Source organism: Sedimentitalea xiamensis (genome assembly GCF_030164465.1).
Taxonomy (GTDB): domain Bacteria; phylum Pseudomonadota; class Alphaproteobacteria; order Rhodobacterales; family Rhodobacteraceae; genus Sedimentitalea; species Sedimentitalea xiamensis.
In genome coordinates, this window is the sequence record NZ_JASNJE010000026.1 from 1 (window position 1) to 56889 (window position 56889).

The following is a 56889-nucleotide window of genomic DNA, read 5'->3' on the forward strand; positions in this document are numbered from 1 at the left end:
AGCCGCCGTAATAGCGCCGTCCGGGATAGCCCTCGGCATACTTGTTGGTCATCACCGAGCCCTGCGCCGCCATCACCGCCGCCGAGACGATGTTCTCGGACGCGATCAGCTCGATCTCGTCGCGCTGCCGCCCCAGCTCCGCCGAAATCGCCCCGAATATCTCGGGATCGCGGCTCGACAGCGCGTCGGTGAAAAATCCGGGATCAACAGGGTCGCGATAGGGGGCGTTCATGGGGCAGGCTCCGATTGTGGCGGGGTGGGGCATTTATGCCGGACTCCCTACCGAAAACCGGCAGAGGCGGAAAGCCTTTTAAGCGACCGATGAGACGATTGGAGCGGCATGGCTGGTCAAGGGCGGAAAGGTGTGGTTGGGTCGGACCGGACCGCGCAGCACCGGAAACCTGACAGGATGTCTTTGAGAATTGCGTTCATGGCCAGCGAGGCCCCGGTTGCGCAGACCGCGCGCGCGGCCTTGATCGGGCGTTACGGCAACGTGGCGCCGCGCGATGCGGATGTGATCGTCGCCCTGGGCGGGGACGGGTTCATGCTGCGGACATTGCACGCGACACAGCAACTGGAGGCCCCGGTCTATGGCATGAACCGCGGCACCATCGGTTTCCTGATGAACGACTACAGCGAAACCGACCTCATGGACCGTTTGAAGGCCGCCGAAAAGGAGGTCATCAACCCGCTGTCGATGCGCGCCGTGGATCAGGCCGGACAGGTGCATACCGCGCTCGCGATCAACGAAGTGTCGCTGTTGCGCGCCGGGCCGCAGGCCGCGAAGCTGAAGATCACCGTGGATGGCCGCGTGCGATTGGCGGAACTGGTTTGCGACGGCGCGCTGCTGGCGACACCGGCGGGGTCCACCGCCTACAACTATTCGGCGCATGGGCCGATCCTGCCGATCGGGGCGGACGTGCTTGCCTTGACGGCCATCGCGGCGTTTCGCCCGCGCCGTTGGCGGGGCGCCTTGCTGCCGAAGACCGCGAAGGTCCGCTTTGACGTCATCGAACCGGACAAGCGCCCGGTCATGGCCGATGCCGATTCGATTTCGATCGATGATATCGACTGGGTGGAGATCCAGTCGGATTCCACGATCCAGCATCGAATCCTGTTCGACCCCGGACACGGGTTGGAAGAGCGGCTGATTTCGGAACAATTTACCTGAAGAACCGGGTCCGGATGGCGATTTTCCGGCGGGACGCGCCCCGTCGCGAAAAAAGGTGCCCGATGTCCACGCTTTTTTCATTTTGTGTGAACTAGCTTACAGTGCGATCGGGCTGAAGATGGCAAAAAGGGTGCATTCAAAGCAATCCGTTTTGCCAAGAGATTCAGGACTAACCGGTTGTTTGGTAAGGGGTAATTTTTTGCATAAGTCGGGCGCAGGGGGAACTCTGCGCCCGCATTTCGTGTCACGGTCCCCGTTGACGATCATGCGATGTTGCGGTCCCATCCCTCCCAGAAGGGCTTGCGCAGCTCGGTCTTGAGCACTTTGTTCGCACCGGACAGCGGAAACGGATCGGTGCGGAATTCGATGCTTCGCGGGCATTTGAATCCGGCAATCAGACTGTGGCAATGCGCCTTGATCTCGTCCTCGGTCACGCTGGCGCCTGGATGCAGGATCACGATGGCATGAACGCTTTCGCCCCATTGTTCGCTCGGGATGCCGATGACGGCGCTCGTGGCGACGGCGGGATGCTGGCCGATCACGTTCTCCACCTCGGCGGAATAGACGTTTTCGCCGCCTGATACGACCATGTCCTTGATCCGGTCCATCAGGAACACGAAACCTTCATCGTCCATGTATCCGGCGTCGCCGGTATATACCCAGCCATCCCGGATCGCTTCTGCGGTCGCCTCGGGCTTGTTCCAGTAGCCGAGCATGGTGATCGGTCCCTTGACGATGATATGTCCGACCTCGCCCGTGGGCAGGTCGGTGCCGGACGGATCGACGATCCGGATCTCGCAGACCCGCGTCGCCCGCCCGGCGGATCGCAGTTTCCCGGCCTTGGGCCCGTCCAGGACGTGATAGTCGGCGGCCAGTATGGTCGCCACCGGGCTGAGTTCGGTCTGGCCGAACGCCTGGGTGAAGGCGGCATTGGGAAACAGCCTGAACGCCTGTTTCAGCGCGGCTTCGGTGATCGGCGACGCCCCGTAGGCGATCAGCCGGACGGAGGAGATATCGGTGTCCGCGAGTTTCGGGCTTTGCATGATCATCTGCAACATCACCGGCACCAGCAGCACATGGCTCGGACGATGGGTCTGGATCGCCTCGAGCGTGTCGTCCGGCGTGAACATGGGAATGACCACATGCGTGCCGGCGACGATCGTGACGGCGGTGAACCAGAGCAGGTCGGCGATGTGGAACATCGGTGCGGCATGCAGATAGATGCACCGGTCTTCCAGCCGCAACTCGCTGACATTGGACATGCCGCCGACATAGAAATTGGTGTGTGACAGCATGACACCCTTGGGAAATCCGGTGGTGCCGCCGGTGTAGAATATACCGGCGAGGTCGTTGCCTCCTCGGTTCGCGTCCGGAACCGGGGCGGCGGCGGCCAGCAGGTCTTCGTAGTTCAGCATCCCGTCCGGCGTTTCGCCATCGCCGCAATAGATCAGCGTCTTCAGCAGTGGAACGTCGGCCTGCATCGCGGCGGCGACGGGCGCGAAGGCATCATCCACCAGCAGGATTTCAGCCCCCGCATCGTTGAGCGCATAGGCGCATTCGGCGGGTGCCCAGCGGATGTTCATCGGCATCATCGCCCCGCCGCCCCACAAGGTCGCGAAGAAGTATTCGACATAGCGGTCCGAATTCAGGGACAGTAGCGCCACCCGGTCGTCGGGCTGCATTCCGAGACCCTGCAGGGCCGAGGCCAGTTTGCTGACGCGCGTCACCATCTGCGACCAGCTTTGCCGCCGATCCTTGAATATGGTGGCGGTTCCGTTCGGGTTGATCTGCGCGGCGCGGCGCAGGATGGATGTCACGTGCATGGTTCAAGCTCTCCCGGAATGCAGGTCCCCTCAGCCCATCCGCGACCAAAGGGTATCGCAGAACCGTCCGATGCGGTCTTCGACCGCGACGCAGGCATCCACGAGCAGATCCTCGCGCCAGCGCCGGCCGACGATCTGAACGCTGATCGGTTGCGGACCCGCGGGCAGGTCGGCAAGCCGGACGGGCAGGTTGGCGGCGGGAAGCCCCATGTAGTTCATCGAGTAGGACCAGAGCGCGGACCCCAACGCTTCGCGCACGCCGTCGATGCCCTGGGTGTCGCGATCCGGCGCAAAGAACGGCTGCGGCAGGAATGGCGTCAGGATCAGAGGCGTTTGCGCGAGTTGCAGCGACCATTCGCGTGCAAAGTGGCTGCGTTGCGCCATCGCCTTCAGAAGCTCGGTGCCGCTGTAGGGCGGGAACTCTTCGAAATAGGCGTCGAAGACGGCATTGATGGTGGCGGACCCGTGCTTGCGGACGTCCGGTTCCATCAGGGCGCGCACCTCGCCCATCAGCGCGCGATAGCCGGTCAAGGCCGCTTCGCGCAGGCAGGGCGGATCGATGTCCTTGACCACATAGCCCGCGTCGCGCAGGGCGTCGCGGGCGTTGTCCAGCGCCTGCGAGACCTCGGGATGCAGGTCATAGTCGAAGGTTTCCTTGGTGAAGCCGACGGTGATCGGCCCGTCAAGCGGTTCGCCCCGCCATGGCAGCGGCACGTGGAACGGGTCGCGCGGGTCCGGCGCGATGGCGGCCGGCATCGACAGGTGGAGATCGGCGGCGGACCGCGCGATCAGCCCCTGCACCGACATGGCTTGCGCCAGCATTCCGCGTTCCGCGGTCTGGCTCGGGTTCCAGGCGGGGACGCGCCCGAGCCCCGGTTTGACCGTCACCGCGCCGTTGGCCGCGGCGGGAAACCGCAGGCTGCCGCCGATGTCGTTGCCATGGGCAAGTGCGCCGATACCGGCCATCACCGCCGAGCCGGCCCCGCCGGACGACCCGCCGGGCGAAATGTGGTCGCCCCATGGGTTGCGGGTGCGTCCATGCAGCGGGTTGTCGGTGTCGGCCCGGAACGAGAACTCCGGCGTGTTGGTGCGTCCGATCACAACCGCTCCGGCCCGTTTCAGGTTGTTGACAATTGGCGCATCCTCCGGCGCGATCACGTTCCTGAAAGCGGTGACGCCGTTCGTCGTGGCATGGGACTTCTGGTCGACATTGACCTTGATCGTGACCGGAACGCCGTGCAGCGGTCCCGACGCCTTGCCGCGGGAATCCAGATCGCGCGCCTGTTGCAGGGCCTCGCCGCTCAGGTCCTCGACGACCGCATTCAGGGCTGGATTGACCTCCTGCATGCGGGCGAGTGCCGCTTCGGTGGCCTGAACGGCTGTGATCCGTCCGTCGCGGATCGCGGTTGCGGTTTCCTCGGCGGTCAATTGCCAGATTGGTCTGTCGGTCATGGTTTGATGTGTCTCCCGGTTTTCCGGCAGCCTAGTCCGCTCGGCCCCCGGTGCAAGCGAAACCGCCATCCGGGCGACCGCAAGAAATTGTCGGGCGCGGGCGGTTCGGCTAGGCTTTGAGCTGACTGCAAGGGAAAGGCGCGTTCGACATGGCCTATTACAAATCCATCAGGGACTATCCGCCGGGCCGGGAGGCGCCGGGGCAAAGCGGTTGGATCGCGGACGGCCTGTTGCGGCTGCGGGCGGATCTGGCGGAGCAGATCCGGGACCAGAGGCGCGACAACTCGCTCATCATCGGGTCCTGGAACATCCGCGCCTTTGACGGCGGGCGCAGCCGACTGGACGAAAGCTATCACTATATTGCGGAGATCATCGACCATTTCGACATCTGCGCCGTGCAGGAAATCAAGCCGGATCTGGGGCCGCTGAAACGGCTGATCGGACTCATGGGCGACAACTGGGACTATTTCGTCACCGATGTCACCGCGGGAGACGGTGGCAATGACGAGCGCATGGCGTTTCTCTACAACCGGAACCGCGTGGTCTTCCGCAATCTGATCGGCGAGGTCGTTCTGCCGCGCGAGGCGCTGATCGCCGGCGAGCAGATCGCCCGTTCGCCATTCTTTGCGTCGTTCCAGGCCGACTGGTTCCGGTTCACGCTGTGCACGGCGCATATCCGGTTTGGCGATGACCTGGGTCTTCGGGCGCGGGAAATATCGACCCTTGCCTCCATCCTGGCCGACCGGGCCAGGGCCGAGGGGGAAGTCTATGTCCTGCTTGGCGACATGAACATCGAAACCAGCGAGGATCAGATGATGGCGGCGCTGAAGGGGGCGGGGTTCCATGTGCCGGATTTCGGCGCGACGAACCTTGGTGGCGACAGGCTGTTCGATCACATCGCCTTTTCCGGGCAGGGACGGGAAACCCGGCTCTTGCGCCAGGGCAAGTTCGACTGGCGCGGATCGGTCTTTCGCCCCGGCGACATGGCCGCATATGAAGAGATCGCCATGGCTATCCGCGACCGGCCGGACACCGGGAAACCCTATTCCGACTGGTCCAGGACCTATCCGACCTGGACGACGCATGAGATGTCGGACCACTTGCCGATCTGGATCGAGATCGAGGTGGATTATTCCGACGATTTCCTTCGGGGGATCGCAGAGGAGGCCGGCACATGACCCCCTCTCCGGTGCATCGTTACCTAGCGTAGCCGATGGTTTGCAATGCAGCCTTGATCTCGTCGAGGATGGCCGGATCGTCGATTGTCGCCGGCATCTTGAAATCTTCGCTGTCGGCGATCTTGACCATGGTGGCGCGCAGGATCTTGCCGGAGCGGGTCTTGGGCAGGCGATCCACCACCACGGCCAGCTTGAAGGCGGCGACGGGTCCGATCTTTTCCCGCACCAGCTTGACGCATTCGGTAGTGATCTCGGCCTCGGGCCGGTTCACCCCTTTGGTCAGGCACAGAAATCCGACCGGCATCTGCCCCTTGAGCTGATCCGTCACCCCGATCACCGCGCATTCGGCCACGTCCGGATGTTCGGCGAGCACCTCTTCCATCGCGCCGGTGGACAGGCGGTGGCCCGCGACGTTGATCACGTCATCGGTGCGCGCCATGATGTAGAGATATCCGTCCTCGTCGATCATCCCCGCGTCGCCGGTTTCGTAATATCCCGGGAAGGTGGTGAGATAGGATTTCCTGAACCGCTCCTCGGCGTTCCAGAGGTTGGGCAGGGTGCCGGGCGGCAGCGGCAGCTTGATCGCGATGGCACCGAGTTCGCCGGGTTTCATCGGGTGGCCGGCTTCGTCCAGGATTTGAACGTCATAGCCCGGCATCGCCACGGAAGGGCTGCCGATCTTGACCGGAAGGTGTTCTATCCCCAGCGGGTTGGCGGCGATGGCATAGCCGGTCTCGGTCTGCCACCAGTGGTCGATCACGGGCAGGTCCAGGATCTTCTGCGCCCAATGGATCGTATCCGGGTCGGCGCGTTCGCCGGCCAGGTAGAGTGTGTTCAGGCAGGACAGGTCGTAGGGCTTGGTGAAGGCGCCGTTGGGGTCTTCGCGCTTCACGGCGCGGATGGCCGTTGGGGCGGTGAAGAACGATTTGACCCCGTGTTCGGAGATCACCCGCCAGAAGGTGCCGGGATCGGGGGTGCCGACGGGCTTGCCTTCGAACACGATGGTCGTGTTGCCGTGGATCAGCGGTCCGTAGCAGATATAGGAATGGCCGACGACCCAGCCCACGTCCGACGCGGCCCAGAACACGTCGCCCGGTTCGACGTTGTAGATGTTCTTCATCGTCCAGTTCAGGGCGACGAGATGGCCGCCGGTGGCCCGGATCACGCCCTTCGGAGCGCCCGTGGTGCCCGAAGTATAGAGGATATAGGCGGGGTGGTTGCCTTCGACCGGCACGCATTCCGCCGGCTCCACGCCATACTGGAAGCCGTGCCAGTCGAAATCGCGCCCGTCTTCCAGGCGCGCGACCTCCTGCTCCCGCTGGAAGATCACGCAGAAGTCGGGTTGGTGTTCGGCCAGGTCCAGGGCGCCGTCCAGCAGCGGTTTGTAATGCACGACCCGGCCCGGCTCCAACCCGCAGGAGGCCGCGATGATCGCCTTGGGCTTGCAATCGTCGATGCGCACCGCGAGTTCGTTGGCGGCGAAACCGCCGAACACGACGGAATGCACCGCGCCAAGCCGCGTGCAGGCCAGCATCGCCTCCAGCGCCTCGGGCACCATCGGCATGTAGATGATCACCCGGTCGCCTTTTTCCACACCCTTCGCCCGCAACGCCCCGGCCAGCGTGGCGACGCGTTTGCGCAGTTCGGCATAAGAGATCTTGTGTTTGGTCTGGGTGATCGGGCTGTCATAGATGATCGCAGTCTGCGCCCCGCGACCGGCTTCGACGTGGCGGTCGACCGCGTTGTGGCAGGTGTTCACGAGCCCGTCGTCATACCAGCTGTAGATCGGGGCGTTGTCGCTGTTCAGCGCCTTGGACGGCGGCCTCACCCAGTCGATGGCCTTGGCGGCGTCCATCCAGAACGCTTCCGGGTCCTTTTTCCAGCTTTCATAGATTTCCGCATAGCTCATGGACTGTCCTCCTCCTGAGTTTGAGATCGTGTAGCGGGCTGACGCGGCGTCAGACAAGACAGTTACCGATACCAGTGGCAGAAGGACGCAAGAATTTGCAGATTTTCGGGGTTTCAACGTGCAAAGTTTTGCAAATTTGAATTTTCTATGCGGGCCGCTTGGGAAGACCTCTCTGGTTTGCAAAATTCACGGCGGTTCTTGCAAAACCGGTTCGCTTGGCGGAAAAGGCCAAATCGATCCGGGGGCAGCGTCCCGCATCGCTTCGCCAATGTCCGGAAACGACGCGCAAGTCGAAAATGCGACAGAGCGACTCGGGCGCACATGGCATTGAAATCGCGCGCCCGACAGGGTGTCGGGTGAAATTTCAAAGGTCGATTGTCGCTGTTAGGGCCGGAAAGACGCCGTCCTGTGCAATGCCGATCAGCCTGGAAAACAGGTCAGTTGAGAACGCCGCTCCGCCACATGCGTCACGCATGTGGCGGAATTATCTTAGCCGTAATGCGCCACCGGCGTCCCGGCGATGGCGGCCATGTTCAGCAATCCCCGCGCCGTGATCGACGGCGACACGATATGTGCGTTGTTCCCCATGCCCATCAGGATCGGGCCGACTTCCAGACCGTTCGCCTTGGCCTTCAGGATGTTGCGCACGCCGCTGGCCGCGTCCGCATGGGCAAAGATCAGCACATTCGCGGCACCCTCCAGGCGTGAATTCGGGAAGATGCGGGCGCGAAGCTCCGGGTCCAGCGCCACGTCGAGGTTCATTTCGCCTTCGTAGACGAAATCGCGCGGTCGCTGGTCGAGAATGCCGATGGCTTTTCGCAAGCGTTCGCCGGATCCGCCGCTCTGGTTGCCGAACTGCGATTGCGAACAGAAGGCGATCTTGGGCTCGAGTCCGAAACGGCGCACGTGGCGGGCCGCGCCTTCGGCGATTTCGGCAAGTTGTTCCGGGTTGGGCAACTGGTGGACATGGGTATCGGCGATGAACAGCGGACCGTCTTCCAGGATCATCAAGGACAGGGCGCCGTGCGGATGCAGGCTGGACGACCCGAGGATCTGGGTGATGTAGTTCAGATGCCAGCGGTATTCTCCGAAAGTGCCGCAGATCATGCTGTCGGCTTCGCCCCGGTGTACCATGATGCCGCCAATGGCAGTTGTGTTGGTGCGCATGATTGCCTTGGCGAGATCCGGGGTGACGCCCTTGCGTTCCATCAGCGTGTGATAGCTGGTCCAGTAATCGTAGTAGCGCGGGTCGTTTTCCGGGTTCACAAGCTGGAAGTCGCGCCCCGGTCGGATATCGAGTCCGATGCGCTCGCAGCGCTGCTCGATCACCTCCGGACGACCGATCAGGATCGGGGTCTCGGTGGTTTCTTCGAGGATCGCCTGCGCGGCGCGCAGCACGCGTTCGTCTTCGCCCTCGGCGAACACAATCCGGCGGCTCGCCATGCGGGCCGCTTCGAAGACCGGGCGCATCAGCAGGGCCGACTTGAACACGCTTTGGTTCAGCCGTTCGCGATAGGCGTCCAGATCCGCGATCGGGCGGGTGGCGACGCCGCTCTCCATCGCCGCGCGGGCCACCGAGGAGGACACGACGCCCACGAGGCGCGGGTCGAACGGTTTCGGGATCAGGTAGTCGGGGCCGAAGGTCATCTGTTCGCCGCTATAGGCGGCCGCGGCTTCGGCGCTGGTGGTTGCTCGGGCCAGTTCGGCGATGCCTTCGATGCAGGCCAGCTTCATCGCGTCGTTGATTTCGGTGGCGCCGACATCCAGCGCACCGCGGAAGATGAACGGAAAGCACAGCACGTTGTTCACCTGGTTGGGCACATCGCTGCGGCCCGTCGCGATGATCGCGTCCGGTGCGACCGATCGGGCGAGGTCGGGCTGGATCTCCGGGTTGGGATTGGCCAGCGCGAAGATGATCGGCTTGCTGGACATCTTCCTGACCATGTCGGCGGTCAGGATGTCCGCGCCGCTCAGCCCGAGGAACATGTCCGCGTCGCCGATCACGTCGTCGAGAGTCCGCAGGTCCGTCTTTTGCGCGAACAGGGTCTTGTGCGGGTTCATGTCCTCGGTGCGGCCTTCGTGGACAAGCCCATGGATGTCGCAGAGCCAGATGTTTTCCCGCTTGGCGCCCATCTTGATCAGCATGTTCAGGCAAGCGATCCCGGCCGCGCCACCGCCCGTGCTGACGATCTTCACATCCTCGAACGCCTTGCCGGCCACCAGCAGCGCGTTCTTGGCGGCGGCGCCGACGACGATGGCGGTGCCGTGCTGGTCGTCATGGAAAACGGGGATGTTCATCCTTTCGCGGCAGATCTGTTCGACGATGAAGCAATCCGGCGCCTTGATGTCTTCAAGGTTGATGGCCCCGAAGGTCGGGCCAAGGGCGCAGACGATTTCGGCCAGTTTCTCCGGGTCGGTTTCATCGACTTCGATATCAAAACAGTCGATATTGGCGAATTTCTTGAACAGGACCGCCTTGCCTTCCATCACCGGCTTGCTGGCCAGCGCGCCGATGTTCCCAAGCCCCAGAACCGCCGTTCCGTTGGACACCACGCCGACGAGGTTCGCCTTTGTCGTGTAGCGCGCGGCCGAAGCGGCATCGTCCCGGATTTCCAGACAGGCTTCCGCCACGCCCGGCGAATAGGCGCGCGACAGGTCGCGGCCGTTCGCCATGGGCTTGGTCGCCCGGATCTCGAGTTTTCCCGGTTTCGGGAACTCGTGATAGAACAGCGCTGCCTGACGCAGACTCTGGTTGTCGGACATGTTTCGGCTCCTCCGGAAATTTAGTTTAGCCTTAAACTAACGGGCGGGCACCGGACAACCTCGAATTTCGCGAAAGGTGCTTCAGCCGTTTGCTTGCAGAATCTGTTGCGGCCCGCCAATCTTGACGGAAAATTCGCAGGGTCCGCATGTCCGATATCATAGCTGAATTGCGACTGCCTACAGAAGAGTTGCGCGAGGGTATCGCGTTGTTCCGGAAACCGCTCTGTTTCACGCTCCGACCGGCAGCAAACGATGTGGAAACTCCGATTCGCGGAATCGCGCCGCGCGGTCCGATCAAACCAGAACTGGACAGGGAATGACATTGAAAGATACGGCCATAAAGGTGCGCCTGAACGCGCATGCCCCCTATTCCAACTTCAAGGTCGGGGCTGCCATCCGCGCGGCGTCCGGCGCGATCTTTGCCGGTTGCAACGTCGAAAACGTATCCTATCCCGAAGGCACCTGCGCCGAAGCCGGCGCGATAGCCGCGATGGTGGCGGCGGGGGAAACGGAACTGACCGAAGTCTACGTGATCGCGGACAGCCCGATGCCGGTGTCGCCCTGCGGCGGCTGCCGGCAGAGGCTGGCCGAATTCGGAGCCGGCGAAGTGCGGGTCACGATGGCGACCACCGGCGGGGCAGAACAGGTGGCGACCCTGGGCGAACTGCTGCCCGGCGCCTTCAACACCGATCACATGGCGGACCGGTAGGCCGATGGATGCCCGCGCCATTCTCGCCAAGCTGCGCCGGCACGAGGCGCCGAGCGAAGCGGAATTGCGCTGGTTCTCCAACGGGCTTGCCGACGGGCATATCAGCGATGCACAGGCCGGGGCCTTCGCCATGGCGGTCTGCATGGGCCAGTTGGGAGAAGCGGCGCGCGTCGCCCTGACGCTAGGGATGCGCGACAGCGGTGACGTGCTGGACTGGGATCTTCCGGGGCCGGTCATCGACAAGCATTCCACCGGCGGCGTCGGCGATTGCATTTCCCTGTTGCTGGCCCCGGCGCTGGCCGAATGCGGCGGCTTCGTGCCGATGATCTCGGGGCGCGGACTTGGCCATACGGGCGGAACCCTGGACAAGATCGAATCCATTCCCGGCGTGTCCACCGCGGTCGCGCAGGAGTCGCTGGGCGAAATCGTCGCCAGGGTCGGTTGCGCCATCGTCGGCGCGACAGCCCGGATCGCTCCGGCGGACAAGCGTCTTTATGCCATTCGGGACGTGACCGGGACGGTGGAAAGCCTTGACCTGATCACCGCGTCGATCCTGTCCAAGAAACTGGCCGCAAGCCCGCAGGCACTGGTTCTTGACGTCAAGGTGGGCAGCGGCGCCTTCATGAAAACCATGGAGGACGCGCGCGCGCTGGCGAGGGCGTTGACCACGGCTGCGAATGCCGCCGGATGCAGGACGACGGCGGTGATCACCGACATGAACCAGCCGCTCGCGCCGGCACTCGGCAACGCGCTGGAAGTCGCGGAGGTGATGAAGGCGCTGACCGGCGAAACGGAAGGCCCGCTGGTGCAGCTGAGCGCGGCGCTTGGCGGGGTGCTTCTGGCCGACGCGGGCCTTGCGGATGACGTTCAGGCGGGGGCCGACAGCATCGCCGCGACCATTCGCGACGGTCGTGCCGCCGAACGGTTTGGCCGGATGGTGGCCGCTCTGGGTGGGCCGGTCGCGTTCCTGGACGACTGGCGCCGGTTCCTGCCGGAAGCCGACGTGATCCGTGAAGTGATCGCGCCTGCGGATGGCAATGTGGCGGCGATCGATGGCGAAGCACTGGGGCTGACGGTGGTCGACCTGGGCGGTGGACGCCAGGTCGAAAGCGATGTCGTCGATCCGTCCGTCGGTCTGTCGGGGCTGGTCAGGCTGGGGCAGCAGGTCGCGAAAGGGCAGACGATCGCGGTCGTTCACGCGGCGCGCGAGGATGCCGCGCTGGCGGCGGAGCGCGCCGTTCTGAACGCCATCGCGCTGGGTCATGCTCCGGGCGCGGTTCCGGATCTCATTCACGAAAGGATCGACTGATGGCCCGTGCGTTTCTGGTGGTCATGGATTCGGTCGGGATCGGTGGAGCGCCCGATGCCGCCCGGTTCTTCAACGGGTCCAAACCGGACACCGGGGCGAATACCGTCGCGCATATCGCGCAGGCCTGCATGGCCGGACGCGCCGAACAGGGCCGGAGCGGGCCGCTGCGGTTGCCGGCGCTTTCGGCCCTGGGACTCGGATCGGCGGTGCGCCTGGCTTCGGGCGAAGCCGCGCCGGGTCTGGGCGAGGCGACATCGGGGCTTTGGGGCGCGGCGACGGAACAGTCGCTCGGCAAGGACACGCCCTCGGGGCATTGGGAACTGGCGGGCGTGCCGGTTCCTTGGGAGTGGCATTATTTTCCGGATGCGGAACCGGCGTTTCCCACGAGCCTGTCGGACCGCGCGGCCCGGCTGGCGGGCACAGAGGGGATCCTGGGGAATTGTCACGCCAGCGGGACCGACATCATCGACAGGCTGGGGGCGCAGCATGTAAAAAGCGGCTGGCCGATCTGCTATACCTCGGCCGATTCCGTGTTTCAGATCGCCGCGCATGAGGACAGTTTCGGGCTCGATCGCCTGCTGGACCTCTGCGCCGGACTTGCCCCGACGCTTCATGCGATGAAAGTCGGTCGCGTGATCGCCCGGCCTTTCGCCGGAACGCCCGAAACCGGATTTCACCGTACCGCGAACCGCCGCGATTACGCCATTGCGCCGCCCGCACCGGTTCTGACCAACTGGGTGCAGGACGCCGGGCGGCGGGTTCACGCCATCGGCAAGATCGGGGACATCTTTTCGATGCAGGGCATCGACGATGTCGTCAAGGGCAGGGATGCCGACCTGATGGCGCGCCTGTCCGGTCTGGTGGATACGGCCGAAGACGGCAGCCTGACCTTCGCGAATTTCGTCGAGTTCGACAGCGACTACGGGCATCGCCGGGACATCGCCGGTTATGCCGCAGCGCTGGAACGGTTCGATGCCGCCATCGGGTCGATCCTGGCGCGGCTGCGCGACGACGACATCCTCGTCCTTACCGCCGATCACGGCAATGATCCAAGCTGGAGCGGAACCGACCACACCCGCGAACGGGTGCCGGTTCTGGTCGCGGGCAAGGGCGCCGGGTCGGTCGGGCATGTCGGCTTCGTCGATGTCGCGGCCAGTGTCGCGCATCACCTCGGTGTCGCGTCTCGGGGGGCGGGGCGCAGTTTTTTCTGAGGCGCAAGGGCAGGATGCGGGTTGCGAGCCGGGTCTGGCTGGCTCAAAAAGGGGCAGTCCCTCAGCGGCCAATCCGGGAGAACCGCCATGTCCGAATCCGTCACCGTCGTCGATCATCCGCTTGTGCAGCACAAGCTGACCCTGATGCGCGAAAAGGCGACCTCAACGGCCGTCTTCCGCCAGCTTCTGCACGAGATCACGCAGCTTCTGGCCTATGAGATCACGCGCGAGATGCCGATGACGACAAAGGCGATCGAAACGCCGCTGGAACGGATGGACGCGCCGACGCTGGCGGGCAAGAAACTGGCGCTGGTGTCGATCCTGCGGGCCGGGAACGGGATGCTGGACGGCGTTCTGGAACTGATCCCGCTGGCGCGGGTCGGGTTCATCGGCCTGTATCGCGATGAAGCGACCCTGAAGCCGGTCCAGTATTATTTCAAGGTTCCCGAAGCGTTGGATGATCGTCTGGTGATCGTCGTCGATCCCATGCTGGCGACGGGAAATTCTTCTGCCGCCGCCGTGGACCTTCTGAAGAAGGCCGGTGCGGACAACATCCGTTTCCTGTGCTTGCTGGCCGCTCCGGAAGGGATCAAGCGGATGCAGGAGGCGCATCCGGACGTTCCGATCTTTACCGCTGCGATCGATCGCGGGCTGAACGAGAAAGGCTATATCATGCCGGGTCTCGGAGACGCCGGGGACCGCATGTTCGGAACGAAATAGACCGTCTTTACGTTGCCATAACGCGAATCTGTTTCACTCGCCGCGAATTGCCGCGAGGGTGAAGATGAAAACAGGTCTGTTCGGTGTGGCGCTGCCTGGGTTTGCGATGTTCGCGACCGCGCTCTGGGCGCAGGCGCTCCCGCCCCTGTCCCGACCGGCAGAGATGCCGCCTGCCACATTCACCGGATCGCAGTATGTCGACAGCAAGGGCTGTGCCTTCCGGCGCGCGACGGTGGACGGACATGTGACTTGGGCGGCACGGATGACCGGTGCCCGTCAGCAGGTCTGCGGCCTGCCTCCGAGCGTGGCGCCCGAGGGCATGGCCGTCGATGCCGCGATCCGGGCGGGTGCGCCGAAACAGGCAGGGGTTAGACCTGCGTCTCCGGTCCGCGCGGCGCAAGGCCAGCGCCGGAAATCCCGGAATGCGTCTGTCCTGCGCGGGTATCGCCCGGTCTGGAAAGACGACAGGCTCAATCCCTCGCGCGGCAAGACGAATCCCGTGCCCGTTGCCGGTGCTTTCGACCTGGCACCGCCAGGCGGGTATGTTCCGGTCTGGCGGGACGGTCGCCTGAACCCCCGACGCGGCCCGCGCCCGGTCCAGCGCGAAGCGGGCCGGGCCGGGCCGCGCGCGCCGGCGGCGTCGGATCCGGTCCGATCCGCCGCGGCGCAGGTGAATCGGATATCGACCCGGCCGGGATCGCCGGGAAAGATGCCTCGCGCGGACAGGTAGACCCTGCCGGACGGCAGGTGCCGGGCTATCAGCCGCCGCAGATCGTTTGCAGCAAGACCCAGTCCCTGTCGCGCAACACCGGTTCCGGATCGGTTCCCGCCATCGGATCGGCTTCGATCAGATCCAGAACGGTTTCGCCGGACGGGTCGAAGGCATAGGCGTAGGGCGTCGATGGCACGCCCGCCGCCCCGAATGCGCTCAGCAGCGTATCTGGCGGCAGGGGCGGCCGGATTTCCACCAGAACATGTTCGGCGTAACGATCCAGCGTGTCCTGCGTCAGCTGGCCGGTCGTCAGAAGGCGGAATGACGCCAGCGGCCCGGCCTCGATCAGGAGATCGGCCAGCGGATCGGACTGCTCGGATCGCACCCGTTCCGCCAGGATATACCCGGCCAGGACTGCCGGATCCTCGTGGTTTTCGATCAGTGCCTTGTTGAGCAGGATGATCCGGCCGGGCAGGTGCCTCGTATCCGGAACGCCATCGCGCAGGACGACCACCTTGCGGACCCCCGTCCGGCGCGCCAGACTGCCCAGGACCGGCGCGGTTTCCGCAGAATAGCACGCCCGCCCGGCGACCCGCTCGATCCGGTCGAGAATGGCCTGGCCGATGTCCTGCCGCCGGATGTCCGGCACGACGCTGACGGTCTGGCGGACCAGCGCGCCCGGCAGCCAGAAAACGCCCAGCCCCAGCACCGCCGCCAGCACGCCTGCCATGCCCACATGCCGCAATCGCCCCGGATGGGGGCGGGCGCGGTCCATGGCCCGGCGCAGCTTTTCGATGGCCTCGATCATGCTAGTTTCGTCCTGGGCGATTTCGAGCGTTTCGCCCGGATCGCCGGCCGGATAGTAGATCGCCGGGAACTGGCCCGGATTGACCCGCTGCAACGCCGCGAGAGACCAGTGCGTCAGCGGCTGTTCCTTCATGTCGGTCATCGTGAGAGTCGCGTCGCCGATGGACACGATGACCTCGCGGCGTTGATCACCGGGCTTCGCGCGCCAAAGGCCGGAGGCTTCGAGCCGCTGGTATTGCTTCAATGCCGTCATATTTGCAGGGTCTGCCGGGCCTCTGTTTTGCCGCAGACTAGCATGTGCGCCGCGCGGGCGGCAAATGGCTTTCGGCGCTCCGCCTCAGGAAATCCCCGCTGCGACCTGACGCAGTTCGAACTTCTGGATCTTGCCGGTGGAGGTCTTCGGCAACTCCAGGAACACGACCTTCTTCGGGGCTTTGAACCCGGCCAGCGTCCGGCGCGAGAACGCGATCAGATCGGCTTCGGTCGCGGTCGCTCCTTCCTTGAGTTCGACAAAGGCGCAGGGCACTTCGCCCCATGTCGCGTCGGGTTTTGCAACGACTGCCGCAAGAAGCACGTCCGGATGGGCCATCAGAACGCCTTCGACTTCGACGGAACTGATGTTCTCGCCGCCCGAGATGATGATGTCCTTGGCGCGGTCGGCGATCTGGATATAGCCGTCCGGGTGCTGGACGGCGATGTCGCCGGAATGGAAATACCCGCCCTTGAAGGCTTCCGCGGTCGCTTCCGGGTTCTTGTAATATCCTTTCATGACCCCGTTTCCCCGCATCACGATTTCCCCCTGCGCCGCCCCGTTCATCGGGATCTGCGCCATCGTGTCATCGGCGACGGTGATATGCTCCATGAACGGCATGGCGACGCCCTGGCGGGCCTTGATCGCGGCACGGGCATCGCCCTCCAGGTGATCCAGATGCGGGCCCCATGTGCATTCCGTCGCCGGGCCATAGACTTCGGTCAGCCCATAGACCTGGGTGACGTTGAACCCCATCGGTTCGATCTTGGCCAGCGTTGCCGGGGCCGGGGGCGCGCCCGCGGTAAAGACCTGCACCGTATGATCAAAGCTGCGGCGTTCGGAGTCCGGCGCGTTGACCAGCATGTTCAGGACGATGGGTGCGCCGCCGAAATGGGTGGCCTTTTCGTCGGCGATCGCATCGAAGATCGCCTTTGCGGTGATGTCCCGGCAGCAGACGATCGTGCCGCCGACCATCGGCATCATCCAGGTGTGGCACCAGCCGTTGCAGTGAAACAGCGGCACGATGGTGAGGTAGCGCGGGCGCAGCACCATGCCCCAGCTGATCACCTGGCCCATGGCGTTGAGATACGCGCCGCGATGGTGATAGACGACGCCCTTGGGCCGTCCGGTGGTGCCGCTGGTATAGTTCAGCGCGATGCTTTCCCATTCGTCCTGCGGCAGGATCCAGCCGAAATCGTGATCCGCATTGCCCAGCACCTGTTCATAGGTGGCGTGGCGGCCGCTGGCCGGATGCCCGGCAGCGGCATCGGGCACTTCGACGATTATCGGCGCGGGTCCGTCCAGGCGGTCGATCGCGGCTTCGGCCAGTTCGGTGAACTGGCTGTCCGCCAGCACCACCTTGGCGCCGCCATGTTCCAGGATGTAGGCGACCGTGCCCACATCCAGCCGGGTGTTGATCGCGTTCAGGACCGCGCCGCAGGCGGGCACGCCGAAATGCGCCTCGGCATGGGCGGGGATATTGGGCAGGATCGTCGCCACCACGTCGCCGGGTTCGACACCCATCGCCGCCAGTCCCGACGCCAGGCGGGTGCAGCGGTCGTAATACTCGGCATAGGTCTTGCGGTGGCTCCCGTAGATGACGGCCATCTCGTCGGCATAGACATGCGACGCCCGGCGCAGGGCGGAAAGCGGGGTCAGGGGCACATGGTTCGCGGCTGTTTTCTCCAGCCCGGTTTCGTCTTTCATCCAGCCCATGATGTCCTCCGCTGCGGAATTGGTTCTGGCGGAATATTGCGACGGGGCCGCGACAAAGGAAAGCCCGTGTCTGGACATTGCGATCACACAGGATTGCAATCGCCGGCGCCGATGATCCTGAGCACCGGCTGCGGCTATGTCTTTGTCCACATCCCCGAGACCGGCAGACCTGTCTCCGAATCTCGATCCGTGCTATGCGAGCGCATGTGTCCGAACCCGAGGCGTGCCATGGCGACTTCCGGAATGACCCTGTTGCTGGGAACCACCAAGGGCGTATTCCTGCTCCGTGGCGGACGGGGTCGCAGCGGCTGGTCCGTGGATGGCCCATGCTGTGACGGCTGGCCGATCAATCATGTGGTCGGGGATGCCGAAACCGGAACGATCTGGGCCGGAGGCGGCGGCGATTGGCACGGTGCGGGGGTCTGGCGATCCCGCGACGGTGGCGGCAACTGGGACCTCGTGCGGCTGACCAGGGGCACGATGGATGACTGGGCGGCGAACGATCCCGGCTTCGCGGCGATGATCGGCTGGACGGAGGAACCGCTGCCGTTTCACAACGAATTCACGCAGATCTGGTCGCTGGGGCGGGTGCACGGCAAGCTCTACGCCGGGACCAAACCCGCCGGCCTGCTGGTCAGCGACGATGACGGCGACAGTTGGCGACGGGTTCAGGGGTTGAGCGATCATCCTTCGACCAGGGATTGGAATCCGGGCGCGGCGGGTCTGGTGCTGCACACCATTGTCGGCGATCCGAACGATGCGCGGAAGCTGTGGGTCGGGATTTCGGCTGCGGGTGTCTTCGCGACCGAGGACGGCGGCGCATCGTGGGAAAGGCGCAACCGCCTGTCCAACGCCGAAGCCTGCGCAGATCATGACCATCCGGCGGCACCGCGCGACGGGGAAACCGGGCATTGCGTGCACAACATGATGCGGGCGGCTGGCGCGGACGACCTGCTCTATCAGCAGAACCATCACGGGGTCTGGCGGTCGGGCGATGGCGGGCGCAGCTGGGAGGACATCACGCCGGGACTGCCCTCGACCTTCGGGTTTCCGATCCGGGTGCATCCGCGCGATCCCGGCACGATCTGGACCCTGCCGCTGAATGGCGACTCGTCCGGGCGCTACCCGCCCGAAGCCGCGGCGGCGGTCTGGCGGTCCCGCGATGGCGGGCAAAGCTGGCAAGACCTGCGCGAAGGTTTGCCGCAGGAAAACTGTTTCTTCACCGTGCTGCGGCAGGCGATGGCCGGCGACGCGCGCGAATCCGCCGGAATTTATTTCGGCACCAACAGCGGATCGGTCTTCGCCAGTCTCGATGAGGGCGACACCTGGAAAGAGATTGCCCGCCACCTGCCGACGATCCTTGCGGTCGAGACGCTGGACATCGCCTGAACCCGTTCAGCCCGGCGGGTCCGGCGATGGCGAGGCGGGAAACGGCAACAGCCGCCAGACCAGTCCGATGGCGATGCCGGTCGCGAGCGTCAGGGCGACGGCGATCAGCGCGGCTTCGAGCCGGAACAGGGCTGCATCCTGTCCGGGAGCGGTGCCGAGCAGCACAGCCGCCGTGATGGCGGCGGGCGCAAGAGGCAAGGGGTGGGGCAGGTAGCGCAGCCCGAGCAGGAGCAGGCAGACGGCCAGCAGCAAGGGAATGCCGTCGGGCAAATCGAACGGGGTCATGAACAGCGCCAAAGCGCATCCGACGGCCGCTCCGGCGCCAAATCGCAACGCTGCCCGTATGGTGCGCCCTTGTGGCGTGAGCGCCCGCACCACGAAGAGCAGCACCAGCCAGTGACCGAAAGGCGACCCGATCTTCTCGGTCAGGACAAGCGCAGCGGACAGCCCGGCCAAAAGGAAGATGACAAGGCCGACGGCGAATCCAGCTCCCGAAGGCGGTGGCGCCGCTATTGCTGTCAGGTTCAGCAACCGGGCCGCGACCAGCCCCCAGGCCAGACCGATGAGTAGCCAGGGCAAAGCGGCTCCGATCGGCGGCATGGCCGGAATCAGCAGGATGGAAAGCCAGCCATACAGCGCGGCGACAAAGGCCCGTCCGCCAATCACGCGGGATTCGATGCCGGCACCGGCGGCCAGCAGGGCGGCAAAAAACCAGAGCCCCGCAATATCCGGCCAGAGCAATAGCGAGGCGAGGGCGATGGCGAGGCTGAGAATTGCGAGGTAGGGTGCCGGGGGACGCCCCATTGTTCCGGCCATAAGCCCCGGTATCAACCCGGACAAGGCCGGCGCGAACCCGATGCCGCCGGGAGAAAGAATAGCGGCCAGGAGCAGGAGACTGCTCCCGGCCGCAACCAGTTTACAGATCAGCGACCAGGGCAGGACGCGGCGCGAAGGTTCGGACCCAGGTGCCGCGCCCGTCTCGGGCATCACGCCGCCCGCGACTCGGCGGAGAAGCGGCCATAGAAGGTCTGGCCCTTCTCGGCCATCTCGCGCAGCAGCGCCGGGCACTTGAAGCGTTCGCCGTATTTGGCCTCCAACTGGTCGCAGCGTTCGGCGGCATAGGGCGTGCCGATGATGTCGAGCCAGCTGAGCGGGCCGCCGGACCAGGGCGCGAAACCCCAGGCCAGGATCGCGCCGACATCGGCCTCGCGGATGTCTTCGATCACGCCTTCTTCCAACGCACGCACCGCTTCCAGAACCTGCACGAACATCAGCCGTTCCTGCACTTCGATCAGATCGGGCTGCTCGTCAGCCAGCGGGTACTTGTCGTGGATGCCCTGCCAGTAACCGGTGCGTTTGCCCTTGTCGTCATAGTCGAAATAACCGGCCTTGGCCTTGCGCCCGAGCCGCCCCTGTTCCTCCATCCAGAACACGAGGTTGTCGGCCTCGGACGCCGGGTAGTCGTCGCCCATCGCCTGCATCGTGGCGCGGGCGATCTTGGCGGCCAGATCGATGCTGGTCTCGTCGCCCAGTTGCACCGGGCCGACCGGGAAGCCGAGCTGCTGCGCGGCGTGGTCGATCAGGACCGGTGCGACGCCTTCGGTGATCATCCGGGTGGCTTCGTTGCCGTATGGAATGATGCAGCGGTTGCAGTAGAAGAACCGGGCGTCGTTCACCACGATCGGGGTCTTGCGGATCTGGCGCACGTAATCCAGCGCCTTGGCGACGGCGCGGGGGCCGGTTTCCTTGCCCTTGATGATCTCGACCAGCAGCATCCTTTCGACGGGGCTGAAGAAGTGGATGCCGATGAACTGCTCCGGGCGCCCCGATGCCTTGGCCAGCCCGGTGATCGGCAGGGTCGAGGTGTTGGAGGCGAATATGCAGTCCTCGGGGATGATCGCTTCGACCTTCTGGGTCATCTCGGCCTTGACCTTCGGGTCTTCGAACACCGCCTCGATGATCAGGTCGCAGCCCTTGAGCTGGTCCAGATCCGGGGTGGCGGTGATGAGGTTCAGCATCGCCTCTTTCTTCTCGGGCGTCACTTTCTTGCGCGCGATGCCCTTGTCGAGATAGGTCTCGGTATAGGCTTTGCCCTTGTCCGCCGCTGCCTGGTCGCGGTCGATCAGCACGACCTCGATACCGGCCTGTGCGCTGACCAGCGCGATGCCGGCACCCATCATGCCCGCGCCCAGCACGCCCAGCTTTTTCACCCGTTGATCGGGCACGTCCCTGGGCCGCACCGCGCCCTTTTCAAGCGCTTCCTTGTTCACGAAAAGCGACCGCACCATGGCGGAGGAGGACGGGTTCATCAGCAAATGGGTGAACCAGCGCGCCTCGATCCGGAGCGCGGTGTCGAAATCGACCAGCGCGCCTTCATAGACCGCGCTCAGCAGCGCCTTGGCCGCCGGGAAAGCGCCTTTGGTCTTGCCATGCACCATGGCGGCAGCGCCCACGAAGGTCATGAATCCCGCCGGATGGTAGGGCGCGCCGCCGGGCATCTTGTAGCCCTTGGCGTCCCAGGCTTTCACCAGGTCTGCGTCCTTGGCGGTCAGCACCCAGTCGCGCGCCGCGGCGACCGGATCGTCGGCCACCTCGTCGATCAGGCCCGCCGCCTTGGCCTTGGTCGGCTCCAGCATCCTGCCTTCGAGCAGGAAGGAAGACGCGCCCATCGCGCCGAGCTTGCGCACCAGCCGCGTGGTGCCGCCACCACCGGGGAACAGGCCGACCATGATCTCGGGCAGGCCGATCCGCGCCTTGGGGTTGTTGGCGGCGAAAATGCGATGCGTGGCCAGCGGCAGTTCCAGCCCGATGCCGGCGGCGGTGCCGGGCAGGGCGGCGGCAATCGGCTTGCCGCCCTTCTTGGTCTTCGGGTCCATCCCCGCCAGTTCCATCTTGCGCATCATGTGATGGCCTTGCATCACGAAATCGAACAGCGCCTCAGCCGGGTCATCGCCCGCCTGATCGCGGATCACCGCCAGTTGCGTCAGGTCCATGCCGCCGGCAAAGGAACCGGGCTTGCCCGAGGTGATGACGATGCCCTTCACCGCATCGTCAGCCAGCGCATCGTCCAGCAGGGCGTTCAACTCGCGCATGCCATCCATGCGCATGACGTTCATGGATTTCTCCGGCACGTCCCAGGTGATGAGGGCGACGCCGTCGGCGTCCTTCTCCATAGTGAAATCGGTCATGTCTTGTCTCCTGATCCAGGCCGCTTACACGCGCTCGATGATCGTTGCCGCGCCCATGCCGGACGCGATGCACAGGGTGGCGAGGCCGGTCTGCTTGCCGGTGCGTTCAAGCTCGTCCAGCAGGGTGCCGATGATGATCGCGCCGGTGGCGCCCAGGGGGTGACCCATGGCGATGGAGCCGCCGTTGACGTTGACCTTTTCCGGGTCGACATCGAAGGCCTGCTGGAAGCGCAGCACGACGCTGGCAAAGGCTTCGTTGACCTCGAACAGGTCGATATCGCCGATCTCCATGCCGTTGTCCTTCAGGATCTTCTCGGTCACCGGCACCGGGCCGGTCAGCATGATGGTGGGATCGGTGCCGATCTTGGCGGTGGCCTTGATGCGGGCGCGGGGCGTGAGCCCGTATTTCGCGCCGAATGCCTTGTTGCCGATCAGCACGGCGGCGGCCCCATCCACGATGCCCGAGCTGTTGCCCGCATGGTGGATGTGGTTGATCCGCTCCAGATGCGGGTATTTCAGCAGCGCGACATTGTCGAAACCGGGCATCTGTTCACCCATCATCTGAAAGGCCGGGTTCAGCGCGCCAAGGCTCTGCATGTCGGTCTGCGGGCGCATGTATTCGTCGTGATCGAGGATCGGCAAGCCGTTCTGGTCGCGCACGGTGATGACGGATTTCGCAAAGCGGTTTTCGTCCCAGGCCGCCTTGGCGCGGCGCTGGCTTTCCACGGCGAGCGCATCGGCCTGATCGCGGGTGAACCCGTATTCGGTGGCGATGATATCGGCGGAAATCCCCTGCGGCACGAAATAGGTCTCGAAGGCGACCGAGGGGTCGGCGGCGATCGCCGCACCATCGCTGCCCATGGCCACGCGGCCCATCATCTCGACACCGCCGGCGATATAGGCATCGCCCGCGCCGCCCTTGACTTGGTTGGCGGCCAGGTTCACCGCTTCCATTCCGCTCGCGCAGAAGCGGTTGATCGCCAGACCGGGAATGGATTGATCCAGATCGGACGCGAGAACCGCGGAACGCGCCAGGCAGCCGCCCTGTTCCATCACCTGCGTGACATTGCCCCAGATCACGTCCTCGACCGCGTGACCGTCGAGATTGTTGCGTTCCTTCACGGCATTCAGCGTCAGCGCGGACAGGCGCAGGCTGGTCACTTCGTGCAGCGCTCCGTCCTTGCGCCCCTTGCCGCGCGGGGTGCGCAGCGCGTCGTAGATATAGGCTTCGGTCATGATTCTCTCCTTCAGGCGCGGTCCGCTGGTGAGCCGGGCATAAGATCGTAGGGGGCTTTCCAGCCGGGTGTTTCGGCCAGGCGTGTCAGCCAGCTGTCGATATTGGGCCATTCGGCCCGGTCGAAACCGAACGGTTCCGGATAATAGAGGTAGCCGCAGCAGGACAGGTCGGCATTGGTGATGCCGTCGCCGACGATCCAGTCGCGCCCCTCCAGATGCGCATTCAGCAGGTCGTAGGCGGACTTGAGCCGGCCCTGGTTGAAGGCGATCACCTGGGCGGGGCGCTTGTCTTCGGGCAGGAAATTCATCAGGAACCGCGTCAGACCGGCCGTCGAACTGAGCTTGTGGTTGTCCCACAATACCCAGCGCAGGATCTCGTATTTCTCGTCGCGGGTCTTGCCGCCGAACCTGCCGGTTTTCTCGGTCACATAGGCCTGGATCGCGCCGGACTGGCCGGTCCGGAAATCGCCATCCACCAGCACCGGCGCCTCGCCGAGCTCGTTGATCTTCTCGCGATAGTCCGGCGTGCGGGTCTCGCCATTGAAGAAATCGACAAAGACCGGCTCCCAGTCGAGTCCCGACAGTTCCAGCGCCAGCGCCGCCTTGTAGGAGTTTCCGCTTTCGCCGAAGCAGTATAGTTTCATGGTCATGTGCTTGTTCCCCTCCCTGGGTGCATCTGTGTTCTGTCGGATTCGAGTATTTGGACAAAGATGAAGTCGCGATCTCTCCCGCGTAACCGCCCGTTAAGGTTCATGTGTCAATCCCTTGGTTGCGGTACAGGCTGGAGAGCCGATGACCGCCAAAGGTGAAGTCGCCCCCGTCCTGATGGCAGTCGCCCGGTGGCGGGGGCGCATTCGTTCTTCATCTTTGTCCAAATACTCCCGCCGGAGGCGTTCCGGAAGAGAAGGTTGCGGGCGCGTTTCCAGACTCAAAGCGACCTCGCAATCAGTTCCTTCATGATCTCGTTCGTGCCGCCGTAGATGCGCTGGACCCGTGCGTCCGTCCACATCTCGGCAATTGCGTATTCCTGCATGAAACCGTAGCCACCGTGCATCTGCAGACAGGCGTCCAGCACCTCGCCCTGTGTATCCGTCGTCCAGTACTTGGCCATCGCGGCCTTTTCGACGCTCAGCTGTTCCGCGATCAGATCCGCGATGCAATCGTTCAGGAAAGCCTCCGCCACGGCCAGCTTCGTCTTGCATTCGGCCAGTTGGAAACGCGTGTTCTGAAACTGGAGAAGATTGCCGCCGAAGGCTTCGCGTTCCTTGCAATAGGCAACCGTTCGTTCGACGGCGCCGCGCATTGCGCCGACGGATTCCGCTGCGATGATCAGCCGTTCCTGCGGCAATTGCTGCATCATCTGGAAAAAGCCGCGCCCCTCTTCGCCGCCAAGGAGGTTTTCCGGCGGGATTTCGACATTGTCGAAAAACAGTTCGGAGGTATCCGATGCGTGTTTCCCGATCTTGTCGAGATTGCGCCCGCGGATGAAGCCCGCAGCGCCTTCGGTTTCGACGGCAACCAGGGAAATTCCCTTGGCGCCCAGCGACGGGTCGGTCTTGGCCGCCACCAGGATCAGGTCCGCGTGCTGCCCGTTGGTGATGAAGGTCTTTTGCCCGCTCAGGCGATAGGCATTGCCGTCCTTCACCGCCTTCGTCCTGATCGACTGAACGTCGGATCCGGCCGAGGGTTCCGTCATCGCAAGTGCGCCGACCATCTCTCCGCGCGCCATTTTCGGGAGCCAGTTTTTCTTCTGTTCCTCGGAACCATAGGCCAGCACGTAATGGGCGACGATTCCGGAATGGATGCTGTTGCCCCAGCTGGCCAGGTTGGCCCGCGCCGCTTCCATCAGGATGACCGCCTCGTGTCCGAAATCGCCTCCCGCGCCGCCATATTCCTCGGGGATGGAGGAACACAGCAGACCGATCTCGCCGGCCTGCAACCATGTCGACTTGTCCATTTCGCCCTGGTTCCGCCAGCGCTCGATCTGCGGCACCCATTCGGCGTCAAAGAATCCCTTGGCCATTTCGGCCAGCATCCGGTGTTCGTCGGTCATCCAGGTGGGGGTCATGGGCGTTCCCTATTTCTTGCGGTTTTCGAGATCGGAGTTGAACAGCCGTAACCTGTGCCCCAGGTTTTCCGGGTCGATCACGCTGTTGAAGTTCTCGAACAGGAAGGACAGCGCCTCTCCTTCGTCCAGTCCGGCTTCGCTGGCGAAAGACCTGAGCCTGCGGTAGCCGTCTTCGGTCATGGCGACGGGAAAACGGCGGGTCAGGCGAAAGCGCTTGGGCATACCGGCCTCATGTGTGCGTTATTGTGATGCGCGGCGGAACATTGGGTCCCGCCGCGACAGGCGATCAGAAATTGACAGCGTCCAGGGCCATGACCGTATCCGCGCCGGTCTGGATGCGCGCCAGGTGCAGCGCCGTCGCCGGCAACTGTCGGGCCATGTAGTAACGCCCCGTGGCCAGCTTCGTCTCGTGGAACGCCGCGTCAGAGGCGCCGGCGGCCATTGCGTCCAGCGAAGCCCTGGCCATCCGTGCCCACATCAGGCCGAGGCAGACATGGCCGAACATGTGCATGAAGTCGGTCGAGCCGGCCAGCGCGTTGTTCGGGTTCTTCATGCCGTTCTGCATGAAATACATGCCCGCCGCCTGGAGGTCCTTGGACGCCGCCTTGAGCGGTTCGAGGAAGTCGCGGTCGTAGCTCTCGTCCTGGCCGGCAGTCTCCTTGATCCAGGACTTGACCAGATCGAAGAAGGCCATCACGTGCTTGCCGCCATCCTGCGCCAGCTTACGGCCCACGAGATCGAGCGCCTGCACGCCGTTGGCGCCTTCGTAGATCATCGCGATCCGGGCGTCGCGGGTGAACTGCGACATGCCCCATTCCTCGATATAGCCATGCCCGCCATAGACCTGCTGGGCCTGCACGGTCATGTCGTAGCCCTTGTCGGTCAGGAAGCCCTTGATCACCGGGGTCAGGAGCGACACGAGCCCGTCGGCGTCCTTGTCGCCATTGCGGTGGGCGCGGTCGATCATCGTCGCGCCCCAGAGGATGAAGGCGCGCGCGCCCTCGGTAAAGCTCTTCTGGTCCATAAGGCTGCGGCGGATGTCCGGATGCACGATCAGCGGATCGGCCGGGCCGTCCGGGTTCTTGGCACCGGTCACGTCGCGGCCTTGCAGCCGGTCCCTGGCGTATTCGACGGCGTTCTGATAGGCGGCGTCGGCCTGGGCCAGCCCCTGCATGCCGACCCCCAGCCGGGCCTCGTTCATCATGGTGAACATGGCGCGCATGCCCTTGTGTTCTTCGCCCAGCAGATAACCGGTGGCTTCGTCATAGTTCATGACGCAGGTCGAGTTGCCGTGGATGCCCATCTTCTCCTCGATCTTGCCGCAGGACACGCCGTTGCGCGCGCCCAGGCTGCCATCCTCGTTGACCAGGAACTTGGGCACGATGAACAGCGATACGCCCTTGATGCCCTCGGGGCCGCCCACGATCTTGGCCAGCACCAGATGGATGATGTTGTCGGCCATGTCGTGTTCGCCGGCCGAGATGAAGATCTTCTGGCCCGAGATCTTGTAGCTGCCATCGGCCTGTGGTTCCGCCTTGGTGCGCATCAGGCCCAGGTCGGTGCCGCAATGGGGCTCTGTCAGGTTCATCGTGCCGGTCCAGTCGCAGGACACCATGTTTGGCAGATAGGTATTCTTCTGTTCGTCGCTGCCATGGGCGAGGATCGCGCTGGCCGCGCCGTGGGTCAGGCCCTGATACATGGTGAACGCCTGATTGGAGGCCGAGAACATCTCGCCCACGGCGGAACCGATGACGGCGGGCATGTTCTGGCCACCGTATTGTTCCGGCATGTCCAGTCCGGGCCAGCCGCCTTCCTTGATCTTTTCGAATGCGTCCTTGAAGCCGGTCGGGGTCCGCACAACTCCGTTTTCGAGGGTGCAGCCCTCGGTGTCGCCCACCACGTTCAGCGGCTGCAACACTTCCGAACTGATCTTGCCCGCTTCTTCCAGGATAGCACCGGTGAAGTCCGGTTCCAGTTCGCCGTAGCCGTCGATGTCGGAGCCGGTGATTTTCAGCACATCGTGCAGAAGGAATTGCATGTCCTTTGTCGGTGCGGTGTAGCTGGGCATTTCGATTTTCCTGTTGTGTCGGTCGTTAGGTGTGCGTCGGGGTGTCGGGGCTATTCCGCGGCCTCGGATCGTTGTTCGGCGGAGGCGATCATCTTTTCGCCCCATTCCAACTGGTTCCTGAGTTCGACGATCGCCTCGCTCAGTTCATCGCGCTGGCGTTCCATGTCCGCCAGCCGCTTGCGGGCAATTTCATAGGTCCGCGCCAGTTGCGTGTGCTGCTGATCGCCGATGTGATAGAGATCGAGCAACTGCCGGATCTCTTCGAGGCTGAAGCCGAAACGCTTGCCGCGCAGGATCAGTTTCAGGCGGGCCCGGTCGCGCTTGGTGAACAGACGGCGCTGTCCTTCACGGACGGGAAACAGAAGCTCTTTGGATTCGTAGAATCGCAGGGTTCTGGGCGTCACGTCGAAAGCGTCGCACATCTCGCGGATGGTCATCATATCGTCGGTCATAACTTGCACTTTCAATATCCGTCTTGATGTGCAGTAGGTGAGGAAGGTCGCCGGCAATTGCAACAGGCGCTTGACGTTGACGTAACTTGAACGTCACGTCACTTTGATGAAACGGATGCGGGTTCAGGGTCGGCGTGAATAATTCTTGCCGCCGGTTAAAAACACGGTTGCACCAACCCGAAATTTCGGGCGACCCGGATCCGAAGAGAGAAGATCAGGGCACGTTTCGGGCCGTGTCGTCGCGCAATTCCTGCAACTCGCGCATCGCGACTTCCAGTTGCTGGCGCTGGATCTCGAGTTCTTTCATCTGCCTGTCCGCCATCTCGACAAATGCCTGCATCTGGGCGCTGGTGCCTTCCTTTTCATAGATGAGCAGCCACTGGCGGATTTCCTCGAGTTGGAAGCCGTATTTCCGCCCGCGCAGGATCAGCTTCATCCGGGCGGATTCGCGGGGTCCGTAGAACCGGGATCGTCCTTCGCGGTCCGGCCGGAGCAATTCGATGTATTCGTAATATCTCAGGGTGCGCGGCGTCACGTCGAACTTGGCGCACATTTCCTTGAATGACAGTCGTGAGTCAGACATGTGATCCTCTTCCCCAATGCATTGAGCGTAGGCACATGTGCGGTCAAGCGCAACAGGCGGGCTTGCCCTTTTGACGCAGCGCTTGTCATAAGGGCGCAGAGACAGACTCAGGAGCAATTGCACATGGTGGACAAGGTCAAGCTGGCGCGGCAGTTCATCGAGGCCATTCCGCATGCCCGTGCGATCAACATGCAGTTGACGGATATCGGCGACGGGCGGGCCGAGATACAGATGCCCTATGACGAACGGCTGATCGGCGACCCCAAGACCGGCGTGATCCACGGCGGCGCGGTTTCGGCGATGATGGACACCTGCTGCGGCGCCGCGGTGATGAGCCATCCGGCCGCGCCGGCCGGAACCGCGACCATCGACCTGCGGATCGACTACATGCGGGCCGCGACGCCGGGACAGACGATCCGCACATCTGCAACATGCTACCATATCACCCGGTCGGTGGCTTTCGTGCGCGCCACCGCGACGGATGACGACGCGGACCGGCCGGTCGCGACGGCGTCCGGCACCTTTACCGTGGAGCCGAAGTGATGGCGCGGACCAGACCCGAACCGATTCAGATCGTCAAGCAGAGGCGGGATGCGGCGCTGAACGCTCTGGTACACGGGGTGCCCTATATCCGCTTTCTCGGCATCGAATTCGACCGGCGCGGAGACGAACTGACGGGCATTCTCAAGTTCGACGACAAGCTGATCGGGAACCCGTTTCTGCCGGCGATCCACGGCGGCGTGACCGCCGCCTTTCTGGAAACCACGTCGATCATCACGCTCAACTGGTTCTATCTCTGGCCCGATATCGAATCCGGTGCCATCGACATCGAGCAGATGGCTGCGGGCAATCTGCCGCGCCTGCCCAAAACCATCGATTTCACCGTCGACTATCTGCGATCCGGCCTGCCGCGGGATGCCTATGCCCGCGCCACGGTGAGCCGCGCCGGGCGGCGCTATGCCTCGGTTCGGGTGGAAGCCTGGCAGGACAACCGGGAAAAGCCGTTCGCGCAGGCCACGGGCCATTTCCTGATGCCGCCCAAGACCGCGGTGCCGGGTGGCTGAAACAGGCGGTCAGATCACCCACCGCAGGGTTCTGAACATCGCCATCCCCATCGTGATCTCCAACGCGACGGTCCCGATCCTCGGGGTGGTGGACACCGGCGTCGTGGGGCAAATGGGCCTGGCTGCGCCCATCGGCGCGGTCGGAATCGGGGCGATCATCATCTCGTCGATCTACTGGATCTTCGGCTTCCTGCGGATGGGGACAACCGGCCTGACCAGCCAGGCGCATGGCGCTGGCAGAGGCGGCGAAGTCACCGCACTTCTCGTCCGGGCGATGCTGACCGGGGCCGCCGGCGGCCTTCTGATCATCCTGCTGCAATGGCCCTTGTTCTGGGGCGCCTTCCGGATTTCGCCGGCCTCCGAAGAGGTCGAAACCCTGGCGCGCGGCTACATGGCGATCCGGGTCTGGTCCGCACCGGCGGCGATTGCCATCTTCGGCGTGACCGGCTGGCTGATCGCGCTGGAACGCACCCGCGGCGTGCTCCTGCTGCAACTCTGGATGAACGGGCTGAATATCCTTCTGGATATCTGGTTCGTGCTGGGCCTGGGTTGGGGCGTGCAGGGGGTGGCTTTCGCGACCTTCCTCGCGGAATGGAGCGGCCTGGCGCTGGCGCTCTGGCTGTGCCGCGACGCATTCGCGAGCCCCGCCTGGCGCGACTGGGACCGGCTCTTCGATGCGGGCCGACTGCGCCGGATGCTGGTGGTCAACAGCGACATCCTGATCCGGTCGCTCATGCTGATGGGCATCTTCGTGTCGTTCCTGTTTCTTGGGTCGGATTTCGGCGACGCGACTCTGGCGGCGAACCACATCCTGTTGCAGTTCATCGAAATCACCGCCTATGCGCTCGACGGGTTTGCCTTTTCTGCCGAAACCCTCGTGGGTCAGGCGGTCGGCGCCTCCAGCATCGCCCGGCTGCGCAGAAGCATTTTCGTCGCGACTCTCTGGGCGCTTGTCGGCACCTTGCTGCTGTCCATCGTCTTCGCGGTCTGGGGCGGGGCGATTGTCGATCTCATGGCCAAGGCGCTCGAGGTTCAGGCCGAGGCGCGGATCTATCTGCCCTATATGGTGCTGGTTCCGCTTCTGGGTGTGGCCAGCTGGATGCTGGACGGCATTTTCATCGGCGCGACCCGCACCACGGACATGCGGAACATGTCCGTCCTGTCGACCGCGGCTTTTGTCGCGGCGGTCTTGATGCTGGTGCCCGACTACGGCAACCATGGTCTCTGGATCGCGTTCCTGTTTTCATTCGTGGCGCGTGCGATGACGCTTGCCGCGCGCTATCCCGCGCTGGAACGCGCGACGGAAGCCGGCGCGCTCTAGATCAGGTCGAGCACCCGTTCGGGCGGCCGCCCGATCACGGCCCGCGCGCCGGCGATCGCCACCGGACGTTCGATCAGGATGGGGTGATCCGCCATCGCCTGCATGAGGACCTCATCGGATGCCCCGCGATCCAGCCCGAGGTCCCGGAACAGTTTCTCGCCCGGCCGCATCATGTCGATGGCGCGCGGTTGGCCGAGCGCGGCGCGAATCTGCGCAATCTCGTCCAGCGACGGCGGGGTGTCGAGATAGCGCCGTTCCCGCACTTCCACGCCGCGATCCCTGAGGAGAGTCAGCGCCTGACGCGATTTCGAACAACGCGGATTGTGCCAGAATTCGATCACAGCCAGTCCTTTCGTTTGCTGCCGACGGCCTGTGATACCGAGTCAAACCCGTCGCGCGCAAGCAGCCGGTCAAGTCCGGTCACGATCTCCGCGACCATCGACAAGCCGCCATAGACCAGCGCGGTGTAGAGCTGGACCGCGCTGGCGCCCGCGCAGATCTTGGCATAGGCATCTTCGGCGGATCCGATCCCGCCGACGCCGACAAGGGGGATGTCGCCGTCCAGCATCTCGCTCAGCCGGGCCAGAACGCGGGTCGATCTGTCGAACAACGGCGCACCGGACAGCCCTCCCGCCTCGCCCCTGTGCGGGCTGCGCAGCCCGTCGCGGGACAGGGTGGTGTTGGTGGCGATCACCGCGTCGACACGGGTCGCGCGGGCGACCTCGGCAATGTCCCGCAATTCATCGGCCTGAAGGTCCGGGGCGATCTTCAGAAACACCGGCACCCGGCGGGTCAGCCCGTCGCGGGTGGCCATCACGCGTTCCAGAAGCGCGGTCAGGGCGGCCTTGCCCTGAAGGTCGCGCAGTTTCTCGGTATTGGGAGAGGACACGTTGACCGTGGCAAAGTCGAGATGCGGTCCGCATCGTTCCAGCACCCGCGCGAAATCGCCGGGGCGGTTGTCGCTGTCCTTGTTGGCGCCGAGGTTCAGGCCGATGATCGCGCTCGCGGGGCGGTGTTCCAGCCGCGCTGCAATGCGTTCCATCCCTTCGTTGTTGAATCCGAAGCGGTTGATCGCCGCGCGATCCTCGGTCAGCCGGAACAATCGGGGGCGCGGGTTGCCCGGTTGCGGGCGCGGCGTCGCGGCGCCAACTTCGATGAACCCGAATCCGGCACGCGACAGGGGGGCCAGCGCCTCGGCATTCTTGTCGAACCCGGCGGCAAGACCCACCGGATTGGGCAGGTCGATTCCCGCGATGCGGCTACGCAGGCGGTCGGAGGTCAGAGGTCCGGGGCACGGTGTCAGACCGGCGCGCAGCGCCCGCAGCGCCAGACCGTGGGCGGTTTCGGGATCAATCCGGCGCAGGGCGGCCAGGCCGGCCTTCTCAAGCAGGCTCACGCGAGGTCGTCCGGAAACATGTGCAGGCCATCGACCAGCGGCAAGGGCCTGGACCACGCGACATCTTCCAGCCGCAAGGGCCGGAAAAGATGCGGGAAGAGCGCGCCGCCGCGCGAGGGTTCCCATTTCAGCGCAGCCCCCAGCGCGTCCGGATCAACGGCCAACAGAACCAGCCCGGCCTCGCCGGAAAAATGCCGGGCCGCGGTTTCGGCAACCTGTGCGGCGGTCGAAAAATGCACGAATCCATCCGCCAGGTCGACAGGGGCGCCCAGAGTTTCGCCTTCGGTCTGCAAGGCGGTCCATTCCCCGGCCCGGAAGATTTTGTAGATCATCATACCGGGGTCATGCCCCGCGCGAATTTCCGGGTCAAGCCTTGTCGGCATTGCCGCGCTGTCTGCCTTTGACACGTGGCGAAAAGCGGCGCACGATCCGGAAAAAATCGCGATGCATCATCGACAACACGGAGAGACCCATGCCGAAACGACTTCTGACATGTGCAGCAATGCTGGGCCTGACGGCCGGCGCCGCGGCGGCGGACTATTCCTTGACCATCCTGCACACCAACGATTTCCATTCCCGGTTCGAACCGATCAGCAAATACGACAGCACCTGCAGCGCCGAAGACAATGCCGAGGGCAAGTGTTTCGGCGGGTCCGCGCGCCTTGTGACCGCGATCGCCGACGCGCGGGCGCGCAGCGACAATTCGATCCTCGTGGATGGGGGCGACCAGTTCCAGGGCACGCTCTACTACACCTACTACAAAGGCAAGGTGGCTGCGGAGATGATGAACCGGATGGGTTATGACGCGATGACCGTCGGAAACCACGAATTCGACGATGGCCCGGAGGTCCTGCGCGGGTTCATGGATTCGGTCGATTTCCCGGTGCTCATGTCCAATGCCGATGTGTCGCGCGAGGAACTGCTGGCCGGCCGGCTGGCGAAATCCACGGTGATCGAACGCGGCGGCGAGAAGCTCGGCCTGATCGGCCTGACCCCGGAAGACACGGTCGATCTCGCCAGTCCGGGTCCGAACATCACGTTCTCCGATCCGGTCGCCGCCGTTCAGGGCGAGGTCGACAGGCTGACCGGCATGGGTGTGAACAAGATCATCGTTCTCAGCCATTCCGGCTATCATGTCGATCAGCGGATCGCGGCAGAGACGACGGGCGTCGACGTGATCGTGGGCGGGCATTCCAACACCCTGCTCAGCAATGTCAGCGACCGGGCCGCTGGACCCTATCCGACGATGGTCGGTGCGACGGCCATCGTTCAGGCCTATGCCTATGGCAAGTTCCTCGGCGAACTCAACGTGACGTTCGATGATGCGGGCAATGTCGTGCAGGCCGTCGGCGAACCGCTGATCATGGACGCGACCGTGGCGCAGGACGACGCCACCGCGGCGCGGATCGCCGAACTGGCGCAGCCGCTGGACGAAATCCGCAACAGCGTGATCGCCTCCGCCGCGAGCCCCATCGAAGGCGGCCGCGACATCTGCCGCGTTCAGGAATGCGCGATGGGCAATCTGGTCGCCGAAGCGATGCTGGACCGCGTCGCCGACCAGGGGGTGCAGATCGCGATCGCCAATTCCGGCGGGCTGCGCGCCAGCATCGACTCCGGCGAGGTGACAATGGGCGAGGTGCTGACGGTCCTGCCGTTCCAGAACACGCTGTCCACGTTCACGATTAGCGGCCAGGGGGTGATCGACGCGCTGGAGAACGGCGTGAGCCAGGTCGAAGAGGTCCAGGGCCGCTTTCCGCAGGTCGCCGGGCTGAAATTCGTCTGGGATCCTTCGGTGGCGCCCAACGAAGGGCGCATCATCGAGGTTCTCGTGGCGACGGATGACGGTTTCGCGCCGATCGATCCGTCGGCCAGCTATACGGTGGTGACCAACGATTTCGTCCGAAATGGCGGCGATGGCTACAAGATGTTCACCGGGAATGACAAGAACGCCTATGACTACGGGCCGGACCTGGCGGATGTCACGGCGGAATATCTCGCCGCGAACATGCCCTATCAGCCCTTTACCGACGGCCGGATTGTCCGGAAGTAGCGCCAACCCGTCCGGCGGTGCGGTTTTCGTGATCCGTCCCCTGTCGGCTCCCGGTCTGGCGGCCCGCGGATCGGGAGGCTGACATGTGCGGCCGGTTTGCCGTGACCGCGCCTTCGGTCGCAACGCGAGTCTCGGCTTTCGCTGGCGCGCCTGCCGCGCTACAGGAACCGCATGTCCCAAAGCTATCAATCCCTGTCCGCCTTGCTGAACCACGGGTTCGATACCGTGATCGACGTGCGCAGCCCGGCGGAATTTGCCGAAGACCATGTTCCCGGCGCGATCAACCTGCCCGTGCTCAACAACGAAGAACGGGCCGAGGTCGGGACGATCTATGTCCGGCAAAGCCCGTTCCTGGCGCGCAAGCTGGGGGCGGCGCTGGTGTTCCGCAACGCCGCGACGCATATCGAAACCGCGCTCCGCGATCATGACGGCGGCTGGCGGCCGCTGGTCTATTGCTGGCGCGGCGGGCAGCGGTCCGGGTCCTTCACCTGGATGCTGGGGCAAATCGGCTGGCGCGCCGATGTGATCGACGGCGGCTACCGGGCCTACCGCAGACTGGTGAACACCGCGCTTTACAAGGCCGTCTTGCCACACCGGTTGGTCGCACTCGACGGCTATACCGGCACGGCCAAGACCGAATTCCTGCACATCCTGCGCGCGCGCGGGGTCCAGATGCTGGACCTCGAAGGCCTGGCGGGCCACCGCGGGTCGCTGCTGGGCGGTCTCGGGCAAAGCCAGCCGAGCCAGAAGGCTTTCGAAACGAAACTGGCGGTGGCGCTCGATGCGCTCGATCCGGCGCGCCCCGTGGTCGTCGAGGCCGAATCCAGCAAGATCGGGGCGCGGATCATTCCACCGAGCCTCTGGGACGCGATGAAACGGGCGCCGCGTATCCGGGTCGACGCGCCGCTGGACGCGCGGGCGGAGTATCTGGCGCGGGCCTATGACGATGTCTTGTCCGACACCCCGCGCCTGCAGTTTCTGCTGGACAAGCTGCGCGCGTTTCGCGGCAATGCGGTTGTCGATGGCTGGCTCGACAGGATCGCGGCCGGGGACAGGATCGGTCTGACCAGGGCGCTGATGCAACAGCACTACGACCCGTCCTACGACAAATCGGCCCGGATCGTGGGGGCGGATGTGCTGGCCACGGTCAAGGGGCAAAGCCTTGACCGCGACGGGCTTCAGGCCATGGCGTCCCGGATCGAGGCGATCCTCGACGGACTGCCTCAGCCGGCCGACAGGGATAGCTGACCCGGCTGGCCGGTCATGCTGCCAATCCGCGCCGCCGGATAGCCCGCCGCGCGCAGGCGGGACAGGAGATCGTCCGCTTGCGACGGCTCCACTGCCGCCAGCAATCCGCCTGCCGTCTGCGGATCGAACAGCAACGCGGCCTTGCCGCCGTCGGGCAGCGTGGGCACGAGCGACCTGTTTTCAGCAAAGAGCGATGAACGCACACCGGCTTCGGACATCTCCTCCGCGCCGGGCATCACCGGGACCGCCGCAAGATCCAGCAGCGCGCCGGTGCCCGAGGCGTCGCACATGCCATGCAAGTGCCCGGCGAGCCCAAATCCGGTTACGTCGGTCATCGCGTGCGCTTCCGACAGGATTGCCGCCGCCTCTGTCTGCATCCCGGACATCTGTTCGATGGCCGCAACGATCCAGCGGCCTTTGGCAAGTCCCGCCATGTCCGCCGCCATCAGAACGCCGCTGCCCAGCGGTTTCGTCAGGATGAGGGCGTCATCCGGCCGCGCCCCCGCAAGAGTGATCGGCGCGCGTTCGCAAAGGCCGGTCAGCGTGAACCCGATGGTCAGTTCGCTGCCGACCGAACTGTGGCCGCCGACGATCTCGGCCCCTGCGGCCTGCATGGCCGCATGCGCCGATTGCATGATCTCGCGGAGGGTCCGTTCCTGCAAGGCGTCCGACAGGCGCGGAAGGATGATGCTTGCGGTGGCCGCTTGCGGGGTGGCCCCCATCGCCCAGATATCGCCAAGCGCGTGCACTGCCGCGATCCGGGTCATCGCCACCGGGTCCTCGACGAACGCCCGCAGGTGATCGGAGGTCATCACCTGGCGCGCACCGCCGGTCAGCAACAGCGCCGCATCGTCGCCGGGCAGGGGGGTGATGTCCGGGCGATGGCCCGAGGGCTGCCACGCAATCGCCCGGCGCAGCGCCGAACGCCCCACCTTGGCCCCGCAGCCGCCGCACATCGGCTTGTCCCCCAGCGCCTTGTCCAACCCGGTCGTATGCACGGGCGGCAGTTCTGGCCCCTGCATCGCCGGCAGATCCTGGAACCGGCGCATGAACCTGCCGTCGATGTGATCCTTCCAGCGCCACATCAGCGGTCCGGACAGGGTCAGCCCGAAACGTTCGCCCAGAGCGCTTTTCCCACCAAGCGAAATCAGCTTGAGATAGTCCGCCTGCGGGCGGTAGCGGCGCATCCCGCCCTCCGCGAGAACCGCGCACAGGTTGTCGTAAAGAACGGGCGCCTGCCGCACCGCATAGACGCCCGCCTTGGGACGGGGAGAGCCGGTCATGTGGGCGCAATCCCCGACCGCGAAGATCGCCGGGTCGCTGGACTGCAGGGTGTCGCCGACCCGGATGAACCCGTCTTGCAGGTCGAGCCCGGTGTCGCCGAGCCAGCCATAGGCGCGGGCACCCGCCGCGCCGGTGGTGAAACCGGACGCAATCTGGGTCCCGTTAGCGAGAACGACTTCTCCGGCGCGGATCTCGCTGACCTCGACGCCTTCCAGAACCCTGACGCCGAGTCCCGCCATCTGTGACAGGATCCGTTTCCGCGCCGTTCCGCCGAGGGCGGACAGGGCGCCCGCCTTTTCGATCAGCGTTGTTTCAGCCTGTCGTCCCGCGGTCTTCAACGCGTGCGCCATGGCCATGACCAGTTCGGCCCCTGCGACGCCTCCGCCCAGTATCGCAACCTGCGCCGGGCCGGTTTCCTTCAGGAACGCTGCCCAACGCGCCGAAAACGGCCCCAGAGGCTTGGCGGGTATGGCATGGTCGGAAAACCCGGCAAGCTCCGGCATGTCCGATGTGATCCCGATATCGACAGAGCAGACATCGTAGGCGATCGGCGGCCGTCCCGGTACATGGATCACCCGGTTCTCGCGGTCGATGCCATCGGCGGCCCCGACGATGATCCGGGCGCCGGCGAACCGGGCCAGCCGGATCAGGTCGATATCAAGCTGCTCGCGGCGATAATGCCCGGCCACAAACCCCGGCAGCATGCCGGAATAGGGCGCGGTCGGACCCGGATTGATCACCGTGACCCGCGCGCCCGGCATCGGGCGCATACCCCATCTCCGCAGTACGAGCGCATGGGTGTGACCGCCGCCGATCAGCACCAGGTCATGAGTCAGGGGCAAGTCTCTCGTATCCATGCTGGCCCTTTTCTGTCCGCTGCCGCCTGCGTTGTCTATCAGCATCGCAAGACATGTGAAGGCCGGAATGTGACAGACGGTTTCGACCGCGCATGTCCGAAGACGGACGGAACACGAAACCGGCATCCCGGTCACACTGACGTGACAGGGGTTGCGGTGGCACTCTGGCTCGGCAATCTCCGCTACAGGCCCCAGACGGAGAGCGCCCGATGACCGCCCAGACAATTCGCGCCGCCGATCTCTTGGCTCAAAGGCTGTACGAGGCGGGGTGCCGTCGCGCATTTGGCATGCCCGGAGGCGAAGTGCTGACGATTGTCGATGCGCTGGAGACGGCCGGGATATCCTTCACGCTCGCCAAGCACGAGAACGCTGCCGGTTTCATGGCCGAAGGCGTGTTTCATCGCGATGGCGCGCCGGGAATTCTTGTGGCGACCCTTGGGCCCGGCGCGATGAATGGCGTCAACGTCGTGGCCAACGCCCATCAGGACCGGGTGCCGATGATCGTGTTGACCGGCTGTGTCGATTCCAACGAGGCCCTGACCTATACGCATCAGGTCATGGACCATCAGGCGGTGTTCCGCCCGATCACCAAGGCCAGCTATCGACTGACGGCGGCCGGGGCCGATACCATTGCCGACAAGGCGATCGCCATCGCCACGGACCCGCGTCCGGGTCCGGTGCATGTCGATGTTCCGATGGGCGTGGCGGATACGATGGTTCCGGCGATCAGAAAAACGCGACGCCGGCCCGCCAGCGCGACCGCTCCCAACGGGGCCGATCTGGCGCGGGCGCGGGAATGGCTGGCGCAGGCAGAACGGCCATTGGCGGTCATCGGGCTGGATGTTCTGAACGACGGGTCCGGATGCGTCCTGCGCGCCTTTGTCGAACATTTCGGCATTCCGTTCGTCACGACCTACAAGGCAAAGGGCATCATTCCGGAAGATCACCCGCTATGCCTGGGGGCCGCCGGTCTTTCGCCGCGCGCCGACCGGCACCTGCTTCCCCTGGTGGCGCAGGCCGATCTCGTCCTGGCGATCGGCTATGACCCGATAGAAATGCGGCCCGGATGGCGCGACGCCTGGACCCCGGAAACACAGAACGTGATCGACATCGCCGCCGTCGCGAACACCCATTACATGCACCAGGCCGGATTGAACTTCGTGGCGGATACCGGCGCCAGCCTCGAGGCGCTGGCGCAGAGCGTGAAGGCGCGGGCAACGTGGCCCGATGGGCAGCCGGACCGGGTCAGGGCCGCCTTGGCCGAGGCTTTCCCGCAGGACGAGGACTGGGGCCCGGCGGCAGTCATCGCGCAGGCCCGTTCGGTGCTGCCGCGGTCCACTCTGGCCACGGCGGACAGCGGCGCGCACCGCATCCTGCTGTCGCAGATGTGGACCTGCGCAGAGCCGCGCGGCCTCGTGCAGTCGTCGGCGCTTTGCACCATGGGATGCGCCGTGCCGATGGCGATCGGGATGAAACTGGCCGAACCGGATCGCCCCGTCGTCGGTTTCTCCGGGGACGCAGGGTTCCTGATGGTCGCAGGCGAACTGGCCACGGCGGCGGAGCTCGGAACCGCGGTGATTTTCGTGGTTTTCGTCGATGCGAGCCTTGCGCTCATCGAATTGAAGCATCGCCAGCGCCAGATGGCCAACCGGGGCGTCGATTTCGCGCGCCATGATTTTGCCGCCATCGGACGCGCGTTCGGCGGCCATGGTGTCACCGTTTCAAACCGCGCGGAACTGGACCGGGCGCTCTTGGAGGCCATGGCCGCCGATTGCTTTACCGTCATTGCCGCGGTGATCGAGGCCAAAGCCTACGACGGGCGCATCTGAAACCGACCGCTGCGCCGAGTCGCGTTGCTCCCCCGACCGCTTTGCGGGGAGTCGCCGTGGACGATCAGACCGTTCCACGCAGCGAACCCACGCCGAAATCCGCGGCAATCCGCCTGTGGCGGGGGCAACCGTCGGCGAAAATCCTCTCTTTGCTCACACGGGCCGTCACCAATGCGAGAGCGCCGGCATTATTCATTTTTGAAATATTCGCAGCCTGTTAAGTCCTGACAGCGGTGACGTCACCACGGAAATGGACCACTGAATGCAGCAGGATCTTTTTGGTCAACCGACCGGGCTTGATACATCCGATAGCCTCGCAGACTGGAATGCGGCGATGCTGGGATTCCTGGCGCATGCGGCCGTCACGCCGAAACACCTGATGGCTGTTCTCGCGGCAGAGCCGGGCTTTGCTCTGGGACATGCCGTCAAGGGGTTGTTCTACCTTCTGCTTGGGCGGCGCGAACTGACCGCTGTGGCGGAATCGGATCTGGCGGCCGCCAGGACGGCGATTTCGAAGCAGCGGGCCGGCGTGCGGGACACGCTATTCGTGCAAGCGCTGGAGGCCTGGCTGGCGGGATACCCCTCCCGATCCGTCAAATGCCTTGAGCGGGTTCTGAAGGCCGCGCCCGAAGATGCCCTTGCGATGAAGATGAGCCATGCCATCCGGTTCGTTCTGGGCGATCGCGCGGGAATGCGGCGATCGATGGAACGGGTGATGCCGGCCTATGCGCGGGATCATCCCGCGCATGGTTACCTTCTGGGCTGCCACGCCTTCGCCCTGGAAGAAACCGGCGACTACGAACGAGCGGAAATCGCCGGACGTCAGGCGCTCTGGACCGCGCCGGACGATGCCTGGGGGCTACACGCCGTCGCCCATGTGCACGACATGACCGGAAACGCGCGCAAGGGGCTGGACTGGCTGGCCGGGCGCGAAGGCACGTGGTCGCATTGCAACAACTTTCGTTATCACGTCTGGTGGCACAAGGCGCTGATGCATCTGGATCTGGGCGAGATCGACGCGGTGCTCGACCTTTACGACCGGGACATTCGCTGCGACAGGACTGACGACTATCGCGACATTTCCAACGCGACCTCACTGCTGATGCGGCTGGAACTCGAAGGTATCGACGTGGCCGGGCGCTGGAATGAACTGGCGGAGTTGAGTGCCGCCAGAACCGAGGATGGGTGTCTCGTTTTCGCGGACCTGCATTACCTGCTCGCATTGACCGCCGACAACCGGGAGACAGAGATAGCCGCGCTATTGCGCCGGATGCATCGTGACGCGGAGTCCGGATCGGACGAGATCAAGGTCCGCATGAGAAGTCCCGGCCTGAGCGTGGCGTGGGGGCTGGAAGCGTTCGGCGACTCGCGGTTTGCAGAGGCTTTCGTCCACCTGGCAAAGGCGAGGTCGACGCTGCACCTGGCCGGCGGCAGTCATGCGCAACGGGATATCTTCGAAAGGATGACCATTGACGCCGGCCTGCGCGCCGGGCTTCTGGACCAGGCAGAGGCCATGCTGGACGAACGGAGGGCGCTCCGGGCGGGCAGGGATGACGCATTTGCCGCAGCGCGGCGCGATTTGATCTCTGTCGGGCGCAGCCCGTCTGGTGCACATAGCGTGCTGGCGCGATGACCATACAAGGGCAAGAGATGAATATGACGACCCTTTCGTCCCGGACAGGATCTGCGGATGCCGCTGTTCCCGCAGCGACTCCCGTTTCCGTTCGGGACCCCCGGCTGGATTTCTATCGCGGCATCGCGATGTTCATCATTCTGGTCGCGCATATCCCGTTCAACCCGTGGAGCAACTGGATTCCGGCGCGGTTCGGGTATTCGGACGCCACCGAGATCTTCGTGTTCTGTTCGGGCATGGCCTCGGCCATCGCGTTTGGCGGCGCCTTCGTCAGAAAAGGCTGGGGCATGGGCACGGCCCGTGTCGCGTTCCGGGTGTGGCAGGTCTACTGGGCGCATGTCTGTCTGTTCTTCTTCGTCGCGATGATGATGGCCGCGCTGGACACCTTCGGGACGTTTGAAACGAACTATGTCGATTCGCTGAACCTCGGGCATTTCTTCGATGACCCGATGCGCCAGATCGTCGGCGTTTTCACGCTGACCTACGTGCCCAACTATTTCGACATCCTGCCCATGTATCTCGTGGTGCTGGCGATGATGCCACTGTTCATGGCGCTCTCGGGGCTCGGCTTCGCCGCGGTCGTTGCGGCCAGCCTGGCGATCTGGTTCGGGGCGAATGCCGGAGTGCTGGATTTGCCCGCGGAAAGCTGGTCGGACCGGGAATGGTTCTTCAACCCGTTCGGCTGGCAGCTGCTGTTTTTCACCGGCTTCGCCTTCATGCGCGGGTGGTTGCCGCCGCCGCCAGTGTCGCGGGTCCTGGTCTGGACGAGCCTGGGATTCCTGGTTCTGTCGGCGCCGTTCGGGTCCTGGAAGGTCGTGACCTGGCTCGGCGCCATCAGCCCCGATCTCGGGGCCGCGATTCGCGAAATCTGGACGCAGGTAGGCGCATCCGAGAAGGCCACGGGGTTCAGCCTGCGCGACAAGACCGATTTTGGCGTCTTGCGCTACCTGCATTTCCTGTCGCTGGCCTATCTGGCCTGGGTCGCTGCCGGGGAAGGCGGCAGGCGGCTCCGCGCCAGCGGAACTGGATTGGCCGCGAAAATTTGGCGTATCTTGTTGAAAATAGTTATGAAAGTTGGACAGCAGTCATTGGCTGTCTTCGTCTTCTCGATGGCGGCGGCGCGGTTCCTGGGATTTGTTCTGGATCAGGCCGGACGCGGCCCTGCGACAGTTTTGCTCGTGAATCTGGCGGGGTTTGCAATGATCATCGCGGTTGCCTATATCGCCGCTTGGTTCAAGTCTCAGCCCTGGCGGAGCAAGCGCGCATGACACTTTCGCGCAGACAATTTCTGGCCACCACATCGGCTTTTGCATTGGCAGGGGCCGCGGGAGCTTCCACAGCCCAACACGCGTTTGACCGCGACTATGTGATCGCGCTGGCGCGCGAGATGGCCGCATCCGACTACCGGGCGCGAGACATGGTGCCCGAAGCCTGGCGCGACCTCACCTACGAACAATATAAGCTGATTCGCTTCCGTCCCGAGGCGGCGCTGTGGTATGGCACCGACACGCCGTTCAACGTCGATTTCTTCACGCCCGGTCTTTATTTCCCGCGCACCGTCAAGGTCGAGACCGTCGAAGGCGGCACGGCGACTCCGGTCGCCTTCGATCTCGCGATGTTCGAGAAATCCGACTCGGTGCCGGAACTGCCGGTGGACGAGACGCTCGGCTTTTCCGGGCTGCGCCTGCGCACCGAAATGCACCGCCCCGGCCTGACCGACGAATTCTGCGTGTTTCAGGGGGCGAGCTATTTCCGGGCCATCGGGCTCGATCAGATCTATGGCCTGTCGGCCCGTGGCCTCGCGCTGAAGACCGGCGATGCCGAGGGCGAGGAGTTTCCCGATTTCATCCGGTTCTGGCTGGAACGTCCAAACCCGGAACAGCGCAACATGATCGTGCACGCCCTGATGGACAGCCCCAGCGTCACCGGCGCCTACCGCTTTGACATCACGCCGGGACCGGCCTGCGTGATGGAGGTCGAGGCGACGCTGTTTGCCCGGAAAGAACTCCACCATGTCGGACTCGGTCCGCTGACCAGCATGTTCCTGTTCGACGAAACCAACCGTGACCGTTTCGACGATTTCCGCCCGGCGGTGCATGACAGCGACGGGCTGATGATCTTCAATGGCGCAGGAGAAATCCTGTGGCGCGCGCTCGCGAACCCGAAACATCTTCAGGTGTCGTCGTTTTCCGATAGTGCGCCGCGCGGTTTCGGGTTGATGCAGCGGGCGCGCAGACTGTCCGACTTTGCCGATCTGGAAGCGCATTATCATCGCCGTCCAAGCCTTTGGGTCGAACCGAGGGGCGATTGGGGGCAGGGGGCGGTGACGCTCGTGGAAATCCCGGCGGATCAGGAAATCTATGACAATATCGTGGCCTACTGGCGTCCTTCCAATAGCTACGAGGCCGGATCGCAGGTCGATCTGGCCTATCGCCTGACCTGGGGCGCGCAGGCGCCTGTCGCCGTGGATCTCGCGCGCGTCGTCAACACGCGCATGGGCGGGCATCTGCGCGGCGGGCGCATCGCCACCGTCGATTTCGGGCCGCATCCGCTGTTCGAAGACGGGCCGGAGGCGCTGACGGTGCATGTCAGTTCGCCGAACGTGGAGACCAGCGCGGGGATCCTTCAGCACAATCCTGAAACTGGCGGGCTGCGCCTGGCGTTCACCTTCGATCCGGGCGAACGGCAGAGCGTCGAACTGCGGGCGCAGCTTTTGAAGGACGATCAGATTGCCAGCGAAGTCTGGCTCTACCGGTGGACCTCATGAGACCCGATCTGCACATCATGCCGGCAAAGGCGCCCCTGCCGATGCCGGTGCAGGATTTCCAGGTCGCGTTTCACGACCGGGACGCCCCGGACCAGGTGCCGCCGCGGCGCATCGGGCTGTGGCGCAGCCTGGCCTTCAGCCCGGCGGTTCTGGTCATGCTGCTGCTGATCTGGGTGATCTGGGGATGGTTCAACGATCAGGGCATCAACGTGATCGAGGCCGTCCTGATGATCCTGATCGGGTTCAACTTCTTCTGGATCGCCTTCACGGTCAGCACGGTCGCCCTGGGACTCGTGTCACTGGCGCAGCGCGAAGCGCGGGTCCGTCCGGGGCGGATCGAACCGCTTCGGGTGGCGTTGCTGATGCCGGTCTACAACGAAGTGCCCTGGTATGTGCTGGGCAACGCCCGGTCGATGCTCGAGGAGCTGCGCGCCCGCGGCGGCGCGCACCGCTATGACATGTTCATCCTGAGTGACACGCAGGACGACGCGATCGCGGCGCAGGAACAGGAAAGCGTGCTGGCCCTGCAGGCCTCCCTGTCGCCCGGTCTTGCGCTTTACTATCGGCGGCGCAGGCAGAACACCGATCGCAAGGTCGGCAACATCGCCGACTGGGTGTCCAACTGGGGCGCCGCTTATCCGGCGATGCTGGTGCTGGACGCCGACAGCCTGATGACGGGCCGGGCGATCCTGCGTCTCACGGATGCGCTGGCGCGCGATCCCGGCGCCGGGCTGATCCAGAGCTTTCCGCAGCTGATCGGCGCGCAGACCGTGTTCGCGCGCATGCAGCAGTTCGCCAACGGCGTCTATGGAGCGGCCCTCGCCGAAGGGGTGTCGCGCTGGTGCGGGCAGGACGGCAACTATTGGGGACATAACGCGATCATTCGCACCGCGGCTTTCGCGTCCTGTGCCGGGCTGCCGCATCTGCGGTCGCGGCTCGGGCGGGACAAGCTGATCATGAGCCATGATTTCGTCGAGGCCGGATTGCTGCGCCGCGCCGGGTGGAGCGTCCGCTTTCTGCCCCGTATCCGCGGCAGCTATGAGGAAACGCCGCAGACGCTGATCGACCATGTCCTGCGCGACCGCCGCTGGTGCCAGGGCAACCTTCAGCATCTGAACCTGCTGCGGTCCCGCGGGTTCAGGTCGATCTCGCGGTTTCACATGCTGCACGGGGCGGTTGGATATCTGATGTCGCCGATCTGGTTCGCTCTGCTGGTCATGTGGGCGCTGATCGGCGTCGGCGAGGACGCCAGCGTGCTGACCTATTTCAGCGAAACCAATCCGCTGATGCCGACCTGGCCCGAGATGACCGGTTCCCGCCACGTGATGATCGTCGTGCTGATGTATGCGATGCTGCTGGCGCCCAAGCTCATGGCCATCGCGGCCCTGCCCCTGACCGGATCCCGCTTCGGTGAATTCGGCGGCGGCTGGCGTTTCGCGCTGTCCTTCGTGTCGGAGGTGGTGTTGTCGGTGGTCTACGCGCCCATCCTGATGGTGCAGCAGATGATCGCGGTGTTTCGGACCCTGCTGGGCCTTCAGCGCGGATGGTCGCCGCAGGCGCGGAGCGGCGGGCGATACGGTCTGGGCACGCTGCTTGCCTGCCATGCGCTGGAAACCGCGAGCGGCGCCGCGCTGGCCGCCGGGATCTTCGCGGGGCTGGTGTCTCCGTGGTTGCTGCCGATCGCGTTCAGCCTGCTGTTCGCGGTGCCGTTGTCGGCGGTCAGCGGCCTGTCGATGCCTGCCCGCGCGCGCGGATGGATGGGAACCCGGGAGGTATACCGGGAACCGCTGATCACCCGTGCGGCACAGCATTACCGCAATGAACTGAAATCCGTTCTGGACCGGGCGACCGTGGCGGCCCCCGCCGAGTGATCAGTTCCGGGGCTGGCTCTCGAACCAGCCGAGCACCATATCGGCCCATCCGTCCGGAACCGTATGGCCACCGGCGAACAGCGCCAATTCCAGCGCGCTGCCGGGCGCGCAATCCGACCAGACCCGGCGCCAGAACGGACCGGTTTCCGAATAGGCGGAGGGTTTTTCGTCAGGGCAGGCATTCGCCGCCCGCCACAGTTCCAGCCCGGCGAAGATGTCGCCTTGCTGAAAGCGCTTGTTGCGCAGATAGCGGCCTTCCAGCGGCACGGTCGCGTCTTTCCATCCATGCGTATGAAACAGGCGGATCGGCCCGGCGCAGGTGGCGGGTATCGGACGCCAGAATCCGCCCGCGACCGGCGCATAGGCGGCGAATGCATCGGGCTTGGCGCAGGCCAGATAGTTCACCATGAACCCGCCGGCCGAGAACCCCGCCAGGATCACTCGATCGGTATCTATCCCGAACCGCCGGGCGGCGTCATCGACCACGTCCTGAAGGAACGCGGCTTCGTCCCGACCGTCCCGGCCGGGAAGGAAATTCCAGCTTCGGCCGCCGTTCCCGCCGAACTGCCGGGCACCAGTGGGGGCGAGAACCGCGTAGCCCCGCTCCAGCAGCGACTGGACGAGCGCGCCGTTGCCGATGACATGTGCCCGGTGCTTCCCGCGCCATGCAGGAAAACGACCGCCGGAACGCGGTCGCCGTCGTGGCCGGGAAGGCTGGCATGGTAGTCGCCGTCGGGCAGCGCGCAGGGGGAAGGGCCTTCAAGCCCGCATCCTGCCTGAACCGCAGAACCAAAGACCCAAGCGCAAAGCGCCAGAAACCGGATCATTCGGAATGACCCGCATGGTGTTGCACCGGCAGCCCCAGGGCCAGCCAGCCCGGTCCGGCGCTGGACCCGAGCATGCCTTCCGGCACATTCAGCACGTTCTCGAAACCGGCGGCGGTCAATCGTTCGCCCAGCTTCGCCGAACGCACCCCGCGGGCGCAGATCAGGGCGATTGCCCTGGCCCGGTCGTGGCCTGCCGCGGCGAGAAGCGCGCCGGAAAAGTCCGGCCGCCGCATGTCGATCGCATGCGCACCGTCGGGTATGCCGGTTCTTTCCCATTCGTCCGGGCGGCGGATGTCGATCAGCAGAACCGAACCGTCGCGCGCTTGCCGGTGCGCTTCGGCCACGTCGAGACTGGCTCCGGAGTAGGTCGGCCGGAGGAAAACGGAATAGACCGACAGCCCGCCGGCGGTAGCCAGGAACAGCAGGCCGATCAGGGTGCGTCGGCGGTCGTGTCGGGTTCTGGCGGGCGCAAGTTCCTTGTCCATCAGAGCGCGTGTCCCGGTTGCGGCCATTCCGCTCTATCACAATCCGCGGCGATTGCCGCATCCGGCGTGCAAAGGCCGGATCAAGTTGTCGTCAGCTTGTCTGTGGCAATCATGAAACGGGTGCGATAAACCAAAACAGCGGGCCATTTTGTATCGCTTATGTGTTTGCGATTTCGGGATGGATCGTGCAGGTTTGTGAAACATATGCGGCGCCGGAAGGTTGCACGCGGCTATTGGACTACGTGCGAATCGTGTTCAGCGGTTCGCGCGAAGCATAAAAACGACATCATCCAAATGCAGGACACGCTGCTTCCGGATGGGGATTGAAACGGGGGGCACCGGTTGCGCAGCTTGGGAACAGCGATTGTTCTTTCGGGTCTATGGCTCCTTATGTCGGGCCTCTACAAGCCGCTGATTCTCGGCTTTGGCGCAGCATCGGTGGCGCTGGTCGTTTATGTCGTGCACAGAATGGACAGCCTCGACGGGGATCGGGTGCAGGTGCAGCTGAAGCCGCTGGCCCTGCTCGGATATTGCGGATGGCTGCTGGTCGAGATCGCCAAGGCCAACTGGGCTGTCACCAAGATCATCCTGTCGCCGAAGATGCCGATCGGTCAGCACCTGTTTTCGGTGCCCTGCTCGCAAAGGACCGACCTTGCCCAGGTGATGTTCGCGAATTCCATTACCCTGACGCCCGGCACGCTGACGGTGGAAACCGATGTCGGCTATTTCCTGGTGCATGCGCTCGCCTATTCGCCCGAGGACATGGACGCGCTTGCGGATATGGACGCGCGGGTCAGCGCCGTCGAGCGCGCGGAGGCCGCCTGATGTTCGCCCTGGCCGCCATTGCCCTGTTCATCGCGATGATCCTCGTGCTGATTCGCCTCTTCGCCGGCCCGTCGCTTTATGACCGGGTGCTGGCGCTGAACTCGTTCGGCACGCATACGGTGCTGTTCATCGGGGTTCTCGGGTTCCTGAATGGACGCCCGGATTTTCTCGATATTGCTCTGCTTTATGCGCTTATCAATTTCGTCGGGACGATCGCCATCCTGAAATTCTTCCGCTATCGCGCCATCGGGGACATCCCGCGCAAGGCACTGGAAGACGAGGGTTGATCGACATGGACACCGTCATTCAAGTCCTCAGTTGGGTCTGTATCGTTTCCGGCTCCTTTTTTGCGATCGTCGGCGCTGTCGGCATCCTGCGCTTTCCGGACTTCTGGTCGCGCCTGCACGCGGCTTCGATCAGCGACAGCGCGGGGGTCATTCTTCTGCTGGTCGGAATGGCGTTGCAGGCCGGACTGACACTGGTTTCGGTCAAGCTTGGCCTGATCCTGTTGTTCCTGTTCATCACCGGACCGACCTCCACCCATGCGGTTGCCAATGCGGCACTGGTGTCCGGTCTCAAGCCAAGGCGGTCTTCGGTCGATGCCAACGATCCGAAGACCCCCGAAGACGACAAGGCGGGTTCGAGATAAACATCTTCATCGATATCGTTCTGTTCATCTTTCTGGTGATGACGGCGTTCGCGGTTGTGCGAACGCAAAGCCTGTTCGCGACGGCCATGCTGTCCGGCGTGTTCAGCCTGCTGTCCGCCTTGCTGCTGGTCACTCTGGATGCCGTCGATGTGGCTTTTACAGAGGCTGCGGTCGGCGCGGGGATCTCCACGGTCCTGATGCTTGGAACGCTGGCGCTGACTTCGCGATTCGAACGGCCGCCGTCGCATTCGCCGGTGATCCCGCTGTTCGTGGTTCTGGTCACAGGTGCGGCGCTGGTCTACGGCACACTGGACATGCCGAATTTCGGCGATCCGAACGCGCCCGCGCAGACCCATGTCGCGCCCGACTATATCGGGCGCAGTCCGCACGAAATCGATGTGCCCAATATCGTGACAGCGATCCTGGCCAGTTACCGTGGCTTTGACACGCTGGGCGAAACGGCGGTTGTCTTCACGGCCGGAGTCGGCGTCCTGCTGCTGATCAGCGGGTTGCGACGCCGGCGCCGCAAAGAGAAAGAGGACGTCTGATGCGCCATCATCTGATCCTGCGGGTCGTCACCAAGTTGCTGATCGGGTCGATCATGATCTTTGCGCTCTATGTGCAGTTTCATGGCGATTACTCGCCCGGCGGCGGCTTTCAGGCCGGCGTTATCATGGCGGTGGGTTTCATCATCTACGGCGTTGTGTTCAGCCTTGAAGACGTTCAGCGCGTCTTTCCGCCCTGGCTGGTGCACAAACTGGCGGCGCTCGGTGTGCTGCTCTATGCCGGGACCGGCATCGTCAGCCTTTTTCTGGGATATAGCTATCTGGATTACACCGCGCTCAGCCCGCATCATCCGGTGCACGGCCAGCACTACGGTATCATCCTGGTCGAACTCGGCGTCGGCATAACCGTGACCGGGGTGATGGTGACGATATACTACGCCTTCACCTCGCGGACACCGATCATGGATGACGAAGCATGGTAGAAGAGGCTGTGCGCGACTGGGAATTCTTTCTGGGCCACATGAACTACTGGCTGTTCATCGTGCTGATGATGACCGGCTTCTATATCGTCGTGGCCAAGGGGAATCTCGTGAAGAAGATCGTCGGCCTGAACATCTTTCAGACCTCCGTGTTCATGTTCTACATCTCGATCGGCAAGGTCGAAGGCGGCACCGCGCCGATCTTTCCGGTCGATATGAACATCGACCCGGCGGTGGTCTATTCGAACCCGCTGCCGCATGTTCTGATCCTCACCGCCATCGTCGTCGGCGTCGCGACCACGTCGCTCGGCCTGGCCCTTATCGTGCGCATCCGCGAGGAATACGGCAGCATCGAAGAGGACGAGATCCTGAAGATCGAAAAGGAAATCGCGCTTCAGGAGATCCGCCTGCACAGCGAAGTGATGGGCGAGCGCGGCTGATGAGCACGGAGACAGTCCACCATACGGCGCTGACGCTGGCCGATCACCTGCCCGCATTGCAGGTTCTCGTGCCTTTCATCGCGGCCCCGCTGATCGTTCTGTTCGGACGCCGGGGGATCGCATGGCCCATCGCCCTGGCGTCGAGCGCAACGGCTTTTGCCGTGTCGATCCTGCTGCTTTCGCGGGTAATCGACGGATCGGTCATTTCCTACCACATGGGCGGCTGGGAGCCGCCACTGGGCATCGAATACCGCGTCGATGCCGCCAACGCCTTCGTCCTGCTCCTCGTGAGCGCAATGAGCACCTTGGTCCTGCTCTTCGCGCGCGAAAGCGTCGAGGCGGAAGTGTCCGCCCGCCACCATGCGCTGTTCTATTCCGCCTACCTTCTGTGCCTGAGCGGATTGCTCGGCGTGGCGATCACCGGCGATGCGTTCAACGTCTTCGTCTTTCTCGAAATCTCGTCCCTGGCCACCTATGTGCTGATCGCGCAGGGGTCCGAGCGGGACAAGCGGGCGCTGACCGCCTCCTATGACTATCTGATCATGGGGACGATCGGCGCCACCTTCTTCGTGATCGGTATCGGGTTCCTCTACATGGCGACCGGGACTCTGAACATGGCGGACATCGCCGACCGGATATCGGAACAGGGCAGCAACCGGACGATCAGGGCGGGGTTTGCCTTCATCGTCGTGGGAGTCGGCTTGAAGGTCGCGATGTATCCGCTGCACAGCTGGCTGCCCAATGCCTATACCTATGCGCCGTCCATGGTCACGGCCTTTCTGGCGGCGACGGCCACCAAGGTGGCGATCTACGTTCTGCTGCGCTTCGTCTTCACCGTCTTCGATCCGGGCTTTCTTTTTGAATTCAACACGCTGGGATACATCATTCTGCCGCTTGCCATCGTCGCCATGTTCGCGGCCAGTTTCATTGCGGTGTTCCAGAGCGATTTCAAGAGGATGCTGGCCTATTCCAGTGTCGGGCAGATCGGCTATATCCTGCTCGGAATCGCCATGCTGTCGCAAACCGGTCTGACCGCGGCCATCGTCCATCTGTTCAATCACGGGATTACGAAAGCCGCGCTGTTCATGGCAGTGGGCGCATTCGTCCTGACGGCAAAAGGATCCTTTTACAACGACATCCAGGGGCTGGGACGGCGGATGCCGCTGACCTCGGCGGCCGTCGTCGTCGGCGGACTCAGCCTGATCGGGGTGCCGGGAACCGCCGGGTTCGTTTCGAAATGGCTGCTCGTCGAAGCGGCGCTGGAAAACGGCTGGTGGCCCGTCGCGCTGCTGGTCGTGGCGTCGAGCCTGCTGGCGGTCATCTATGTCTGGAGGGTTCTCGAAGTGCTGTACATGCAGCCCACGCCCGACGGCAGCACCGTGCAGGAAGCCCCGATGTCGATGCTGGCGCCGATGTGGATCGCAGCCCTGGCCTGCGTCTATTTCGGGCTTGATACCGATGTCACCCTGACGGCGGCCGCCACTGCCGCAGAGGGACTTCTGGCCGGCTCGACCGGTTTGCAATAGGGGACGGCATGGATACCGACACTGCAATTCTGGCCAGTATGCTGATCCCGATGCTCGCGGCGGCGGGGAACATGCTGTTGCGGGATGCGCCGGACCTGCGCGACGGGATGACCCTTGTCGCGGCGCTCGCGACCTTTGGCTGCGTGATGAACATCCTGGTCAACGTCGGCAACGGAACGACCGCGCCGATGGTGCTGTTTTCGGTCATGCCGGGGCTGGACATGGCGTTCAACGTGGAACCGCTCGGACTGCTGTTCGCCATCGTCGCCAGCGGGCTCTGGATCGTCACGCATCTTTACGGCGTCGGCTACATGCGCGGAAACAACGAAGACAACCACGCCAGGTTCTTCTGCTTCTTCTCGATCGCAATCGCCACCACCATGGGGATCGCGTTCTCGGCGAACATGTTCACCCTGTTCATCTTCTACGAAGCCTTGACCCTGTCGACCTTTCCGCTGGTGGCGCACAAGGGAACGCCCGAGGCGCGCAACGGCGCGCGAACCTACCTCGCCATCCTGATCGGCACGTCGATCGGGCTTCAGCTCGTGGCCATCATCTGGACCTGGACCATCACCGGAACGCTCGATTTCACCAAGGGCGGCATTCTCGAAGGTCACGTCGCCGGTTCCATGGTCGCGGTCCTGCTGGCGCTCTATGCCTTCGGCATCGGCAAGGCGGCGCTGATGCCTTTCCACCGCTGGCTGCCCGCGGCGATGGTCGCGCCGACCCCGGTCTCGGCGCTGCTGCACGCGGTGGCGGTGGTCAAGGCCGGCGTCTTCACCATGCTCAAGGTCGGCATCTACATCTTCGGCATCGATTTCCTCGCCGAAACCGGCGCGTCGGAATGGCTGATGTGGCTGGCCGCCTTCTCGATCATCGCCGCCTCGATCGTGGCGATGACCAAGGACAATCTCAAGGCGCGGCTCGCCTATTCCACCGTCAGCCAGCTCAGCTACATCACCCTGGGGATGGCGCTCGCAACCTCGATGGGCGTGCTGGGCGGCGGCATGCATATCGCGATGCATGCGATGGGCAAGATCACCCTCTTCATGTGCGCCGGCTCGATCTATGTCGCCGTGCACAAGACCGAAATCAGCCAGATGAACGGGCTGGGCCGGGCGATGCCGATCACCTACACCGCCTTCCTGATCGGGGCGCTGTCGATCATCGGCTTGCCGCCGCTGGGCGGGTCCTGGAGCAAGTGGCTGCTGATCATGGGCGCGGCGGATACCGGGCAATGGGTGATGATCCTCGTCCTGATGCTCAGTTCGCTTCTGAACGTCTACTACCTGCTGTCCATCGTCGGGCGCGGCTTCTTCCTGCCCAATCCCGAGATCCCGGCGGGCGCCAGATCCGCCGAGGCCGGGCTGCTGGTGTGGCTGCCGCCGGCACTGACCGCCCTGGGCTGTTTGGTTCTGTTCTTCTATGCCGGTGGGATCGAGACCTTCCTGACGCCGCTGGTCGCAGACATGGGGGTGGGCGATGGCCAATAACAAACCCGACAATCCCGACAAGTTCCCGGCCTTGGGTCGCGCGCTTCTGTGGGTCGAGAAACCCGGCGGTGTCGAAAAGATCGTCTACACGCTCTACGCGGTCTGCGCCGGCCTCTTCGTCGCCGATTTTCTGTACCACAAGCACAGCTATCTCGCGATCGAGGACTTTCCCGGCTTCTATGCGCTCTACGGTTTCTTCATGTGCGCAGCACTGGTGATCTGCGCCAAGGGAATGCGCCTGTTCCTGAAACGCGACGAAACCTACTACGCCCCCAGGGACGTGGAATCCGAACCCTACCCCGAGGATCAGCTGGACAAGGTGGATTACGATGCTTGACTGGCTCCCCACCGCGTTCTTGTTCTTTCTCGGAGCGGCGATCCTGCCGCTGCTTCCGCGCGGCCCCGCGCGGGCGGTGCTGCTGCTGGCGATCCCGGTCATCGCGGCGGCGCAGGTCTATACCCTGCCGCTCGACGACACGCTGGTGCGGGTCACCTTCTTTGGCTTCGATCTCGATCTCATGCGCGTGGACAAGCTCAGCCGCATCTTCGCGCTGATCTTCTGCATCGCCGCCTTCCTCGGTAATCTCTACGCCTGGCATGTGAAGGATCCGGTGCAGCAGGTGGCGGCGCTGCTCTATTCGGGCGCGGCCATCGGCGCGGTCTTCGCGGGCGATCTGATCACGCTGTTCTTCTACTGGGAAGGCACCGCGATCTCCTCGGTCTTCCTGATCTGGGCACGCCGCACCGAGGGCGCCTATTTCACCGGCATGCGCTACCTGATCATCCAGATCGGATCGGGCGTGATCCTGCTCGCCGGGGTCGTCCTGATGTATGTCGACACCGGCAGCATCGCCTTTCAGCACATGGAACTGGGCACCCCCGCCACCTGGCTGATCTTCATCGCCTTCGGCATGAAATGCGCCTTCCCGCTCTTGCACAACTGGCTGCAGGATGCCTATCCGGCGGCCACCGTCACCGGCACCGTGATCCTGTCGGCCTTCACCACCAAGCTGGCGGTCTATTCGCTGGCGCGCGGCTTCGCGGGCACCGAGATCCTGATCTATATCGGCGCCATCATGACCCTGTTCCCGATCTTCTACGCGGTGATCGAGAACGACCTGCGCCGGGTGCTGGCCTACAGCCTCAACAACCAGCTGGGCTTCATGGTGGTGGGGGTCGGCATCGGCACCGAACTGGCGCTGAACGGCACCGCCAGCCATGCCTTCGCGCATATCCTCTACAAGGCGCTGCTGTTCATGTCGGTCGGCGCGGTGCTGTTCCGCACCGGCACCGCCAAGGGTTCGGAACTCGGCGGACTCTACAAGACCATGCCGCTCACCATGATCTTCTGCGTGATCGGCGCGGCCTCGATCTCGGCCTTCCCGCTGTTCTCGGGCTTCGTCACCAAGTCGCTGATCCTCTCGGCGGCGGCGCATGAACATTACTACATCATCTGGGGCATCCTGCTTTTCGCCTCGGCCGGGGTGTTCCACCACTCGGGCATCAAGATCCCCTATTTCGCCTTCTTCGCCCATGACAGCGGCAAGCGTCCGAAAGAGGCGCCCTGGCATATGCTCTGGGCGATGGGGCTGGCCTCTTTCCTCTGCATCGCGGTCGGGGTCTACCCGGCGCCGCTCTACGCGCTGCTGCCGTTCGAGGTGGATTACCAGCCCTACACCACCACCCATGTCATCACCCAGCTGCAATTGCTGTTCTTCTCGGCGCTGGCCTTCACGGTGCTGATGCGCACCGGTATCTACCCGCCGGAACTGAAATCGGTGAATCTCGACTTTGACTGGACCTACCGCCGGTTCCTGCCAAGGTTGATCGAGGCCATCGGAAAACCGATCGGGGCGGCGATGCAGGCGTGGTCCGACATGATGCGCGACGGCCTGCACGCCATGATCATCCGCCTGTATCATTCATATGGGCCGCAGGGGCGCATTTCGCAGTTCTGGCCCACGGGGACGATGGTTCTGTGGATCGGCATTCTCCTCGGCGTGACGCTCGTGGTGAATTACGTCTCCTGACCGGGAGTGCGTGGCAAAGCGGGCGACGATCCGTGATTTCCGGGCGCGGTGCTGCTTGCCTGTGCCGCGATCAGTCCCTCGCAGTCAAAGCCCCCACTTTGCCTTGGTCGCGTCAAAGAACCCCTGTGCCTGTTTCAGCTTGACCCAGTTGTTCACGTAGTTGATCCAAACCTGATCGGCCTGCGGCAGCAGCATCGCGATGGGGGACGGCGAGCGCGGTTCGGTTCCCGGCACCCGAACGACGCCGAATTTTTCCTCAAGGGTCGCTCCTTCGATATTGGAGGTTATGAAGACCTCGGCGCGGCCGGCGAGCACCTCCTGAAACCCGCGGGCGGGGGCTTCGACGACCTTGATCTCGGCCTCGGGAAACCATTCGCGCGCCAGTCCTTCGAAGGTGGTGCCGAGGGTCGTGGCGACCTTGACGCCGGGCTGGTTGATCGAGTCATACCCGTCGAACCTTTCTGCCAGGTCCGGTGTGGTGAAGGGATAGATTTCCACCGCGATATAGCTTTCCGAGAACCCGGCGACCTTCATCCGGGGTGGCGAGATCGAGGCCGATCCGGTCATGTGATACTTGCCGGCCACCACGCCGTTGACCAGCGTCTTCCAGTCCGCCGGGACGAATTCGACCGTGACGCCGAGATCATTGGCGAGTTCGGTCATCACGTCGATGTCAAAGCCCTTGTAGCTGTTGGTGGCCGGATCGCGCAGCGACATCGGGTTCCAGTCGCCCGTGGTTCCGACCTTGAGAACGCCGTCGTCGAGGATTTCGTTCAGCGCGGACTGGGCTTGCGCCGCTGCGGTCATCGACAGGCAGACCGCTCCGGCGGCAATCGTCGTCATCCAATGCTTCATCGCAATTCTCCCCATGGGCGGCGGCGAAACCATATCCGGCGCCGTTGTATTTCGGTATTGACCCTTGAACTAACGAATATTCCGCCGATAACCTCAAGAAAAATCTTCCCAGTGGGAAGTCACCCGAAGGGACATGTTTGTTGGCCGAAACCAGGATCGAAATGATCGGCGTGAACAAATGGTTCGGCGATTTTCATGTGCTGAAGGACATCGAGCTGACCGTCAGGGCCGGGGAACGGGTCGTGATCTGCGGGCCGTCGGGATCGGGAAAATCGACGGTCGTGCGCTGCATCAACAGGCTGGAAGCCCATGAGACCGGCCTGATCCGGGTGGATGGCATCGAACTGACCGACGATGCGCGATCCGTCGCGGCGATCCGTTCAGAGGTCGGCATGGTGTTTCAGCAGTTCAATCTGTTTCCGCATCTGACCGTGCTTGAAAACCTGATGCTTGGCCCGATGAAGGCGCGCGGCCTGTCGCGTGCGGATGCCGAGGCGCGTGCGCGGCGCTATCTCGACCGGGTGCGTATCCCCGAACAGGCGGACAAGCGTCCGGGCCGGCTGTCGGGCGGGCAACAGCAGCGCGTGGCGATTGCCCGTTCCCTGTGCATGGAACCCAAGGTCATGCTGTTTGACGAACCGACCTCGGCGCTCGACCCAGAGATGATTTCCGAAGTGCTGGACGTTATGGTCGAACTGGCCGAGGACGGAATGACGATGGTGGTCGTGACCCATGAGATG

51 protein-coding genes and 1 pseudogene (1 of these 52 only partly in view) are annotated in these 56889 nt (G+C 64.1%); 29 read left to right on the forward strand and 23 right to left on the reverse strand.

Going from position 1 to position 56889, the window contains the following annotated elements; genetic code table 11:
• Positions 1 to 232, reverse strand: a pseudogene (gene glyA / locus QO034_RS17280) (serine hydroxymethyltransferase); the annotation flags it as partial.
• Positions 233 to 409: 177 nt separating this feature from the next.
• Here glyA and QO034_RS17285 point away from each other — a divergent pair.
• Positions 410 to 1171, forward strand: a complete 762-nt coding sequence (locus tag QO034_RS17285) for an NAD kinase (protein ID WP_284486780.1) — start codon at positions 410 to 412, stop codon at positions 1169 to 1171.
• 263 nt (positions 1172 to 1434) lie between these two features.
• Here the strand turns inward: QO034_RS17285 and QO034_RS17290 are convergent, their stop codons facing one another.
• Together QO034_RS17290 and QO034_RS17295 are read right to left on the reverse strand one after the other, a co-directional pair.
• Entirely contained in the window at positions 1435 to 2994 is a 1560-nt protein-coding gene (locus QO034_RS17290) for an acyl-CoA synthetase (protein ID WP_284486781.1), read from the reverse strand.
• A 30-nt stretch (positions 2995 to 3024) separates the two neighbouring features.
• A complete protein-coding gene (locus QO034_RS17295) occupies positions 3025 to 4446 on the reverse strand; it encodes an amidase family protein (protein ID WP_284486782.1) in 1422 nt (473 codons plus the stop codon).
• A 149-nt stretch (positions 4447 to 4595) separates the two neighbouring features.
• Between QO034_RS17295 and QO034_RS17300 the strand changes: the two genes are divergently transcribed.
• Positions 4596 to 5624, forward strand: coding sequence for an endonuclease/exonuclease/phosphatase family protein (locus QO034_RS17300; protein WP_284486783.1), 1029 nt, complete (start codon positions 4596 to 4598; stop codon positions 5622 to 5624).
• Positions 5625 to 5643: 19 nt separating this feature from the next.
• Here QO034_RS17300 and prpE read toward each other — a convergent pair whose 3' ends face one another.
• Complete coding sequence (prpE, locus tag QO034_RS17305) at positions 5644 to 7533, reverse strand: propionate-CoA ligase PrpE (RefSeq protein ID WP_284486784.1); 1890 nt, start codon at positions 7531 to 7533, stop codon at positions 5644 to 5646.
• A gap of 489 nt (positions 7534 to 8022) precedes the next feature.
• The gene (locus tag QO034_RS17310; protein ID WP_284486785.1) at positions 8023 to 10296 is read right to left on the reverse strand and encodes an NADP-dependent malic enzyme; all 2274 of its coding nucleotides are present in this window, start codon (positions 10294 to 10296) and stop codon (positions 8023 to 8025) included.
• A gap of 223 nt (positions 10297 to 10519) precedes the next feature.
• Here QO034_RS17310 and QO034_RS17315 point away from each other — a divergent pair, with 223 nt between their 5' ends.
• From QO034_RS17315 to QO034_RS17335, 5 genes are all read left to right on the forward strand, one after another.
• Positions 10520 to 11005 carry a cytidine deaminase gene (locus QO034_RS17315; RefSeq protein WP_284486834.1) on the forward strand — a complete coding sequence of 162 codons (486 nt, stop codon included), beginning with the start codon at positions 10520 to 10522 and terminating at the stop codon, positions 11003 to 11005.
• 4 nt (positions 11006 to 11009) lie between these two features.
• The gene (locus tag QO034_RS17320; RefSeq protein WP_284486786.1) at positions 11010 to 12314 is read left to right on the forward strand and encodes a thymidine phosphorylase; all 1305 of its coding nucleotides are present in this window, start codon (positions 11010 to 11012) and stop codon (positions 12312 to 12314) included.
• Positions 12314 to 13525: a phosphopentomutase gene (locus tag QO034_RS17325; RefSeq protein WP_284486787.1), complete on the forward strand. Its 1212-nt coding sequence runs from the start codon at positions 12314 to 12316 to the stop codon at positions 13523 to 13525. Before QO034_RS17320 ends, QO034_RS17325 begins: the two co-directional genes overlap by 1 nt.
• An 87-nt stretch (positions 13526 to 13612) precedes the next feature.
• Positions 13613 to 14245, forward strand: a complete 633-nt coding sequence (gene upp / locus QO034_RS17330; protein ID WP_284486788.1) for a uracil phosphoribosyltransferase — start codon at positions 13613 to 13615, stop codon at positions 14243 to 14245.
• A 64-nt stretch (positions 14246 to 14309) separates the two neighbouring features.
• Positions 14310 to 14975, forward strand: coding sequence for a hypothetical protein (locus QO034_RS17335; protein ID WP_284486789.1), 666 nt, complete (start codon positions 14310 to 14312; stop codon positions 14973 to 14975).
• A 28-nt stretch (positions 14976 to 15003) separates the two neighbouring features.
• On the opposite strand, the gene QO034_RS17340 is transcribed toward QO034_RS17335, so the two are convergent.
• Entirely contained in the window at positions 15004 to 16017 is a 1014-nt protein-coding gene (locus QO034_RS17340) for a hypothetical protein (RefSeq protein ID WP_284486790.1), read from the reverse strand.
• Positions 16018 to 16101: 84 nt separating this feature from the next.
• A complete protein-coding gene (locus QO034_RS17345) occupies positions 16102 to 17730 on the reverse strand; it encodes an AMP-binding protein (RefSeq protein ID WP_284486791.1) in 1629 nt (542 codons plus the stop codon).
• Positions 17731 to 17958: 228 nt separating this feature from the next.
• On the opposite strand from QO034_RS17345, the gene QO034_RS17350 reads away from it, so the two are divergent.
• Entirely contained in the window at positions 17959 to 19119 is a 1161-nt protein-coding gene (locus QO034_RS17350) for a beta propeller repeat protein (protein WP_284486792.1), read from the forward strand.
• A 6-nt stretch (positions 19120 to 19125) separates the two neighbouring features.
• Here the strand turns inward: QO034_RS17350 and QO034_RS17355 are convergent, their stop codons facing one another.
• The 9 genes from QO034_RS17355 to QO034_RS17395 form a co-directional block, all read right to left on the reverse strand.
• Positions 19126 to 20106 (reverse strand): hypothetical protein, encoded by a 981-nt coding sequence (locus QO034_RS17355; RefSeq protein ID WP_284486793.1) that lies wholly within the window; start codon positions 20104 to 20106, stop codon positions 19126 to 19128.
• On the reverse strand, positions 20106 to 22307 hold the full coding sequence (locus tag QO034_RS17360; RefSeq protein WP_284486794.1) for a 3-hydroxyacyl-CoA dehydrogenase NAD-binding domain-containing protein: 2202 nt from the start codon (positions 22305 to 22307) through the stop codon (positions 20106 to 20108). Before QO034_RS17360 ends, QO034_RS17355 begins: the two co-directional genes overlap by 1 nt.
• Before the next feature lie 24 nt (positions 22308 to 22331).
• Positions 22332 to 23543: an acetyl-CoA C-acetyltransferase gene (locus QO034_RS17365; RefSeq protein WP_284486795.1), complete on the reverse strand. Its 1212-nt coding sequence runs from the start codon at positions 23541 to 23543 to the stop codon at positions 22332 to 22334.
• 11 nt (positions 23544 to 23554) lie between these two features.
• The gene (locus QO034_RS17370) at positions 23555 to 24193 is read right to left on the reverse strand and encodes a glutathione S-transferase family protein (protein WP_284486796.1); all 639 of its coding nucleotides are present in this window, start codon (positions 24191 to 24193) and stop codon (positions 23555 to 23557) included.
• 278 nt (positions 24194 to 24471) lie between these two features.
• Positions 24472 to 25611, reverse strand: coding sequence for an acyl-CoA dehydrogenase family protein (locus tag QO034_RS17375; RefSeq protein WP_284486797.1), 1140 nt, complete (start codon positions 25609 to 25611; stop codon positions 24472 to 24474).
• Between the two features lie 9 nt (positions 25612 to 25620).
• Entirely contained in the window at positions 25621 to 25833 is a 213-nt protein-coding gene (locus QO034_RS17380; protein ID WP_284486798.1) for a hypothetical protein, read from the reverse strand.
• Between the two features lie 64 nt (positions 25834 to 25897).
• Positions 25898 to 27679 (reverse strand): acyl-CoA dehydrogenase C-terminal domain-containing protein, encoded by a 1782-nt coding sequence (locus QO034_RS17385; RefSeq protein ID WP_284486799.1) that lies wholly within the window; start codon positions 27677 to 27679, stop codon positions 25898 to 25900.
• A 50-nt stretch (positions 27680 to 27729) separates the two neighbouring features.
• Positions 27730 to 28131, reverse strand: a complete 402-nt coding sequence (locus tag QO034_RS17390) for a MerR family transcriptional regulator (protein WP_284486800.1) — start codon at positions 28129 to 28131, stop codon at positions 27730 to 27732.
• 214 nt (positions 28132 to 28345) lie between these two features.
• The gene (locus tag QO034_RS17395; RefSeq protein ID WP_284486801.1) at positions 28346 to 28714 is read right to left on the reverse strand and encodes a MerR family transcriptional regulator; all 369 of its coding nucleotides are present in this window, start codon (positions 28712 to 28714) and stop codon (positions 28346 to 28348) included.
• 123 nt (positions 28715 to 28837) lie between these two features.
• Between QO034_RS17395 and QO034_RS17400 the strand changes: the two genes are divergently transcribed.
• From QO034_RS17400 to QO034_RS17410, 3 genes are read left to right on the forward strand one after another with little or no spacing between them, the layout of a single operon-like run.
• Positions 28838 to 29257, forward strand: coding sequence for a PaaI family thioesterase (locus QO034_RS17400; RefSeq protein ID WP_284486802.1), 420 nt, complete (start codon positions 28838 to 28840; stop codon positions 29255 to 29257).
• A complete protein-coding gene (locus QO034_RS17405) occupies positions 29257 to 29778 on the forward strand; it encodes a PaaI family thioesterase (RefSeq protein ID WP_284486803.1) in 522 nt (173 codons plus the stop codon). The genes QO034_RS17400 and QO034_RS17405 overlap by 1 nt, the downstream gene beginning before the upstream one ends.
• Positions 29771 to 31099 (forward strand): MATE family efflux transporter, encoded by a 1329-nt coding sequence (locus tag QO034_RS17410; RefSeq protein WP_284486804.1) that lies wholly within the window; start codon positions 29771 to 29773, stop codon positions 31097 to 31099. Before QO034_RS17405 ends, QO034_RS17410 begins: the two co-directional genes overlap by 8 nt.
• Here the strand turns inward: QO034_RS17410 and arsC are convergent.
• The 3 genes from arsC to QO034_RS17425 are packed head-to-tail and all read right to left on the reverse strand — an operon-like array spanning position 31096 to position 32830.
• Positions 31096 to 31440, reverse strand: a complete 345-nt coding sequence (gene arsC / locus QO034_RS17415) for an arsenate reductase (glutaredoxin) (protein WP_284486805.1) — start codon at positions 31438 to 31440, stop codon at positions 31096 to 31098. The two genes, QO034_RS17410 and arsC, sit on opposite strands and share 4 nt — an antisense overlap.
• Complete coding sequence (locus tag QO034_RS17420; protein ID WP_284486806.1) at positions 31437 to 32495, reverse strand: quinone-dependent dihydroorotate dehydrogenase; 1059 nt, start codon at positions 32493 to 32495, stop codon at positions 31437 to 31439. The genes arsC and QO034_RS17420 overlap by 4 nt, the downstream gene beginning before the upstream one ends.
• Positions 32492 to 32830 (reverse strand): DUF952 domain-containing protein, encoded by a 339-nt coding sequence (locus QO034_RS17425; protein WP_284486807.1) that lies wholly within the window; start codon positions 32828 to 32830, stop codon positions 32492 to 32494. Before QO034_RS17425 ends, QO034_RS17420 begins: the two co-directional genes overlap by 4 nt.
• 137 nt (positions 32831 to 32967) lie before the next feature.
• On the opposite strand from QO034_RS17425, the gene QO034_RS17430 reads away from it, so the two are divergent.
• A complete protein-coding gene (locus QO034_RS17430) occupies positions 32968 to 34545 on the forward strand; it encodes a bifunctional metallophosphatase/5'-nucleotidase (protein ID WP_284486808.1) in 1578 nt (525 codons plus the stop codon).
• 171 nt (positions 34546 to 34716) lie between these two features.
• Positions 34717 to 35793 (forward strand): tRNA 2-selenouridine(34) synthase MnmH, encoded by a 1077-nt coding sequence (gene mnmH / locus QO034_RS17435; RefSeq protein ID WP_284486809.1) that lies wholly within the window; start codon positions 34717 to 34719, stop codon positions 35791 to 35793.
• Here the strand turns inward: mnmH and selD are convergent.
• Positions 35769 to 37934: a selenide, water dikinase SelD gene (gene selD, locus QO034_RS17440; protein WP_284486810.1), complete on the reverse strand. Its 2166-nt coding sequence runs from the start codon at positions 37932 to 37934 to the stop codon at positions 35769 to 35771. The two genes, mnmH and selD, sit on opposite strands and share 25 nt — an antisense overlap.
• Positions 37935 to 38143: 209 nt before the next feature.
• Between selD and QO034_RS17445 the strand changes: the two genes are divergently transcribed.
• The 5 genes from QO034_RS17445 (at position 38144) to mdoH (ending at position 46034) form a co-directional block, all read left to right on the forward strand.
• On the forward strand, positions 38144 to 39763 hold the full coding sequence (locus tag QO034_RS17445) for a thiamine pyrophosphate-binding protein (RefSeq protein ID WP_284486811.1): 1620 nt from the start codon (positions 38144 to 38146) through the stop codon (positions 39761 to 39763).
• Between the two features lie 262 nt (positions 39764 to 40025).
• Positions 40026 to 41396 (forward strand): tetratricopeptide repeat protein, encoded by a 1371-nt coding sequence (locus QO034_RS17450; protein ID WP_284486812.1) that lies wholly within the window; start codon positions 40026 to 40028, stop codon positions 41394 to 41396.
• Between the two features lie 23 nt (positions 41397 to 41419).
• A complete protein-coding gene (locus QO034_RS17455) occupies positions 41420 to 42664 on the forward strand; it encodes an OpgC family protein (RefSeq protein WP_284486813.1) in 1245 nt (414 codons plus the stop codon).
• Positions 42661 to 44163, forward strand: coding sequence for a glucan biosynthesis protein (locus tag QO034_RS17460; protein ID WP_284486814.1), 1503 nt, complete (start codon positions 42661 to 42663; stop codon positions 44161 to 44163). The genes QO034_RS17455 and QO034_RS17460 overlap by 4 nt, the downstream gene beginning before the upstream one ends.
• Positions 44160 to 46034 (forward strand): glucans biosynthesis glucosyltransferase MdoH, encoded by a 1875-nt coding sequence (gene mdoH / locus QO034_RS17465; RefSeq protein WP_284486815.1) that lies wholly within the window; start codon positions 44160 to 44162, stop codon positions 46032 to 46034. The genes QO034_RS17460 and mdoH overlap by 4 nt, the downstream gene beginning before the upstream one ends.
• Here mdoH and QO034_RS17470 read toward each other — a convergent pair whose 3' ends face one another.
• On the reverse strand, positions 46035 to 46781 hold the full coding sequence (locus tag QO034_RS17470) for an alpha/beta hydrolase family esterase (RefSeq protein WP_321170024.1): 747 nt from the start codon (positions 46779 to 46781) through the stop codon (positions 46035 to 46037).
• A 76-nt stretch (positions 46782 to 46857) separates the two neighbouring features.
• On the reverse strand, positions 46858 to 47346 hold the full coding sequence (locus QO034_RS17475) for a rhodanese-like domain-containing protein (protein WP_321170023.1): 489 nt from the start codon (positions 47344 to 47346) through the stop codon (positions 46858 to 46860).
• Positions 47347 to 47697: 351 nt separating this feature from the next.
• On the opposite strand from QO034_RS17475, the gene QO034_RS17480 reads away from it, so the two are divergent.
• The 10 genes from QO034_RS17480 to QO034_RS17525 are packed head-to-tail and all read left to right on the forward strand — an operon-like array spanning position 47698 to position 55294.
• Complete coding sequence (locus QO034_RS17480; protein WP_284486816.1) at positions 47698 to 48171, forward strand: Na+/H+ antiporter subunit E; 474 nt, start codon at positions 47698 to 47700, stop codon at positions 48169 to 48171.
• Positions 48171 to 48458, forward strand: coding sequence for a monovalent cation/H+ antiporter complex subunit F (locus QO034_RS17485; protein WP_284486817.1), 288 nt, complete (start codon positions 48171 to 48173; stop codon positions 48456 to 48458). Before QO034_RS17480 ends, QO034_RS17485 begins: the two co-directional genes overlap by 1 nt.
• Before the next feature lie 5 nt (positions 48459 to 48463).
• Entirely contained in the window at positions 48464 to 48820 is a 357-nt protein-coding gene (gene mnhG, locus QO034_RS17490) for a monovalent cation/H(+) antiporter subunit G (RefSeq protein ID WP_284486818.1), read from the forward strand.
• Between the two features lie 8 nt (positions 48821 to 48828).
• The gene (locus QO034_RS17495; RefSeq protein WP_284486837.1) at positions 48829 to 49368 is read left to right on the forward strand and encodes a DUF4040 domain-containing protein; all 540 of its coding nucleotides are present in this window, start codon (positions 48829 to 48831) and stop codon (positions 49366 to 49368) included.
• Complete coding sequence (locus tag QO034_RS17500) at positions 49368 to 49808, forward strand: Na(+)/H(+) antiporter subunit B (protein WP_284486819.1); 441 nt, start codon at positions 49368 to 49370, stop codon at positions 49806 to 49808. Before QO034_RS17495 ends, QO034_RS17500 begins: the two co-directional genes overlap by 1 nt.
• Complete coding sequence (locus tag QO034_RS17505) at positions 49802 to 50245, forward strand: cation:proton antiporter subunit C (RefSeq protein WP_284486820.1); 444 nt, start codon at positions 49802 to 49804, stop codon at positions 50243 to 50245. The genes QO034_RS17500 and QO034_RS17505 overlap by 7 nt, the downstream gene beginning before the upstream one ends.
• Complete coding sequence (locus QO034_RS17510; RefSeq protein ID WP_284486821.1) at positions 50245 to 51771, forward strand: monovalent cation/H+ antiporter subunit D family protein; 1527 nt, start codon at positions 50245 to 50247, stop codon at positions 51769 to 51771. Before QO034_RS17505 ends, QO034_RS17510 begins: the two co-directional genes overlap by 1 nt.
• Positions 51772 to 51779: 8 nt before the next feature.
• Positions 51780 to 53264 (forward strand): proton-conducting transporter transmembrane domain-containing protein, encoded by a 1485-nt coding sequence (locus QO034_RS17515; protein ID WP_284486822.1) that lies wholly within the window; start codon positions 51780 to 51782, stop codon positions 53262 to 53264.
• A complete protein-coding gene (locus tag QO034_RS17520) occupies positions 53254 to 53601 on the forward strand; it encodes a hypothetical protein (protein ID WP_284486823.1) in 348 nt (115 codons plus the stop codon). Before QO034_RS17515 ends, QO034_RS17520 begins: the two co-directional genes overlap by 11 nt.
• On the forward strand, positions 53594 to 55294 hold the full coding sequence (locus tag QO034_RS17525; RefSeq protein WP_284486824.1) for a Na(+)/H(+) antiporter subunit D: 1701 nt from the start codon (positions 53594 to 53596) through the stop codon (positions 55292 to 55294). The genes QO034_RS17520 and QO034_RS17525 overlap by 8 nt, the downstream gene beginning before the upstream one ends.
• An 84-nt stretch (positions 55295 to 55378) precedes the next feature.
• On the opposite strand, the gene QO034_RS17530 is transcribed toward QO034_RS17525, so the two are convergent.
• A complete protein-coding gene (locus tag QO034_RS17530; protein ID WP_284486825.1) occupies positions 55379 to 56149 on the reverse strand; it encodes a transporter substrate-binding domain-containing protein in 771 nt (256 codons plus the stop codon).
• A 161-nt stretch (positions 56150 to 56310) separates the two neighbouring features.
• On the opposite strand from QO034_RS17530, the gene QO034_RS17535 reads away from it, so the two are divergent.
• Positions 56311 to 56889: the 5' portion of an amino acid ABC transporter ATP-binding protein gene (locus QO034_RS17535; RefSeq protein WP_407696782.1), read on the forward strand. It continues 141 nt past the right edge of the window; 579 of the gene's 720 nt are visible here — the first part of the coding sequence; its start codon is at positions 56311 to 56313; the stop codon falls past the right edge of the window.

Excerpts from the sequence above, each read along its gene's own strand:
- QO034_RS17285 (WP_284486780.1), top strand. The coding sequence starts at position 410 with ATGTCTTTGAGAATTGCGTTCATGGCCAGCGAGGCCCCGGTTGCGCAG.
- QO034_RS17290 (WP_284486781.1), bottom strand. The coding sequence starts at position 2,994 with ATGCACGTGACATCCATCCTGCGCCGCGCCGCGCAGATCAACCCGAAC.
- QO034_RS17295 (WP_284486782.1), bottom strand. The coding sequence starts at position 4,446 with ATGACCGACAGACCAATCTGGCAATTGACCGCCGAGGAAACCGCAACC.
- QO034_RS17300 (WP_284486783.1), top strand. The coding sequence starts at position 4,596 with ATGGCCTATTACAAATCCATCAGGGACTATCCGCCGGGCCGGGAGGCG.
- prpE (WP_284486784.1), bottom strand. The coding sequence starts at position 7,533 with ATGAGCTATGCGGAAATCTATGAAAGCTGGAAAAAGGACCCGGAAGCG.
- QO034_RS17310 (WP_284486785.1), bottom strand. The coding sequence starts at position 10,296 with ATGTCCGACAACCAGAGTCTGCGTCAGGCAGCGCTGTTCTATCACGAG.
- QO034_RS17320 (WP_284486786.1), top strand. The coding sequence starts at position 11,010 with ATGGATGCCCGCGCCATTCTCGCCAAGCTGCGCCGGCACGAGGCGCCG.
- QO034_RS17325 (WP_284486787.1), top strand. The coding sequence starts at position 12,314 with ATGGCCCGTGCGTTTCTGGTGGTCATGGATTCGGTCGGGATCGGTGGA.
- upp (WP_284486788.1), top strand. The coding sequence starts at position 13,613 with ATGTCCGAATCCGTCACCGTCGTCGATCATCCGCTTGTGCAGCACAAG.
- QO034_RS17335 (WP_284486789.1), top strand. The coding sequence starts at position 14,310 with ATGAAAACAGGTCTGTTCGGTGTGGCGCTGCCTGGGTTTGCGATGTTC.
- QO034_RS17340 (WP_284486790.1), bottom strand. The coding sequence starts at position 16,017 with ATGACGGCATTGAAGCAATACCAGCGGCTCGAAGCCTCCGGCCTTTGG.
- QO034_RS17345 (WP_284486791.1), bottom strand. The coding sequence starts at position 17,730 with ATGGGCTGGATGAAAGACGAAACCGGGCTGGAGAAAACAGCCGCGAAC.
- QO034_RS17350 (WP_284486792.1), top strand. The coding sequence starts at position 17,959 with ATGGCGACTTCCGGAATGACCCTGTTGCTGGGAACCACCAAGGGCGTA.
- QO034_RS17355 (WP_284486793.1), bottom strand. The coding sequence starts at position 20,106 with ATGCCCGAGACGGGCGCGGCACCTGGGTCCGAACCTTCGCGCCGCGTC.
- QO034_RS17360 (WP_284486794.1), bottom strand. The coding sequence starts at position 22,307 with ATGACCGATTTCACTATGGAGAAGGACGCCGACGGCGTCGCCCTCATC.
- QO034_RS17365 (WP_284486795.1), bottom strand. The coding sequence starts at position 23,543 with ATGACCGAAGCCTATATCTACGACGCGCTGCGCACCCCGCGCGGCAAG.
- QO034_RS17370 (WP_284486796.1), bottom strand. The coding sequence starts at position 24,193 with ATGACCATGAAACTATACTGCTTCGGCGAAAGCGGAAACTCCTACAAG.
- QO034_RS17375 (WP_284486797.1), bottom strand. The coding sequence starts at position 25,611 with ATGACCCCCACCTGGATGACCGACGAACACCGGATGCTGGCCGAAATG.
- QO034_RS17380 (WP_284486798.1), bottom strand. The coding sequence starts at position 25,833 with ATGCCCAAGCGCTTTCGCCTGACCCGCCGTTTTCCCGTCGCCATGACC.
- QO034_RS17385 (WP_284486799.1), bottom strand. The coding sequence starts at position 27,679 with ATGCCCAGCTACACCGCACCGACAAAGGACATGCAATTCCTTCTGCAC.
- QO034_RS17390 (WP_284486800.1), bottom strand. The coding sequence starts at position 28,131 with ATGACCGACGATATGATGACCATCCGCGAGATGTGCGACGCTTTCGAC.
- QO034_RS17395 (WP_284486801.1), bottom strand. The coding sequence starts at position 28,714 with ATGTCTGACTCACGACTGTCATTCAAGGAAATGTGCGCCAAGTTCGAC.
- QO034_RS17400 (WP_284486802.1), top strand. The coding sequence starts at position 28,838 with ATGGTGGACAAGGTCAAGCTGGCGCGGCAGTTCATCGAGGCCATTCCG.
- QO034_RS17405 (WP_284486803.1), top strand. The coding sequence starts at position 29,257 with ATGGCGCGGACCAGACCCGAACCGATTCAGATCGTCAAGCAGAGGCGG.
- QO034_RS17425 (WP_284486807.1), bottom strand. The coding sequence starts at position 32,830 with ATGATGATCTACAAAATCTTCCGGGCCGGGGAATGGACCGCCTTGCAG.
- QO034_RS17430 (WP_284486808.1), top strand. The coding sequence starts at position 32,968 with ATGCCGAAACGACTTCTGACATGTGCAGCAATGCTGGGCCTGACGGCC.
- mnmH (WP_284486809.1), top strand. The coding sequence starts at position 34,717 with ATGTCCCAAAGCTATCAATCCCTGTCCGCCTTGCTGAACCACGGGTTC.
- selD (WP_284486810.1), bottom strand. The coding sequence starts at position 37,934 with ATGGATACGAGAGACTTGCCCCTGACTCATGACCTGGTGCTGATCGGC.
- QO034_RS17445 (WP_284486811.1), top strand. The coding sequence starts at position 38,144 with ATGACCGCCCAGACAATTCGCGCCGCCGATCTCTTGGCTCAAAGGCTG.
- QO034_RS17450 (WP_284486812.1), top strand. The coding sequence starts at position 40,026 with ATGCAGCAGGATCTTTTTGGTCAACCGACCGGGCTTGATACATCCGAT.
- QO034_RS17455 (WP_284486813.1), top strand. The coding sequence starts at position 41,420 with ATGACGACCCTTTCGTCCCGGACAGGATCTGCGGATGCCGCTGTTCCC.
- QO034_RS17460 (WP_284486814.1), top strand. The coding sequence starts at position 42,661 with ATGACACTTTCGCGCAGACAATTTCTGGCCACCACATCGGCTTTTGCA.
- mdoH (WP_284486815.1), top strand. The coding sequence starts at position 44,160 with ATGAGACCCGATCTGCACATCATGCCGGCAAAGGCGCCCCTGCCGATG.
- QO034_RS17475 (WP_321170023.1), bottom strand. The coding sequence starts at position 47,346 with ATGGACAAGGAACTTGCGCCCGCCAGAACCCGACACGACCGCCGACGC.
- QO034_RS17485 (WP_284486817.1), top strand. The coding sequence starts at position 48,171 with ATGTTCGCCCTGGCCGCCATTGCCCTGTTCATCGCGATGATCCTCGTG.
- mnhG (WP_284486818.1), top strand. The coding sequence starts at position 48,464 with ATGGACACCGTCATTCAAGTCCTCAGTTGGGTCTGTATCGTTTCCGGC.
- QO034_RS17500 (WP_284486819.1), top strand. The coding sequence starts at position 49,368 with ATGCGCCATCATCTGATCCTGCGGGTCGTCACCAAGTTGCTGATCGGG.
- QO034_RS17505 (WP_284486820.1), top strand. The coding sequence starts at position 49,802 with ATGGTAGAAGAGGCTGTGCGCGACTGGGAATTCTTTCTGGGCCACATG.
- QO034_RS17510 (WP_284486821.1), top strand. The coding sequence starts at position 50,245 with ATGAGCACGGAGACAGTCCACCATACGGCGCTGACGCTGGCCGATCAC.
- QO034_RS17515 (WP_284486822.1), top strand. The coding sequence starts at position 51,780 with ATGGATACCGACACTGCAATTCTGGCCAGTATGCTGATCCCGATGCTC.
- QO034_RS17520 (WP_284486823.1), top strand. The coding sequence starts at position 53,254 with ATGGCCAATAACAAACCCGACAATCCCGACAAGTTCCCGGCCTTGGGT.
- QO034_RS17525 (WP_284486824.1), top strand. The coding sequence starts at position 53,594 with ATGCTTGACTGGCTCCCCACCGCGTTCTTGTTCTTTCTCGGAGCGGCG.
- QO034_RS17530 (WP_284486825.1), bottom strand. The coding sequence starts at position 56,149 with ATGAAGCATTGGATGACGACGATTGCCGCCGGAGCGGTCTGCCTGTCG.